This is a genomic window from Paenibacillus sp. ALE2, assembly GCF_054113385.1.
Genome location: NZ_CM134213.1, coordinates 1,690,343 through 1,746,365, shown reverse-complemented (window position 1 = coordinate 1,746,365; position 56,023 = coordinate 1,690,343). Strand labels below are relative to the sequence as shown.

The 56,023-nt window shown below is 44.4% G+C and carries 62 protein-coding genes (2 of these 62 cut by a window edge); 37 read left to right on the top strand and 25 right to left on the bottom strand.

The window, feature by feature from the left end; translation table 11 throughout:
- From rhaB to ACXHJ1_RS07545, 5 genes are all read left to right on the top strand, one after another.
- Window positions 1-29, top strand: partial view of a rhamnulokinase gene (gene rhaB, locus ACXHJ1_RS07565; protein WP_457905872.1) — the 3' portion only. The gene continues 1,453 nt to the left of window position 1, outside the view; the window shows 29 of its 1,482 coding nt (coding positions 1,454-1,482); its start codon lies off the left edge, out of view; the stop codon is at window positions 27-29.
- A gap of 12 nt (window positions 30-41) precedes the next feature.
- Window positions 42-1,298, top strand: a complete 1,257-nt coding sequence (rhaA, locus tag ACXHJ1_RS07560) for an L-rhamnose isomerase (protein WP_457905871.1) — start codon at window positions 42-44, stop codon at window positions 1,296-1,298.
- A gap of 51 nt (window positions 1,299-1,349) precedes the next feature.
- Window positions 1,350-2,195: a rhamnulose-1-phosphate aldolase gene (gene rhaD / locus ACXHJ1_RS07555; RefSeq protein ID WP_123797807.1), complete on the top strand. Its 846-nt coding sequence runs from the start codon at window positions 1,350-1,352 to the stop codon at window positions 2,193-2,195.
- Window positions 2,196-2,377: 182 nt separating this feature from the next.
- A complete protein-coding gene (locus ACXHJ1_RS07550; RefSeq protein WP_457905870.1) occupies window positions 2,378-3,274 on the top strand; it encodes a helix-turn-helix domain-containing protein in 897 nt (298 codons plus the stop codon).
- 143 nt (window positions 3,275-3,417) lie between these two features.
- Complete coding sequence (locus ACXHJ1_RS07545; protein ID WP_457906169.1) at window positions 3,418-5,706, top strand: GDYXXLXY domain-containing protein; 2,289 nt, start codon at window positions 3,418-3,420, stop codon at window positions 5,704-5,706.
- Between the two features lie 200 nt (window positions 5,707-5,906).
- Here the strand turns inward: ACXHJ1_RS07545 and mmuM are convergent, their stop codons facing one another.
- On the bottom strand, window positions 5,907-6,854 hold the full coding sequence (gene mmuM / locus ACXHJ1_RS07540) for a homocysteine S-methyltransferase (protein WP_290409693.1): 948 nt from the start codon (window positions 6,852-6,854) through the stop codon (window positions 5,907-5,909).
- A gap of 291 nt (window positions 6,855-7,145) precedes the next feature.
- Between mmuM and ACXHJ1_RS07535 the strand changes: the two genes are divergently transcribed.
- Both ACXHJ1_RS07535 and ACXHJ1_RS07530 read left to right on the top strand, forming a co-directional pair.
- Window positions 7,146-8,201, top strand: a complete 1,056-nt coding sequence (locus ACXHJ1_RS07535; protein ID WP_017426083.1) for an AEC family transporter — start codon at window positions 7,146-7,148, stop codon at window positions 8,199-8,201.
- A gap of 17 nt (window positions 8,202-8,218) precedes the next feature.
- Window positions 8,219-9,238: a 2-hydroxyacid dehydrogenase gene (locus ACXHJ1_RS07530; protein ID WP_107733697.1), complete on the top strand. Its 1,020-nt coding sequence runs from the start codon at window positions 8,219-8,221 to the stop codon at window positions 9,236-9,238.
- 51 nt (window positions 9,239-9,289) lie between these two features.
- On the opposite strand, the gene ACXHJ1_RS07525 is transcribed toward ACXHJ1_RS07530, so the two are convergent.
- Both ACXHJ1_RS07525 and ACXHJ1_RS07520 read right to left on the bottom strand, forming a co-directional pair.
- Window positions 9,290-10,027, bottom strand: a complete 738-nt coding sequence (locus tag ACXHJ1_RS07525; RefSeq protein WP_017426081.1) for a response regulator — start codon at window positions 10,025-10,027, stop codon at window positions 9,290-9,292.
- Entirely contained in the window at window positions 10,024-11,676 is a 1,653-nt protein-coding gene (locus ACXHJ1_RS07520; RefSeq protein WP_457905869.1) for an ATP-binding protein, read from the bottom strand. The genes ACXHJ1_RS07525 and ACXHJ1_RS07520 overlap by 4 nt, the downstream gene beginning before the upstream one ends.
- A gap of 222 nt (window positions 11,677-11,898) precedes the next feature.
- Here ACXHJ1_RS07520 and ACXHJ1_RS07515 point away from each other — a divergent pair, with 222 nt between their 5' ends.
- Window positions 11,899-12,081 carry a hypothetical protein gene (locus tag ACXHJ1_RS07515; RefSeq protein ID WP_063207447.1) on the top strand — a complete coding sequence of 61 codons (183 nt, stop codon included), beginning with the start codon at window positions 11,899-11,901 and terminating at the stop codon, window positions 12,079-12,081.
- Window positions 12,082-12,182: 101 nt separating this feature from the next.
- On the opposite strand, the gene ACXHJ1_RS07510 is transcribed toward ACXHJ1_RS07515, so the two are convergent.
- The 3 genes from ACXHJ1_RS07510 to rlmN all read right to left on the bottom strand — a co-directional run bounded on the left by ACXHJ1_RS07510 (window position 12,183) and on the right by rlmN (window position 15,035).
- Window positions 12,183-13,115: a dihydroorotate dehydrogenase gene (locus ACXHJ1_RS07510; protein ID WP_430184388.1), complete on the bottom strand. Its 933-nt coding sequence runs from the start codon at window positions 13,113-13,115 to the stop codon at window positions 12,183-12,185.
- The gene (locus tag ACXHJ1_RS07505; protein ID WP_430184390.1) at window positions 13,096-13,797 is read right to left on the bottom strand and encodes a dihydroorotate dehydrogenase electron transfer subunit; all 702 of its coding nucleotides are present in this window, start codon (window positions 13,795-13,797) and stop codon (window positions 13,096-13,098) included. Before ACXHJ1_RS07505 ends, ACXHJ1_RS07510 begins: the two co-directional genes overlap by 20 nt.
- A 140-nt stretch (window positions 13,798-13,937) precedes the next feature.
- A complete protein-coding gene (rlmN, locus tag ACXHJ1_RS07500) occupies window positions 13,938-15,035 on the bottom strand; it encodes a 23S rRNA (adenine(2503)-C(2))-methyltransferase RlmN (protein ID WP_430184392.1) in 1,098 nt (365 codons plus the stop codon).
- A gap of 249 nt (window positions 15,036-15,284) precedes the next feature.
- On the opposite strand from rlmN, the gene ACXHJ1_RS07495 reads away from it, so the two are divergent.
- A complete protein-coding gene (locus tag ACXHJ1_RS07495; RefSeq protein ID WP_430184676.1) occupies window positions 15,285-16,154 on the top strand; it encodes an AraC family transcriptional regulator in 870 nt (289 codons plus the stop codon).
- Between the two features lie 45 nt (window positions 16,155-16,199).
- On the opposite strand, the gene ACXHJ1_RS07490 is transcribed toward ACXHJ1_RS07495, so the two are convergent.
- Window positions 16,200-17,087, bottom strand: a complete 888-nt coding sequence (locus ACXHJ1_RS07490) for a LysR family transcriptional regulator (protein ID WP_457905868.1) — start codon at window positions 17,085-17,087, stop codon at window positions 16,200-16,202.
- Window positions 17,088-17,246: 159 nt separating this feature from the next.
- Here ACXHJ1_RS07490 and ACXHJ1_RS07485 point away from each other — a divergent pair, with 159 nt between their 5' ends.
- On the top strand, window positions 17,247-17,987 hold the full coding sequence (locus ACXHJ1_RS07485) for an SDR family NAD(P)-dependent oxidoreductase (RefSeq protein WP_457905867.1): 741 nt from the start codon (window positions 17,247-17,249) through the stop codon (window positions 17,985-17,987).
- 60 nt (window positions 17,988-18,047) lie between these two features.
- Here the strand turns inward: ACXHJ1_RS07485 and ACXHJ1_RS07480 are convergent, their stop codons facing one another.
- Together ACXHJ1_RS07480 and ACXHJ1_RS07475 are read right to left on the bottom strand one after the other, a co-directional pair.
- The gene (locus ACXHJ1_RS07480; protein ID WP_457906168.1) at window positions 18,048-18,563 is read right to left on the bottom strand and encodes a hypothetical protein; all 516 of its coding nucleotides are present in this window, start codon (window positions 18,561-18,563) and stop codon (window positions 18,048-18,050) included.
- Window positions 18,564-18,717: 154 nt separating this feature from the next.
- A complete protein-coding gene (locus tag ACXHJ1_RS07475; RefSeq protein ID WP_064962804.1) occupies window positions 18,718-19,068 on the bottom strand; it encodes a winged helix-turn-helix transcriptional regulator in 351 nt (116 codons plus the stop codon).
- 163 nt (window positions 19,069-19,231) lie between these two features.
- Between ACXHJ1_RS07475 and ACXHJ1_RS07470 the strand changes: the two genes are divergently transcribed.
- Together ACXHJ1_RS07470 and ACXHJ1_RS07465 are read left to right on the top strand one after the other, a co-directional pair.
- A complete protein-coding gene (locus tag ACXHJ1_RS07470; RefSeq protein ID WP_457905866.1) occupies window positions 19,232-19,783 on the top strand; it encodes an NAD(P)H-dependent oxidoreductase in 552 nt (183 codons plus the stop codon).
- A 31-nt stretch (window positions 19,784-19,814) separates the two neighbouring features.
- A complete protein-coding gene (locus ACXHJ1_RS07465; RefSeq protein WP_457905865.1) occupies window positions 19,815-20,525 on the top strand; it encodes an SDR family oxidoreductase in 711 nt (236 codons plus the stop codon).
- Between the two features lie 113 nt (window positions 20,526-20,638).
- Here the strand turns inward: ACXHJ1_RS07465 and ACXHJ1_RS07460 are convergent, their stop codons facing one another.
- A complete protein-coding gene (locus tag ACXHJ1_RS07460; RefSeq protein WP_025366187.1) occupies window positions 20,639-21,370 on the bottom strand; it encodes a YheC/YheD family protein in 732 nt (243 codons plus the stop codon).
- 285 nt (window positions 21,371-21,655) lie between these two features.
- On the opposite strand from ACXHJ1_RS07460, the gene ACXHJ1_RS07455 reads away from it, so the two are divergent.
- From ACXHJ1_RS07455 to ACXHJ1_RS07440, 4 genes are all read left to right on the top strand, one after another.
- Window positions 21,656-22,201 carry a glutathione peroxidase gene (locus ACXHJ1_RS07455; protein ID WP_457905864.1) on the top strand — a complete coding sequence of 182 codons (546 nt, stop codon included), beginning with the start codon at window positions 21,656-21,658 and terminating at the stop codon, window positions 22,199-22,201.
- A 133-nt stretch (window positions 22,202-22,334) separates the two neighbouring features.
- Window positions 22,335-22,913, top strand: coding sequence for a TetR/AcrR family transcriptional regulator (locus tag ACXHJ1_RS07450; protein WP_123797816.1), 579 nt, complete (start codon window positions 22,335-22,337; stop codon window positions 22,911-22,913).
- A 27-nt stretch (window positions 22,914-22,940) separates the two neighbouring features.
- A complete protein-coding gene (locus tag ACXHJ1_RS07445) occupies window positions 22,941-23,681 on the top strand; it encodes an SDR family oxidoreductase (protein WP_102997401.1) in 741 nt (246 codons plus the stop codon).
- Between the two features lie 36 nt (window positions 23,682-23,717).
- Window positions 23,718-24,254: a Crp/Fnr family transcriptional regulator gene (locus tag ACXHJ1_RS07440; RefSeq protein ID WP_457905863.1), complete on the top strand. Its 537-nt coding sequence runs from the start codon at window positions 23,718-23,720 to the stop codon at window positions 24,252-24,254.
- Here the strand turns inward: ACXHJ1_RS07440 and ACXHJ1_RS07435 are convergent.
- The 4 genes from ACXHJ1_RS07435 to ACXHJ1_RS07420 all read right to left on the bottom strand — a co-directional run bounded on the left by ACXHJ1_RS07435 (window position 24,187) and on the right by ACXHJ1_RS07420 (window position 26,919).
- Window positions 24,187-24,708: a DinB family protein gene (locus ACXHJ1_RS07435; RefSeq protein ID WP_064797576.1), complete on the bottom strand. Its 522-nt coding sequence runs from the start codon at window positions 24,706-24,708 to the stop codon at window positions 24,187-24,189. The genes ACXHJ1_RS07440 and ACXHJ1_RS07435 overlap by 68 nt on opposite strands.
- A gap of 64 nt (window positions 24,709-24,772) precedes the next feature.
- A complete protein-coding gene (locus ACXHJ1_RS07430; RefSeq protein ID WP_457905862.1) occupies window positions 24,773-25,717 on the bottom strand; it encodes a helix-turn-helix transcriptional regulator in 945 nt (314 codons plus the stop codon).
- A 109-nt stretch (window positions 25,718-25,826) separates the two neighbouring features.
- Entirely contained in the window at window positions 25,827-26,183 is a 357-nt protein-coding gene (locus ACXHJ1_RS07425; RefSeq protein ID WP_016822573.1) for a nucleotide excision repair endonuclease, read from the bottom strand.
- A gap of 70 nt (window positions 26,184-26,253) precedes the next feature.
- Entirely contained in the window at window positions 26,254-26,919 is a 666-nt protein-coding gene (locus ACXHJ1_RS07420; protein ID WP_457905861.1) for a hypothetical protein, read from the bottom strand.
- A 212-nt stretch (window positions 26,920-27,131) separates the two neighbouring features.
- Between ACXHJ1_RS07420 and ACXHJ1_RS07415 the strand changes: the two genes are divergently transcribed.
- From ACXHJ1_RS07415 to ACXHJ1_RS07385, 7 genes are all read left to right on the top strand, one after another.
- Complete coding sequence (locus ACXHJ1_RS07415) at window positions 27,132-27,755, top strand: acetate uptake transporter (protein WP_457905860.1); 624 nt, start codon at window positions 27,132-27,134, stop codon at window positions 27,753-27,755.
- 146 nt (window positions 27,756-27,901) lie between these two features.
- Complete coding sequence (locus ACXHJ1_RS07410) at window positions 27,902-29,440, top strand: FAD-dependent oxidoreductase (RefSeq protein WP_457905859.1); 1,539 nt, start codon at window positions 27,902-27,904, stop codon at window positions 29,438-29,440.
- A 73-nt stretch (window positions 29,441-29,513) separates the two neighbouring features.
- A complete protein-coding gene (locus ACXHJ1_RS07405) occupies window positions 29,514-29,765 on the top strand; it encodes a spore gernimation protein GerQ (protein ID WP_457905858.1) in 252 nt (83 codons plus the stop codon).
- Between the two features lie 40 nt (window positions 29,766-29,805).
- Window positions 29,806-30,186 (top strand): spore coat protein, encoded by a 381-nt coding sequence (locus tag ACXHJ1_RS07400; RefSeq protein ID WP_090889294.1) that lies wholly within the window; start codon window positions 29,806-29,808, stop codon window positions 30,184-30,186.
- Window positions 30,183-31,319, top strand: a complete 1,137-nt coding sequence (locus ACXHJ1_RS07395; RefSeq protein ID WP_457905857.1) for a zinc-dependent alcohol dehydrogenase — start codon at window positions 30,183-30,185, stop codon at window positions 31,317-31,319. The genes ACXHJ1_RS07400 and ACXHJ1_RS07395 overlap by 4 nt, the downstream gene beginning before the upstream one ends.
- 29 nt (window positions 31,320-31,348) lie before the next feature.
- A complete protein-coding gene (locus ACXHJ1_RS07390; protein WP_016822559.1) occupies window positions 31,349-31,561 on the top strand; it encodes a hypothetical protein in 213 nt (70 codons plus the stop codon).
- Complete coding sequence (locus tag ACXHJ1_RS07385) at window positions 31,558-31,857, top strand: spore coat protein (protein WP_457905856.1); 300 nt, start codon at window positions 31,558-31,560, stop codon at window positions 31,855-31,857. The genes ACXHJ1_RS07390 and ACXHJ1_RS07385 overlap by 4 nt, the downstream gene beginning before the upstream one ends.
- Window positions 31,858-31,972: 115 nt before the next feature.
- On the opposite strand, the gene ACXHJ1_RS07380 is transcribed toward ACXHJ1_RS07385, so the two are convergent.
- The gene (locus tag ACXHJ1_RS07380; RefSeq protein WP_123797824.1) at window positions 31,973-32,959 is read right to left on the bottom strand and encodes an aldo/keto reductase; all 987 of its coding nucleotides are present in this window, start codon (window positions 32,957-32,959) and stop codon (window positions 31,973-31,975) included.
- Between the two features lie 238 nt (window positions 32,960-33,197).
- Here ACXHJ1_RS07380 and ACXHJ1_RS07375 point away from each other — a divergent pair, with 238 nt between their 5' ends.
- Entirely contained in the window at window positions 33,198-33,905 is a 708-nt protein-coding gene (locus tag ACXHJ1_RS07375; protein WP_457905855.1) for a phosphodiester glycosidase family protein, read from the top strand.
- Window positions 33,906-33,953: 48 nt separating this feature from the next.
- Here ACXHJ1_RS07375 and ACXHJ1_RS07370 read toward each other — a convergent pair whose 3' ends face one another.
- On the bottom strand, window positions 33,954-34,445 hold the full coding sequence (locus tag ACXHJ1_RS07370) for a hypothetical protein (RefSeq protein ID WP_457905854.1): 492 nt from the start codon (window positions 34,443-34,445) through the stop codon (window positions 33,954-33,956).
- A 116-nt stretch (window positions 34,446-34,561) separates the two neighbouring features.
- On the opposite strand from ACXHJ1_RS07370, the gene ACXHJ1_RS07365 reads away from it, so the two are divergent.
- Window positions 34,562-35,746, top strand: coding sequence for an RCC1 domain-containing protein (locus ACXHJ1_RS07365; protein ID WP_457905853.1), 1,185 nt, complete (start codon window positions 34,562-34,564; stop codon window positions 35,744-35,746).
- 153 nt (window positions 35,747-35,899) lie between these two features.
- On the opposite strand, the gene ACXHJ1_RS07360 is transcribed toward ACXHJ1_RS07365, so the two are convergent.
- Window positions 35,900-36,529, bottom strand: a complete 630-nt coding sequence (locus ACXHJ1_RS07360; protein ID WP_019689016.1) for a YfbR-like 5'-deoxynucleotidase — start codon at window positions 36,527-36,529, stop codon at window positions 35,900-35,902.
- A gap of 164 nt (window positions 36,530-36,693) precedes the next feature.
- Here ACXHJ1_RS07360 and ACXHJ1_RS07355 point away from each other — a divergent pair, with 164 nt between their 5' ends.
- The 5 genes from ACXHJ1_RS07355 (at window position 36,694) to ACXHJ1_RS07335 (ending at window position 41,764) form a co-directional block, all read left to right on the top strand.
- Window positions 36,694-37,389, top strand: a complete 696-nt coding sequence (locus tag ACXHJ1_RS07355; RefSeq protein WP_016822550.1) for a response regulator transcription factor — start codon at window positions 36,694-36,696, stop codon at window positions 37,387-37,389.
- Window positions 37,382-38,386 (top strand): sensor histidine kinase, encoded by a 1,005-nt coding sequence (locus ACXHJ1_RS07350; protein WP_457905852.1) that lies wholly within the window; start codon window positions 37,382-37,384, stop codon window positions 38,384-38,386. The genes ACXHJ1_RS07355 and ACXHJ1_RS07350 overlap by 8 nt, the downstream gene beginning before the upstream one ends.
- Window positions 38,387-38,488: 102 nt before the next feature.
- On the top strand, window positions 38,489-39,250 hold the full coding sequence (locus tag ACXHJ1_RS07345) for an ABC transporter ATP-binding protein (RefSeq protein WP_107733677.1): 762 nt from the start codon (window positions 38,489-38,491) through the stop codon (window positions 39,248-39,250).
- Window positions 39,240-41,180 carry an ABC transporter permease gene (locus tag ACXHJ1_RS07340; RefSeq protein ID WP_167437931.1) on the top strand — a complete coding sequence of 647 codons (1,941 nt, stop codon included), beginning with the start codon at window positions 39,240-39,242 and terminating at the stop codon, window positions 41,178-41,180. Before ACXHJ1_RS07345 ends, ACXHJ1_RS07340 begins: the two co-directional genes overlap by 11 nt.
- Window positions 41,181-41,380: 200 nt before the next feature.
- Window positions 41,381-41,764 carry a hypothetical protein gene (locus tag ACXHJ1_RS07335; protein WP_217484793.1) on the top strand — a complete coding sequence of 128 codons (384 nt, stop codon included), beginning with the start codon at window positions 41,381-41,383 and terminating at the stop codon, window positions 41,762-41,764.
- 84 nt (window positions 41,765-41,848) lie between these two features.
- Here the strand turns inward: ACXHJ1_RS07335 and ACXHJ1_RS07330 are convergent, their stop codons facing one another.
- From ACXHJ1_RS07330 to ACXHJ1_RS07320, 3 genes are all read right to left on the bottom strand, one after another.
- Window positions 41,849-42,823 carry an aldo/keto reductase family protein gene (locus ACXHJ1_RS07330; protein ID WP_025366203.1) on the bottom strand — a complete coding sequence of 325 codons (975 nt, stop codon included), beginning with the start codon at window positions 42,821-42,823 and terminating at the stop codon, window positions 41,849-41,851.
- A gap of 163 nt (window positions 42,824-42,986) precedes the next feature.
- Window positions 42,987-43,949, bottom strand: coding sequence for a radical SAM protein (locus ACXHJ1_RS07325; RefSeq protein WP_457905851.1), 963 nt, complete (start codon window positions 43,947-43,949; stop codon window positions 42,987-42,989).
- A gap of 99 nt (window positions 43,950-44,048) precedes the next feature.
- Window positions 44,049-44,786 carry a hypothetical protein gene (locus ACXHJ1_RS07320; protein ID WP_107733674.1) on the bottom strand — a complete coding sequence of 246 codons (738 nt, stop codon included), beginning with the start codon at window positions 44,784-44,786 and terminating at the stop codon, window positions 44,049-44,051.
- Between the two features lie 199 nt (window positions 44,787-44,985).
- Here ACXHJ1_RS07320 and ACXHJ1_RS07315 point away from each other — a divergent pair, with 199 nt between their 5' ends.
- The 3 genes from ACXHJ1_RS07315 (at window position 44,986) to ACXHJ1_RS07305 (ending at window position 47,697) form a co-directional block, all read left to right on the top strand.
- The gene (locus ACXHJ1_RS07315; RefSeq protein ID WP_016822540.1) at window positions 44,986-45,462 is read left to right on the top strand and encodes a DsrE/DsrF/DrsH-like family protein; all 477 of its coding nucleotides are present in this window, start codon (window positions 44,986-44,988) and stop codon (window positions 45,460-45,462) included.
- Between the two features lie 135 nt (window positions 45,463-45,597).
- Complete coding sequence (locus tag ACXHJ1_RS07310) at window positions 45,598-47,106, top strand: aminotransferase class V-fold PLP-dependent enzyme (RefSeq protein ID WP_457905850.1); 1,509 nt, start codon at window positions 45,598-45,600, stop codon at window positions 47,104-47,106.
- A gap of 81 nt (window positions 47,107-47,187) precedes the next feature.
- Complete coding sequence (locus ACXHJ1_RS07305; RefSeq protein ID WP_016822538.1) at window positions 47,188-47,697, top strand: DUF1036 domain-containing protein; 510 nt, start codon at window positions 47,188-47,190, stop codon at window positions 47,695-47,697.
- Between the two features lie 108 nt (window positions 47,698-47,805).
- Here ACXHJ1_RS07305 and ACXHJ1_RS07300 read toward each other — a convergent pair whose 3' ends face one another.
- Window positions 47,806-48,858: an LLM class flavin-dependent oxidoreductase gene (locus ACXHJ1_RS07300; RefSeq protein ID WP_404302970.1), complete on the bottom strand. Its 1,053-nt coding sequence runs from the start codon at window positions 48,856-48,858 to the stop codon at window positions 47,806-47,808.
- 250 nt (window positions 48,859-49,108) lie between these two features.
- Between ACXHJ1_RS07300 and ACXHJ1_RS07295 the strand changes: the two genes are divergently transcribed.
- A complete protein-coding gene (locus ACXHJ1_RS07295; RefSeq protein WP_016822536.1) occupies window positions 49,109-49,864 on the top strand; it encodes an AIM24 family protein in 756 nt (251 codons plus the stop codon).
- Between the two features lie 120 nt (window positions 49,865-49,984).
- Here ACXHJ1_RS07295 and ACXHJ1_RS07290 read toward each other — a convergent pair whose 3' ends face one another.
- Complete coding sequence (locus ACXHJ1_RS07290) at window positions 49,985-50,326, bottom strand: zinc ribbon domain-containing protein YjdM (protein ID WP_016822535.1); 342 nt, start codon at window positions 50,324-50,326, stop codon at window positions 49,985-49,987.
- A 155-nt stretch (window positions 50,327-50,481) separates the two neighbouring features.
- Window positions 50,482-51,348 carry an SDR family oxidoreductase gene (locus ACXHJ1_RS07285; protein ID WP_117288901.1) on the bottom strand — a complete coding sequence of 289 codons (867 nt, stop codon included), beginning with the start codon at window positions 51,346-51,348 and terminating at the stop codon, window positions 50,482-50,484.
- A 139-nt stretch (window positions 51,349-51,487) separates the two neighbouring features.
- On the opposite strand from ACXHJ1_RS07285, the gene ACXHJ1_RS07280 reads away from it, so the two are divergent.
- Window positions 51,488-52,381, top strand: coding sequence for a diacylglycerol/lipid kinase family protein (locus ACXHJ1_RS07280; protein WP_017426050.1), 894 nt, complete (start codon window positions 51,488-51,490; stop codon window positions 52,379-52,381).
- A gap of 13 nt (window positions 52,382-52,394) precedes the next feature.
- On the opposite strand, the gene ACXHJ1_RS07275 is transcribed toward ACXHJ1_RS07280, so the two are convergent.
- Window positions 52,395-52,937 (bottom strand): hypothetical protein, encoded by a 543-nt coding sequence (locus tag ACXHJ1_RS07275; protein WP_016822532.1) that lies wholly within the window; start codon window positions 52,935-52,937, stop codon window positions 52,395-52,397.
- A 97-nt stretch (window positions 52,938-53,034) separates the two neighbouring features.
- Here ACXHJ1_RS07275 and ACXHJ1_RS07270 point away from each other — a divergent pair, with 97 nt between their 5' ends.
- On the top strand, window positions 53,035-53,949 hold the full coding sequence (locus tag ACXHJ1_RS07270) for a phosphatidate cytidylyltransferase (RefSeq protein WP_457905849.1): 915 nt from the start codon (window positions 53,035-53,037) through the stop codon (window positions 53,947-53,949).
- Window positions 53,950-54,064: 115 nt separating this feature from the next.
- Entirely contained in the window at window positions 54,065-54,406 is a 342-nt protein-coding gene (locus tag ACXHJ1_RS07265) for a DUF3243 domain-containing protein (protein WP_457905848.1), read from the top strand.
- Window positions 54,407-54,545: 139 nt separating this feature from the next.
- Here ACXHJ1_RS07265 and ACXHJ1_RS07260 read toward each other — a convergent pair whose 3' ends face one another.
- On the bottom strand, window positions 54,546-56,023 hold the 3' portion of the coding sequence (locus ACXHJ1_RS07260; protein WP_457905847.1) for a fructose-specific PTS transporter subunit EIIC. Its footprint extends 520 nt past the window's final position; 1,478 of the gene's 1,998 nt are visible here — the last part of the coding sequence; the start codon falls outside the window, past its right edge — the gene reads right to left on this strand; it ends in the stop codon at window positions 54,546-54,548.

Sequence of the window (56,023 nt, the reverse complement as noted above, 5' to 3'; positions counted from 1 at the left end):
CAACACCCCCTATTCACATATCTCAATAAAGGAGTAAAGCCATGAACGAAGCCATTGAAGCGAGTTATAACGAAGCGAAAAAGCTGTATGCCCGCCACGGTATTCAGGTGGATGACGTTTTACGGAAGCTCTCACAAATCAAAATATCACTGCACTGCTGGCAGGGAGACGATGTGCAAGGATTCCTGTTCAAAGATAAACAGCTTAGCGGGGGAATTGCCGTAACAGGTAGCTACCCGGGCAGAGCTGGTACGCCAGATGAACTACGTCAGGACTTGGAAAAAGCCCTATCGCTCATCCCCGGTAAACACAAGGTTAATCTGCATGCGATCTATGCGGATACTACAGAACAAGTAGATTTGGATCAACTGGAGCCACGCCATTTTCAGAACTGGGTAGACTGGGCCAAACAGCAAGGGCTTGGACTTGATTTTAATCCGACCCTATTCTCCCACCCTAAAGCGGAAGACGGCTTCACCCTAAGCCACAAGGACCCGGAAATTCGCAATTTCTGGATCACACACTGTAAGAAATCACGCAGAATTGCAGAATATTTTGGAAAGGAACTCGGTCAGCCTTGTGTCACAAATCACTGGATGCCGGATGGTTACAAGGATACCCCGGTGGATCGCTTGGCTCCAAGAGAACGTCTGCGGGATGCTCTGGACGAGATTTTCAGCGAGGAAATTAGTGAAGATTACAACATCGATGCAGTTGAAAGTAAACTGTTCGGCATCGGTTCGGAAAGCTATGTCGTCGGCTCTCATGAGTTCTATATGGGTTACGCCCTGACACGGGGGAAATCTATCTGTCTCGATTCTGGTCACTTCCACCCGACAGAAGTCATTTCGAACAAACTGTCCTCTGTGCTGATGTTCACCGATCAATTATTGCTACACGTCAGCAGACCTGTTCGTTGGGATAGCGATCATGTCGTGACGATGGACGACGAATTGCTGGACATTGCCCGTGAGCTCGTTCGCGGTGAACTGCTTTCCCGCACTCATATCGGCCTTGATTTCTTTGATGGCAGTATCAACCACGTGGCTGCTTGGGTCATCGGAACACGCAACACCATCAAAGCGTTGCTTCGCGCCATGCTGGAGCCGATTGAGGAACTGAAAAAAGCCGAAGAGGAAAGAGACTTCACTACGCGACTTGCCCTGGTGGAAGAGTTTAAATCCTATCCGTTTGGGGCTGTATGGGATTACTATTGCGCTCAAAACGGCGTTCCTGTTCGTGAGGAATGGCTAACCGAGGCTAAAAACTATGAACAACGAGTCCTGCTGAAACGGTAACTACTGCACTGATCATTTTATATTTATATCATCCAAAGGGAGAGATCATCCATGACTACTGTGCTGGAGAATCAAAAAGAACGAAAATCAGGACTGGATATCCCATTTGTTCGCGAGATGGCGGAAATTACGCAAAACATGTGGAAATTCGGCTGGGATGAACGCAACGGAGGAAATGTAAGCTATATTCTGGATGAAGCCGAGGTTGCCAAATATATTGATATTCACAAAGTCATTCGAACGATTAAACCTGCTTTCCCCGTGAATGAACTGGCAGGCAAATATTTTATCGTCACTGGATCAGGCAAGTACTTCAAAAATGTTATTGCCGATCCGGAAGCCAATTTAGGAGTCCTGCGTGTATCCCAAGATGGTGAGCAGCTAGAAATTTTGTGGGGCCTCGAGCATGACGCGGTTCCTACCAGCGAATTGCCGTCTCATTTTATGAGCCATATTGAGCGATTGAAGGTCGATCCTAACCATCGGGTTGTAATCCATAATCATGCCACCCATGTCATTGCCATGACCTTCATTCATAGTCTGGACGAAAACCAATTCACCAAAACGCTGTGGGAAATGTGTACCGAATGCATCGTAGTCTTTCCAGACGGTATCGGTGTAATCCCTTGGATGGTGCCAGGCTCCAGCGAAATCGGCCGTGAAACAGCGAAAAAAATGAAGGATCATCACGCTGTATTATGGCCTCATCACGGCATTTTCGGAACAGGTAGCTCCATTGATGAAGCGTTTGGCCTGATTGAAACGATTGAAAAAGCAGCGCAAATTTATATGCTGATTGCTAAGCATGATATCCAGCAACGGATTACAGATCAGGAGCTATCAGATCTGGCTAAAGCCTTTAATGTTACTCCAAAAGAAGGAATCCTGAACGTATAAACACAGGCTAATCGTATAACGCAGAACTCTATAAGGCTCCACGGCTCGTCTCAAACCAGCCATGGAGCCTTTACCGTTTTAATTTTATAACCCTTAATTCCAATGAATTAACTTGTAATTGTACTTTCCTTTATATACAATAAAATCAAAATTCCCTTATCTCCACCAAAGGAGAGGTGACAATGATGAGAAGAACAAAGAATGAAGATCACTTCGACATCGTGGAAGACCATTATTTCACAACAACCGAACTGGAAAAATCCAGTGCCATTTGGCCAGTCAGACTGGGTATGGATATTTCGAAGACAAGCTGTCATGTCGGCCCCAAGGCTGTCCCTTATTTTTATTTTATTTTTGTACTTGAAGGTCAAGCTGAGTTCATTTATAAGGAAGAGAAGTATCGTGTGCAAAAGTCTGATGTATTCTGTTTTTTTCCGCATCTTGCCCATGAATTTTACACCGACCAAGAGCACCCGTTACAAAAGGTATGGATTGCCTTTGAGGGACCGAAATCTCTGGCGCTACTGGAGCGGATCGGGATCAACCCCTCTAAGCCATTTATAGCTAACGCAGTGAGCGAGGAAATCCTCGAACTGATCTCCAACCTATTTTCCATCGTCAACGACCACAACAGACAGGGCAGCGATCTGGCCCGCTTAATTACACTACATCAGATCTTCGAGGAGTTGTCCCGCAACACATCTGGTGCTCTGTGCAACTCTGTATGCTCTGATTATTGGCTCCAGCAGGGGAAGGATTACATCGAAATGCATTATTGTGACCGTGTTACAATTGAGCAAATTGCTGAGCATGTAGGTGTGGATCGTGCGCATTTTTCACGTAAATTCCATTCTACCTTCCTTATCTCCCCCGCCAAATATTTGCAAACCCTCAAGATTAACGAAGCGAAAAGATTGCTGGAACAGACCACTTACAATCTGTCGATCATCGCCCAATCTATCGGTTATACCGACATGTCCACCTTTTCCAAGGCATTTAAGAAAACAGCAGGAATCCCACCCCGAGAATATCGCTTCCGGCATCAGTCCCGGCAAGAGATCCGCACTGCCAACGCTTAGTCGGAATCCAGCAACGATACAGGAGAACCACCATCATACGGCGGCTCTCCCTTTTTTATGACCTGATCCTAATTTGTACTTGGTTCTGAGCGCTATCAACGCTATAATAGGCATCAAACCAACAGGAAAGGTACGTGAATTCCATGCTGCGATTTAATGCTATACGTACAGGTTATCTGCTGGGCATCTCACTGATACTGGCTGCGATTATTTATTTTTTCGCCTCCAATTGGGGCGGACTGGATCGGACAGCCAAAATTGTGCTAGCTATTGCGCTTATTGTTTTGTTCTATGGCTTGTCTTTTGTATTTGCACGTGTTCGTGCTGTTCCCGGGCAACAAGCTTTTCTGTCCAATATATTTCTGCTGGCTGGCTGTGTAGCCTTCGGCGTTTCCGTGGCGTTACTCGGTCAAATTTACAACTCCCATGCAGACAGCTATGGATTGTTTCTCATTTGGTCAGTGCCGGCTTTACTGCTTAGCTGGATCACCCGCTATAATCCTTTTTATATGCTGTCTTATGTATTGATTCATTTGGGGGTATGGCTTTATTTTTATCCAACGATGCAAAGCGCGGCTTATAGCCAACTGGAATCGTTGTCCATTGCTGGAGTGTTCGCAATATTCAATCTGGTGCTATTTCTATTGACGTTCCTTCATCGTATACATTCTGCTCCACTACAATATATCAGCTTTACTGTTCTCCATATAGCTATGTTGGCGATGACCAACTCCTTTGCATTCGATGGGTATGGCCTGATCATGAATATACCGCATATCGCTGTGATTGCTTTAGGATTTTATATATTTATCAAGGTTCGGCTGAATAAAACGTTACTGACCTTAAATGCATTGGCGCTCTCGGCTTTTGCTGTCTTTAAATTTATAGAGCTGGCAGAGGCGTACTCTTCATCTTTATTCTTTGTTTTCGGTTTGATTTTTGTGGCACTGCTACTGACGGGTAACGTATGGTTTTTTCGTTATTTAAATCGTTTGGGAAAACCGTCTCCGGAGGCTGGAGAAATACCCAATGAGAACAAAGAAGATATCGCAAAATCCGATGCGCAGACAACTGTTTCCGAAGACCGCAGTAGTGAATGGATCAGCAAAACCGTATCCCGTGTAATCAAAGTGGTTGGAGTATTGATTGGCAGTATATCCCTCATTGGACTGATTATGATTAGCACGAACGTAAATCACACCGAATATGTACTGCTGAGTGTGTCTTTGCTGCTGATGATTACGATGATTGTCATACCGGAGTCCAAGCTGGATTCTGTAGTCCGTTATACACTGCTGACCATCAGCTATATTACCGGTCTGGCGGCCATTCTATGGTCAGACCAGACGTTACTTTCAGTATTATTTCTGATCGTTTCCATCGCCGGATGGTTTCGCTCCAAGGGGAAAAGGCAGCAATTTTTTGCCTATACTTTTGTAAACCTAAATATGGCGACTGTTTTATTAAAGCAGTATCAAGAATGGTATGGTTGGAACTGGACCTATGAATTCATCATCTTCGCCCTATTGGTGCTCAATGCCGTGTTATATGGGGTAAGCTACTTTGTGCTCAAGACAGAGTTAAAAGAACATCTTCGGGATAGTGCATTATTCTTCAGCTTATTGTTCCTGTTTTGGGCGACGTTTTTTGAGGATGTCATTCCACACTCCTATATGTTCATTAATATTTTTTATTTTGTTATCGTTACATGGATGGTCTTTGCCTTTATTCGTCACAAACACAAATCGCAGGCCATTACGAGCGTCGTATTCTGGTTTATTTTTATCGGCTTCAAATACTATGATTTATTGTGGACGCTGCTGTATAAATCTTTTACACTGGTGCTGCTGGGGATCATTACACTCGGAATTACCTGGTGGTTCGATCGACGAATGGCTCATAGCGGCAAAGCAGCATTCGACGCCGATCACCGCAGCTTTAGCTTTATGCGCTTAAGTCCGTTACTCATTGCCATCGTCATCGTACTACAGCTGGGGATTATCGGCTATCAGACGGCGAGAAGTGAAACCCTGCTCGCCACAGGTGCCTCCGTTAAGCTCAAGCTAGCTCCTATAGACCCGCGTTCCCTGTTGCAGGGCGACTATGTGGCACTGAATTACGATATTTCTACCCCTCCTTCCAAGGACCCTCTTCAGGAGAAGGATTGGAACCGAGGCAAAGTTAAAGTCGTTCTCACACCAGATAGCCAAGGAGTATACATCGCTGATCGTCTATATCAAGATGGTGAAGTGCTTGCCAATCATGAAATCATTCTTAACGGACAATGGAATGGTTCTCGTATTCTGTACGGTATTGAGAATTATTTCATCCCTGAAGGAACCGGGCGTACTGTTGAACAGAACGCTCGTTACGCCTATATTCGGGTCAGCCGCAATGGAGATGCGTTGCTGGAACGTTTGGTGGAAAGCTGATCTGGATTGGCAAAGGGATAGAGAGGTAGAGAGGTAGAGAAATAGCGAACGAAGCGAGGCTTTAGAAAATTCATTCTTTACAAAAAGCAGGCTGAACCAGGTTGCTCCATTACTGGAGTATAACTCGGTTCAGCCTGCTTGTTCTTTTGCGGCAATGGAGGAAAACTCCATGATAACCTTCCCTGAAAGTTTATCCTCGTTTATACCTCTCTCGACCATGCCACGATTTCTCTAATATCCTGTGGCTGAGTCCGACAACAGCCACCAATCATACGCGCTCCTGCTTCATACCACTGACGGGCACTCTGTCCGAACGTTTCTGTACAAGTATGGCCTTGCCATGTTTTGGTGACCGGGTCATATTCCTCCCCCAGATTGGGATATACCACCACCGGCTTATCCGTATGGCTGTGTATTTCGTGAATAAGGGATGGAATGAATTTGGGCAACGTGCAATTGATCCCTACCGCAGCCACCTGCTCGTGCTCATTCAGCCACTTTGCACATGCGGCGACAGACTCGCCGTTACTGATATGCTGCTCATCCTTTGCACTAAAGCTGATCCAGGCATATGTGCCGGGGAATTCCTTTAGCAATCGTGTGATAGCCTTGGCCTCAACCAGACAAGGTATCGTTTCACAAGCTAAAATGTCTGCTCCCGCCTCAATCAAAGCTTTCATGCGCGGCCTGTGAAACTCCATAAGCTGCTCCTCGCTCAGCTTGTAATCACCGCGATACTCTGATCCATCAGCGAGAAACGCCCCATAGGGTCCGACAGAGGCCGCAACCAGCGGCTTGGGACGAGTCTGCTGACTCGCAGTAGCCGTCACATCGGCCCAAAACTCATCTCGTGCCTGTACAGCAATCTGCACCGATGACTGAATAAGCTTCAATGCCTCATTTTCGCTCAGCCCGCGTTGAACATAGCCCTCCACAGTGGCCTGATAGCTCGCCGTAATCGCACAGTCTGCCCCAGCCTCAAAATAATCTCGATGTACACGCTTGATCGAATCTGGATGTTCATAGAGGATTTTGGCTGACCATAAGCTATCGTTTAGATCATGCCCGTGACGTTCTAGTTCAGTCGCCATTGCGCCGTCCAGCACGATCAGCTGAAATTTGTTCAGTATACGTTGTATCGGATTCATGCGGACCCTCCTGCTTGTCTTATCCATTTAACCCACTAACCAGGTTGGAATTAATTTTTTATATTATAGCATGTATGTTGATAAGCACCTCACATTTACATCCCGATGTAACGTATAAATTTTTTAAATTAGTTTCATAAGTTAAATTAATTAGATATTGTTCTTTTTTTCACAAAATTTTTTTACTATAAAGGTGCAAACCAAACACTTTGGCCAAAAGATCAGGGAATTGCATTGTCACATTTTGCATCGTCATTTATGTGAAAAAAGGTACAAGAGAGGGTTTTATCTATGTCTTTACTAGAAATGATTACAGCGACCTTAACAGATAACAGCATTGTTAGTTCTATCGCTTCTACCGTTTTTATTATCCTGCTCGGCTTCTTTTGCCGCAAGAAGGGGATTTTTACCGCAGCCGTAGGAAAGATGCTATCTAAGGTTGTTCTCACCGTGGCTCTACCAGCACTAGCCTTTAATTCTTTCATGCAGGATATCAATCCTACCATATTAAAACAAGGCATGAATGTCTTAATCTGGGGGATTCTCATTTATATCATTCTCATCTTTATTTCCAAGCCGTTCTTCCTGAGCTACAACAAGGATAAGCAGGATGTGCTGCGGGTACTCACTATTTTCGGTTCTACCACTTTTTTTGGAATTCCCATTGTCGGTGCCATTTACGGTCCTACCGGAGTCATGTACAGTTCCATTTTTAATATAGGCTACCGCATTTTCTTATATTCTTATGGCTATATCAAAATGAGCGGCTTAAAAATGGAGCTTAAAAATCTCAAAACTATGTTTTTGAATCCGATCGTTATCGCAACTTTTATAGGCTTGTTTGTTTGGTTGTTCCAGGGTTATTTGCCACAAATGAGTGTGGCTACAGAGGATGGAACCATTCAGCAGTTTGCTTTTCTAAGAATTGACCAAACCGCTGTCTGGCTGTTCAAGCCCATGACTTACCTTGCCGGACTAGCTTCTCCACTGGCCTGGCTATCGATTGGCTCGACTTTGGGTGAGATCAGCTTCAAATCGGCAGCTACAGACAAGACATCATGGTATTACAGCCTTGTTAAAGTTTGGCTAGTACCTATTGTGAACATCGTTTTGCTGGCTTTGTTGACTGTATCTCATATTCTGTCGGTCGATACTGTCGCTTTATCTACTATTGTCATTATGATGGCTACTCCTACAGCTACCGTAGCCGCAGCCTATGCTATCAGTTTTGATAAGGAAGCTGTACTGACTTCCAACGCTTCGCTTTTATCAACTATTACTTCCGTCGTCATGATTCCAGTGTGGATCATTACGCTCAATGTCATCGATAAAATTGGAATTTTCTAAACCAGGGGGAAAACAACATGTTAAAAATCATCTGCTATGGTGCCCGTTCATATGAGAAGCCCTATTTCCATGAGCTTAATAAATATAACTTTCAACTGACGCTGGTAGAAGAGCTACTGACCTCCAGCAATGCAGAACTGGCGCAGCATCACGATGCTGTTTTGTTAAGAGGAAACTGTGCTGCCAATCGAGAAAATCTTACAAAATTCAATAAGTACGGCATTCAATATGTTTTCACCAGAACGGTCGGAATCAACCACATTGATTTGGATGCTTGCAGCGAATTTGGAATGAAGGTCGCACGCGTCCCATCCTACTCTCCGAATGCTATTGCAGAGTTATCCCTAACGCTGGCTATGATGCTGCTCCGTCACACCGCTTATATGACTACCAAAAGCTCTTTCAAAAATTTTATTGTGGACGAGCATACGTTCAGCAAAGAGATTCACAATTGTAAAGTCGGGATTATCGGGGTCGGTCGCATTGGTCTGACGGAAGCCAAATTGTTTAAAGGATTAGGTGCTTCTGTTATCGGCTATGATGTGTACCAATCGGACGCGGCCAAGGCCGTCGTTCCATTCACAACCTTGGATGAGTTACTGGCAGAGAGTGACATCGTCAGTGTGCATGTTCCTTACCTGCCGGGACAGAACGACCAAATGATTAATGCCAGCTTTTTAGCAAAAATGAAAAAGGGAGCTATTCTCATCAACACCTCACGAGGGGAATTACAAGATAACCAAGCCATTCTGGATGCATTGCTCAGCAATCATTTGGAAGGGTTCGGAACAGATGTCTTTCCTAAAGAGGAAGAACTATTTTTCAAAGCATTTGACCCATGGCAAATGCTCCCGGACCCAACAATCCAGAAGCTTGTGGAGCTGTATCCAAGAGTTTTGGTAACCCCTCATGCGGGCTCGAATACGGTTACTGCGTTATCCAACATGATTGAAACCAGCTACGAAAACTTCCATGATATCATTACAGCTCATTCTTCGGACAATCTGGTTCCACTTCCTGTTCTCGCTATGAAATAATGCAGAAAGTCTGGTACACTCATTGGACAATAAAGAACCGCTATCTCCAGATCATACTGGAAATGGCGGTTCTTTTATATCAGGATTGATCTGATAGAGCATTAGTGGTCTTCCAACCTTGTGGTATTCTATCGATTCGATCAGGAGGCCATCGTCTACTAGGAACTGAATATATTTTTTGACTGTAATACGGGACAAGTCCACTTCTCTGGCTAAGGTTTCAACCGAAAAGGGTCCGTCCAGCTCTTGGATACTCTTCAGTATGGTAGTCATGGTCAGTTTGGACAAGTTTTTAGACAGATTTTTTGATAGATTTGGGGATAGATGTTCAGTAGTTTTTTTCGTTTCCACACCCATAGGCTCTTCTTTATTAAAATATTGATCAATGACAGCCTGATTAATTCCGTTCCCTTCCTCCATTACCGTGGCCAGACGCTGGATTTTCTCCACAGCCAGCTTAAAACGTTCGAATGTAAAAGGCTTGATTAGATAGTCCGCCACTCCATAAAAAACAGCTTCCTTCACCGTTTGGATATCCTTTGCAGCCGTAATTAAAATAACCGAAGCATGGTACTGATGCTCCTGCATATGGGATAGCAAGGTTAATCCGCTTTTTCCGGGTAAATACACGTCCAGTAATACCAAATCCGGTGTGTGTTTCTGAAGGTAATCCTGCGCTTTCTGGACGGTATCTGCTTTACCTACCACATCCAAGTTGTCCATACGCTCAATAAACTGTTGGTTGAGCTCAGCAACCATGGGATCATCCTCCACAATGAGTACCTTCATTCACTCGTCACCTCCAATGTACAGGGCAACTCTACATAGATACTTGTTCCCAGGCCAGGTTGGCTGTCAATTTCAATGATGCCCTGGTGATTATCCACCATGGTTTTAACCAGATTCAAGCCGTAACCCCTGTCCTCTCCTTTGGTTGAGAAGCCATGCTCGAATATTCTTTGTTGCATTTCGGAATCAATCCCCATACCATTATCCTTCACTTTCAAAATGAACACATTTCCCTCACACTCATAATTCAATTTCAATTCAATTTTGCCGGGTTGTTTTTTTTGTAAAATGGAGTCTATCGCGTTGTCAAAAAAATTACCCAATATGTGTATGACATCATGAACAATGTCCTGCATCTCCACATTAGAGACATTTGAGCTTTCTTCCAGTAACACCGAAATATTCTGCTCGCGTGCTTCGTTGATTTTCCCCATAATAAAACCTGCTAACGCCGGAACTTTAATTCTCTCTGTTAGAAAGCCTACTTCATTTTGATACCGGTGATTTAGCTGCTGAATATACTGACTGACCTCTTCATATTTCCTCATCTCAATCAGTCCGGAGATCACGTGCATTTTGTTCATAAACTCATGCGTCTGTCCGCGAAGAGAGTTAATATAATATTTGGTGCCACTTAACTGATTGCTAAGATGAATCATCTCGGATTGGTCACGCAGCGTAGCCACTGCCCCAAAAAACTCATTTTCTACATGTATAGGGGTTACTGTCGCAATGACTTCTATACCATTCACATAAAATGAGCGGTCCTTGATCTTCTTCTTATCATCAAACACTTTCTTGAAGAGCGCGTTATAAAAGTTGGTATCGATCTGCTCGCCAATCGGAGCTTTCTTGTCTTGATTCGCCAATTGGTACTTGGCCTTAGCTTCCTTGTTCATAAGCATAATTTTCTTATCAGCGGAAATGGCTATAATACCTTCAGAGACTTCATTTTCAATAATTACTTTTTCACGTAATCGTGTTGCTATCTCTTGTGGCTCCAGCCCAAATAAAATCGTTTTGATTTTTTGCGCCAGAATGATCGCCCCCAGAACTCCACTAAAGAGCCCCAGCATCAGTCCTCCAAAAATGGTATACTGCGCCTGCATCAAATCATGATTTAGCGTTCTCATGGTCAGTCCTACACATACAATGCCAATGACCTCATTCTGTTGATTGAATATCGGCGTAAAATAACGGTAGCCTTGACCCAAAACACCGATATTCTCAGAGAAATGTCCCTGACCGGATAGCGCCTTTCTGGCATCATTCAGATCAGAGAACGGCTTGCCAATCATGGTTTCATTCGGATGGGATAGCCGAATTAAATCATGGTTCAGTATGACTACAAAATCCACATTAACGTTATGCATGACTCCAAGCGCGTAGTCCTGGATCTGCTTTACAGGAACGCCCCGCTCAACATTACGAATCACATCGTTGTCACTGGCAACCACCTTGGCAACACCCGAGAGTTTTTCCTTCGTATTATCAAAATGCTTGTTAATCACGAAATTGCGAATGAGAAGCAAGGATATAATCAAGGAAATAATAATAACTAAAACAACCAGAATAATAATCATCAATTGTAGTGAAACTTTGAATTGTCGTCTCGGTTTCGATTTATCTTTTAACCGCAATCCTATCACCCAGCTTCTTTATCAAGCTCTCCATTGAGAAGAAGAGTCTATCTTGCCCCTATAATCCCTTTTTATTCGACATTGTTTGACAAATTACCTTCTTATTTTACAAGCTTTACGCGCCCCATTGGTGATTAACACAGCCTTTGCCTGAAATAAACAATATGCTGAATAAGGAAAGGTCAATTCTCCATAATAAGGACGTATACCTAACGAAAAGGAGGATAACGGATGATTGACAATCTCGAAAGCAATTACGACTGCGCTCATGCAGGACAAGACCTTCATCAGCTCAAGCAGGAGCTTGCCGCGCTTCAGGCACAAGGTGCCAACGACCAAGCATCTAAGGAAGCCATTCATCGGCTGGAAAATCAAATTTCGTTCATCTTGAACAAATGCGATATTAATCATTAATCGGGTCTGGCTGGTTCGGAAAAATAAAATACAAAACCGGCTTGCCTAAAAAGACAAGCCGGTTTTGTATGCTTAAGTTTATGCACAAACGAGTCCAAAATTCACAAAATTCCTCGTATCTCATCCAGCGACTGTACCTTTTCCTGCTGCATCCATTGTTCCAGACCATATACTAGCTCAGCCCCTGCATGTAAATGGACAAAATTATACGTTCCTACCTGAATGGCGGCGGCCCCTGCCATGGTGAACTCAATAATGTCCTCCACCGAGCTAATCCCGCCCATCCCGATCACGGGAATCGATACCGCCTGCGCCACCTGGTGAACCATACGCAACGCAATCGGCTTGATTGCCGGGCCGGAAAGACCTGCATACGTGTTGGCGAACACACTACGGCGCCGGTGTATATCTATTTTCATTGCAGAAAATGTATTGATCAGCGAAACTCCGTCCGCGCCTTCTTCCTCGCACATAACCGCCATCTGCGTGATGTTCTCTGCATTGGGAGACAGCTTGACAACTAGCGGAAGCGCCGTCACATTGCGCACCTGACGCACAACCTCCCGTGCTACCTCCGTCTGGATACCAAATTGCATTCCACCCTGCTTCACATTGGGACATGATATGTTCAATTCCAGCATATCAACGCCTCTACGGTTCATTGTACGGCGTTTTTGTGCATTTTCCGTAATCATAGCTACGGCCTGTACGTACTCCTCCAGATTGGAGCCGCCTACATTGGCAATAATAGCCGTATTCCAACGAGTCATGTCATCCAGTTCATCCTTCAAAAAAGCCGCCACACCCGGATTTTCCAGTCCTACACTATTCAGCATGCCTGATGCTGTCTCATGTATTCGTTGCCCCGTATTCCCTGCCTTCGGATGAAGGGTTAGTCCCTTGCCGACGATGCCGCCGAGTAGCTCAGGAGAATAAAATTCCGCATACTCACGCCCGAACCCAAACGTACCGGACGCCATGATAATCGGGTTTTTGAACGGTACACCTGCTATATTACATGCCATGGAGATCATCAAACTCCACCTCCTCCACCGGGAATACAGGCCCTTCCTTACATACCCTCCGATTGCCTCCACGGGTACGCATGGTGCAGCCCAAACATGCGCCAATACCACAGGCCATGTGTCTTTCTGTTGAAATATATAAACGGGACGATGTACCCGCCGTTTTCAGCGCGAGTGCTTGCAGCATCGGAGTGGGTCCACAAGAAAACATATTCGCATAGCGAGCCGGATCGACCTGTTCGACGATGCTTCCCCCTACCTTAACTTGCACAGATGCCGCCACGGCCTCGAACGCTTCAACCCCAAAAGCTTGCTGTGCAAACCCCAGATAAACGTCTGCATGCGGGTAATATTTTGCAGCTAATAACAATGGGGCTGTACCCATGCCTCCGCCGATTAAAGCTAAACTGCCCTCGACCTGCGGAAACCCGTTTCCGAAAGGTCCTTCCAACTGAATCTCCTGACCAGGCTGTAACTGGGAAAATAGATTGGTCCCCTCTCCAACAACCCGGTACAAAAAGGAAATGCTTTCTTCCCCGATATCATAAATGCTGATGGGTCTGGGCAGGAGTGGGTAACCATTCCCGCTGCGCAGCATGTAGAACTGACCCATTTTCCCTTTAAATTTGCCCTCTATCTTCATTACATAAATGCCCGGAACGAGCGCCACATTTGAAATTACGTTAGCCATATAACCCCTCCACTAACCACTCACTATAACGTAAAAGCAGCAACTAATACGTGACTATTTTCACATTTACAGTTGGCGTTTTGTTCCATAGCTTATGTATAAAAAAAGCGTACTCCTGTTAGAGAGTACGCTTGTGCATTTTAGCTAATCGCTTCGCGTTCCGCATTACGGCTGTTGTTGGCATCTTTGCGAATTTGCTTGCTGCGTAGCTGTCCGCAGGCCGCATCAATGTCAACTCCGTGCTCCAGCCGAACACTACAGCTAATGCCTTGTTTTTTCAGAACATCATAGAAGCCAGTGATCGACTCCGACTCACTCCGCTGATATTGACTATGCTCATCCACCGGATTGTACGGAATCAGGTTCACGTTCGCCAGATTACGGCGATGGCCCACCAGCTCAGCCAGTTCGAGCGCATGCTCCTTACCGTCATTAACATCCTTCAGGAGGATGTACTCTAGCGTAATCCGACGATTGGTTTTGTCCAAATAATAATCAATCGCCTGCATGAGCTTCTCAATCGGGATCGCCCGATTGATCTTCATAATGCGGGTACGAATCTCATTATTCGGAGCATGGAGGGAGATCGCAAGGTTGACGTGCAGATCCGAATCTGCAAATTCAATGATTTTATCAGCAAGACCACTGGTGGACACAGTAATATGCCGTGGCCCAATCGCCAGTCCTTTGTGATCCTTAATGACCCGAATGAAATCGGACAGGTTCACAAAATTATCAAACGGTTCGCCAATGCCCATTACTACGACATGACTAACCCGGTCGCCCGGACGTTCCTGGTCCAGATACAGCTGCACCTTCATGATTTGTCCTACAATTTCACCACTGGAAAGGTCACGACTCTTCTTCAACAATCCGCTCGCACAGAAGCTGCATCCAATGTTGCAGCCCACCTGTGTTGTCACACATACGGAAAGCCCAAACTTGTGCCGCATCAGTACCGTCTCTATTAGATTACCATCCTGCAAGCGGAACAAAAACTTGACCGTCCCGTCTGCTGATTGTTGCTTCACGTGCTCTTCCAGGGTTTCGATAGAGAAGTGCTCTGCCAACAGGCGAGTACAATCCTCATGAACCTCCGTCATCGCCGCAAAATCAGTAATCCGTTTGCGGTACAATGCGTCCCATACCTGCAATGCCCGAGATTTTTTATGTCCATGCTCCATGAGCCATGCTGCCAATTGGTCTAGCGTTAATCCATAAATGGATTCCTTTTTCATGTTCGATCCTCTTTTCACAAACGTTAAAATTCGTATTTCTATATATAAACCCTAGCCATCACGACTCGTCTCAACTATCATTGCATCATAGCATGTTTGAGCGCTCTGCGCTATTCAAACACTTCTTTTATTGTCCCAAATTTTAATTATGAACACAAGGGGGCAGGCTGATGAAATCCTGTCCAATAACAGCACGCAAAGACAGGATGATGGACACCGTGAATGATATGATTACAACCAAGGAAGGTGATGGGGTTGGAATGGTTGGTTCGGATCAAGAACGCACTTGATCTAATGGAAGAGAGAATGCAGCAGCCCCTCGATATCGATGAAATTGCAAAGGCGGCCTACTCGTCTCCCTTTCATTTTCAACGGATGTTTTATATGCTGACTGGCGTTACGGTGGCAGAATATGTGCGCAAACGTCGATTGACCCTGGCTGCTCAGGAGTTGAGTCTTTCTACCACCAAAGTACTGGATGTTGCGTTCAAATACGGATATGATTCCCCCGAATCTTTTTCTAAAGCGTTCCGAAAGGTACACGGTATTTCTCCCTCTGAGGCCAGAAACCCGGGAGTGAACCTGAAAGCCTTTCCGCGCATCACCTTCCACCTATCGCTGAAGGGAGACCAGGAAATGGATTATAAAATTGTAGAGAAGGCGGCGTTTACGGTCATTGGGAAGTCCATTCAAGTTACTACTAAAAACGGTGATAATCTTCGGGAAATCCCAAAATTCTGGGATCAGCTTAACGCAGATGGCACATCAGATCGCATTCATGCCTTGGGGACAGGCGACGATATACTCGGTATATGTCTAGACATGAAGCATGGTGAGGAGACGTTTAGCTACCTTATCGCCGCAGAGGGTAACGAAGACGTAGCAACCTCGAACGGATTAGAAGCCAGAACCATCCCGGCTGCAACCTGGGCCGTGTTTACATCCATCGGCCCTATGCCGCACTCGATCCAGAAGGTATGGCAAAGAATTTACCAGGAATGGTTCCCTGCCAGCAATTATGAGCATTCAGGCGGTCCCGAGCTGGAAGTGTATACTATGGGGGACGCTCATGCAGAGGACTACCGAAGTGAAGTATGGATTCCGATTACGAAAAAATAAACATTCGGACCGGCTGCCTACTGCAGTCGGTTTGATATCGTATGCTCAGGACAATTGTCCAAGCTCCTTTTTTAACACAGAATATAGCTTTGAGCTTGCCAGCTTCAGCGGTGCCTCGGTTGCTTTACACAGAAGACCAAGGGTCATATCGATCAGGCTGCCGCTTAATTCCCTGACCACTGTTCCTGCCGGGACAGGATCGACCAGAATTTGTGGCACCAGGGCAATCCCCAATTCGCATTCCACATAAGATTTCAGTGCTGTCATGCTGCCAATTTCCATCGTGTCTAGCATGGTTATTCCATGTTCCTTCATGACCATTTCAAGTTTGCGCCGATAAGGACAGATAGACGACGTAATAAGTAGTCGGTGTCCTTGTAAATCTACAGGTTCAATGTACTCCTTTTGTGCAAGAGGGTGCTGTTCAGGCATCAAAACTACAAAGTTCTCCTTAAATAAAGGTTCAAAATATAGCGCTGAGCCCAAATCCGGAGCAGAGCATAATGCGATGTCCACATCCCCTTGGAGAATACGCTCGCTTAATGTAGGGGTATTCCCAAACTCCACAGAAACCCGAATGAGAGGATAATGGGTTAAAAATTGTTTTAAAATTTCAGGTAGACGATAACTGGCAGTTGGTTCGGTCACTCCTATACGAATGTCACCTGCGGTTCCCCTTTGCAGGTTCTCCATATTTTCCTGCAATTGCTCCATATCTTTTACAATGTGCAGACTTTGTTCATAAAACATCCTGCCTGCTGCAGTTAGCTTTATTTTCTTGCCCCGTTCAATCAGTTGAACTCCTAGATCGGATTCCAGCTTCTGTATTTGCATCGTCACGGTGGATTGTGCATAATTCAGCGCTTCCGCTGCACGCATAAAACTCCCGTAATTCACAATCATCTGAAATGTTTTAAGTGCTTTAATATCCATTCTCTTACTCCCAAGTCGCTTGTTTAATTCAATTTTATTGAATTCAAAATTCATTTAATTCAATTATACAAAATATAATACATTCTCTACAATGATCTATATCAGTTTGTATTATTTGGGTCACACAAAACTAGCGAGTTGGATAAGGAGCGAATATACATGAATTTATATCAAAAAGTAGCACTGGTTACAGGTGGCGGCACAGGAATTGGGAGAGCGATATGTATGGAGCTGGCGGACCGAAAGACTACAGTCGTCGTAAACTATTCCCGCTCTAAAGACGATGCAGAGGAAACTGTACGTATGATACTTGAGCAGGGAGGACGTGCAATTGCATTACAAGCAGATGTTTCCCGAGATCAGGAAGTTCGAGCGATGATCGAGCAGATTGTTCAGCAATACGGCACAGTTGATGTGCTGGTGAATAACGCCAGCATTACACATCATATTCCGATGGACGATCTAGAGGCCGTTACAGAAGAAGTGTGGAATGATCTCTTGGATGTCAATGTGAAGGGCATGTTTTACTGTGCCAGAGCTGTAGCTCCTTATATGAAGCATAGTCAACAAGGAGCTATCGTCAATCTGGGGAGTATAGCTGGACATACAGGGCTAGGTTCCTCACTACCCTATGCAGTATCCAAAGCAGCCGTCCACGGGCTGACCAAGTCGTTAGCACGTTCACTGGCACCTGATATTCGAGTTAATTGTATCGTGCCAGGCGCGGTGGCGACCAGATGGTGGGCAGGTAGGGAAGAACAAATGAAACAACTGGCTCCTCATCTGCTGCTACAGCGCATTTCCACGCCTGAGGATATTGCCAGCATGGTCTGCTCTGCCCTCGAACAGGAAGCCATGACAGGCCAGATGATTACGGTAGACAGCGGACAAACGCTATAAAGATGCTGAGCTTCTAGGTAAAAAACAAGCCGCCTTCTTAGACAGAAGGTGGCTGTTGAGCTATCGTATACCGTCGTTAACTACGTTTTTGCCTAATGATGTTCCCACACTTGTACCCTTCACAAATTTAACAAATAAATAGCGAACAAGTGGCCCTACAATGCAGAGCTGTAGAGGAAGAGCAAACACAATATTCTTAACAACTAAAGACAAGTAATTTTTAAATAATGAGCCTCCCGAAAGACTATTAAAAAAGTAAGCCGTTCCCAAACCATAAAGTGACATACAAAGAACCATACCCATGACCATACAACATGAAAGGGATAGAATTACAAATATCTTTTTGGATTTGTCGTACGGTAACGAGAAGGCTATCTTCTTGGCTACGGGACCGACAATACATAATTCCAATACGAAAGCAGTAATAAAACATAAAATAAATTGAAGAAGCATTGCTTTTAGAGATATGGTGCCAATCAAGCCATTTGTATATAGATTATACAATGTCATGAAAACGACCATCCCCAAGCACATCATTAAACCAAAATAAAAATTTTCTTTCTTCGTTGTTGGCAATTCCATCGTCCCTTCTTTTGCTTTGCTAATTATATAAATAGTCCAACCCCTCACATAAGTGAACAATCTGTGAACGCTTCGATAAGTACCTGCTTCAGAACACAAAAAAGGCATCGTTCATTCAACGATACCTTGCATGTTTCAGTTATATTCCTCAATGATCTGCTTTTAAATCTAAGCCAAATCTCTTCAGCTCAATAAAAATACCTTCCAGGCGCTTCCCTTTTTCCGTTAACGAATATTCAACCCGCGGGGGAACCTCCGGATAAACCTTTCTTTCTAATAGACCGTTGTCTTCGAGCTCCCTTAGGCGCAGAGAAAGCGTCTTGGGACTAATTCCTTTCATGGATTTCTGAAGCTGGCTGAATCTCAGTGTTCCTTCGATCAGAAGGTCACGAATAATTAAAAAGGTCCATTTGGTTCCGATTAAATCAAGCGTTTGGGCAATAGGGCACGGCTGACCTGGTATTCCTTTCGTCAATTCAATAGGTTCTGGGACATGCATAGGAACTCCCTCCACAAAAAAATCTTCTAAACCCAATGGTATCACAATAGTTCCCTTTAGGAAACTATATGAATTAAATATCACTACTTCCATAAATGAACTTACTACATATACAATATCGTCGTAGCCAATAACGTTTTCTCTACTACGAGGAGGTGAAGAGTTGAAAAATATATTAATCATTAATGGTCACCAAAAGTATGACTCTTCTGAAGGAAATCTGAACCAAACATTGATGGACCATATGGTGCGTCTCTTAAGCGAAGAGAACAAAGTTAAGACAACGTCTGTTCAGAATGGTTATACCATCAGCGAGGAACAGGAAAAATTTATCTGGTCGGATGTGGTCATTTACCAAACACCTATCTATTGGTTCAGTGTTCCTGGATTATTAAAAACCTATATGGATGAGGTCTATGCCTACGGTGTATTCTTCACGGGTTCTCGCACATATGGGGGCGGAGGTTTATTAACCAATAAGAAATATATGTTATCGACGACCTGGAATGCTCCAGAAAAAGCCTTTAATGATCCAACTCAATTTTTTAAGGGCAATGGCCTAGAGGCAGCACTCCGTCATTTGCATTCTGCACATGCATTTCTCGGTATGGAGCCCTTAAAAAGCTTTGCATGCTACGACGTCATTAAAAACCCGAATATATATCAGTTTATTACTGATCTCGCAGTTCATTTGAAAGACGTATTCCATGAGTAACAAATCCAGCTAAACTATAGGAGGGATTCATTTGCAAAACCAAAAGATTGTGATTATAGGTGGAAGTTCAGGTATTGGTTTAGAAACAGCTAAGCAAATCATTTCGTTAGGAGGAGAAGTGATTATTGCCAGCCGCTCTGAAGATAAATTGCACAAGGCCAAAGAGATGCTGGGCCCTCGTGCAACAATATATGTGCTGGACACGACAGATGAGCAGCAGGTAAAGTCTTTCTTCGAAAAAGTGGGCTCCTATGACCATCTTGTAGTGAGCGCGGCAGAAACATCAGGTGGATCATTCCTTCAATCGGAAACGACAGATGCCCGCAAACTATTCGAAAATAAGTTCTGGGGCCAGTATTATGCAGCTAAATATGGGTCTTCCCAACTCTCAACCCAGGGTTCCATTACCTTATTTTCAGGAGTGGTGGCATACAAACCGATGGTCGGGTCCTCAGCACTTGGGGCTGTGAATGCAGCAGTTTCGAATCTTGGTCAGACTTTGGCGTTAGAGCTTGCTCCTATTCGCGTGAATGTCGTCTCCCCTGGCATTATTGATACACCTTCCCGCAGTAAAATGTCTGAAAACACGCGTAATCAATTCTATGGTACGGTGGCGAATAGGCTTCCTGTGAAACGAGTTGGACTTGCGGAGGATGTGGCACGAGGCGTATTTTATTTGATTGAAAATCAGTTTGTGACCGGGACAGTCCTCCATGTGGATGGCGGGCACATTTTAACATAAAAGCTTTGGCTAAGATCGATCAGTCATACAACAAAAGGAGGAGAACGCTCCCGCACCTCTGCTTGGGCGTTCTCCTCCTTATCTTATTCATAAATGATTTAAAACACTTTATCCTAATGATGATGAATACGACGTTTGTTTCTCAAAATGTTGCGAATCATCTTATGATTAGGGAGCTGCCTGAATAACATATGTCCTGGATGCGGATTGGCCTCAATAATCCAGATTTGACCGCTCTTTTCAATAGCAAGATCGATGCCCAGCTCGCGAACCGGATGATTTTGGTCAATCGTGTCGGCAATGATTCTAGAAAGCTCAATGACCTGGTCCAAAATCTCTTTCATTTTCGCTCTGTCATTTTTAAAAACCCTTAAAAGCACTTTGGACAACGGCGCCGCATGTCCTCCCTTCCGATAGTTGGTAACGACCTTTCGAGGTGCAGCGACACGGCCGGTTATCCCTGAAATGACCCATTCCGATTCTGGCTTCTGCATATACACTCTGGCATCAAAAATTGAACCTTTGTACTTGGCTAACTTAAGTCCTTGCTGTACCAAATAACGACGATGAGGTCTCCGATAGCTTCTAATTGCTCTTCTTACAGCGTGGGATCTAACGACTCTGCGACTGGAGCCGCAACGAACCTCATATCTCCTCCCTACCTTTTTCGCGCGTATGATGCCGGTTCCTCCACTGCCATAATTAGGCTTGATAAAGACAGTGCGGTAGGTATCCAGCATCCGTAAAGTCCTTGCATTCGTAATCCAGCGGGTTTCGGGCAAGTGCGAGCGTAAAATGGGATGTTGTTGCATTTCCTTGTATTGAATCATCTTTCCAATGGGCACGAATATCCCTCGATTCTGTTGGGTTTTTGCACACACTACATGAATATGCATCTATATTCTATCTTGGTAACGGCGAATGCCACAGTTTGCTATGTAAGAGGTAAATCTCCTACTCTCTCTAAGCCAAGTCTTCTTTGATTTCAAAGAGTGAGAGAGGGGTACTATGGGTCTTTACATGACGCCATTATTGTAAATACCTATAAAGTTAATCCCAATAATATATTGGACCAATAACAATTCTAGATATATGATGTATTAAAAAATAACGCGAGGAGGAACGATAGCATGTCTGTTTATGATTTTCAAGCAACCTCAATTAACGGGAAACCGATTGAATTGTCAGACTATAGAGGTAAAGTTCTCCTTATTGTAAACACTGCCAGCATGTGTAGCTTCTCCAGCCAATTCGCTGATCTGCAAAAGCTCTATGAAAGACAGAGAGAACAAGGTTTTGAAATCCTTGCTTTTCCTTGTAACCAATTCAATGAAAAAGAGCCGGGTAGCAATTCGGAGGTTCAGGGAACTTGTCAAATTAAGCATGGAGTAACCTTCCCATTATTTGAGAAGACGGAGGTAAGAGGCTCTTCCCTTCATCCTTTATTTCAATATCTGACCCAACAGGCACCGTTTCAAGGCTTCGATACCCAGGCCAAAGACGGTCAATGGATGAACGATTTCTTGCAGAATAAATATCCAGAAATATACGTTGGCGACGGTATCAAGTGGAATTTTTCCAAATTCCTGATTGATCGCGGCGGCTATGTAAAAGCCAGATTTGAAGTAACAACGGCAACCTGTGCTATTGACCCTGTCATCGAATCGCTCTTGTAGTTTTCCTGGTCATTTCTTTAGATTCTTAAAAAAAAGAGTATCAAATGACAAAAACGTATATTTGTCATTTGATACTCTTTGTGTTATCCTGACTTCAAGGAGGTGACTCACACGGTAAGTCAACCGTGTCTCTATGGAAAAATCCTCAGATATACTGACCAAGGAACAGATTCTTATCGCTACAGAAGACACCCTTAGACGTTTTGGTGTAACCAAAAGCTCCGTGACGGATGTTGCCAAAGTGTTAGGAGTAAGTCACGGCACTATTTACCGACACTTTAAAAGTAAAGCCGAGCTTCTTGAAGGCGTGACCGAAAAATGGCTAAATGAAAAGATTATCGATCCGTTAACGGAGATATGCCAGGATTCATCTGTGCTAGGAATATCGCACTTAAAACGGTATATACAGACCTTGGTCGAACTTAAGCAGTATTATGCCCGCGATGACGAGGAAATGTTCGAGATGTATACCCGGGTCACCGAGCAAGCCGCGGATTTAATCGACCAACATATCGCCCACATTGTGGATCAGCTCGCTGATATTATTGTGCGCGGGGGTATCACAGCGGATCAGCCGCCCCAACTGGCGCGTACGCTTTTCTATGCCACAGCCCGTTTTCATCATCCCGCACATGCTTATGAATGGAAGAATCCGACGATTGATCAGGAGTTTGCAGAAGTGTGGATACTTTTAGAAAAAGGGATATCTTAAAATATATAGAAAGAAGGCCAAACACATATGAAGCATTTGGAAGGGAAAATAGCGATTATCACTGGCTCCTCCAGGGGAATTGGACGTGCCATTGCCGAGCAGCTGGCTAATCTAGGTGCTGGTGTAGTCGTCAATTATGCCAGTAGTCCGGACAGAGCTAAAGAAGTGGTAGCAGGCATTCTTCAAAAAGGCGGAAAGGCCATAGCTCTCCACGCTGATCTGAGCAAGATGGGCGATATTGAAGCCTTATTTACAAATACGATTGCTGAATTCGGCAAAGTGGATATTCTGGTTAACAACGCCGGGCTGATGATTACCAAACCTCTGGCTGAGGTGACCGAAGCTGATTTTGACCAACAATTCGCACTGAATGTAAAAGGTACTTTCTTTGCCTGTCAGCAAGCGATGAAATACATGGAGAACTACGGAAGAATCGTGAATCTGTCCACGTCCGTGATCGGACAAATGTTTCCGGCTTATAGCGTATACGCGGGTACGAAAGGCGCAGTGGAGCAATTTACCCGTCAGCTGGCCAAGGAGTTCGGAAGCAGGCAAATTACGATCAATGCCGTGGCTCCCGGCCCTGTCAACACAGAGCTTTTTCAGGCAGGAAAAACAGAGCAACAGATCGAAGGCATGAAGAAAATGAATGCTATGGGTCGTCTCGGTGAACCGGAAGATATCGCTGATGTGATTGAGTTTCTGGTCAGCGCTAAATCGCAGTGGGTTACCGGACAGACCATCCGCGTGAATGGCGGATTCATCTAAAAGCTGGAATACATGAAATGGAGGCTATACACGTTCATGATATTACACAAAGGCGAGACCTTATTTCGACAAGGGGAATCAGGCCCCTTATATCACTTAAAGAGCGGCTTGTTAAAAATTGTCCGAGTCCATGAAGACGGCTCGCAAATTTTAGTTAATGTAATTGTGCCCGATGAAACCATCCCGCACCACTCCCTCATCAGTCCCAATCCCTATTATGGTACCGCGATGGCGCTGGTCACCTCTGAGGTTGAGGTTCTGTCGCAAAAAGAATGGTACCTGAAGCTAGAGCAAGACCCGGCTCAATGTCGAGCCATTGCTTTGCAGCTACAGGATAAGCTGCGCATGATGCAGCAACGAATTGACCAGCTCACGGAGGTATCGCCTGCCGAGAAGCTTCGGAAGCTTCAACACTGGTTCCACTCCTACATCGCACCCGCTACGTTAACAGACGTACTGACGCAAGAGGAAATCGGACAGTTCATCGGGCTACGCCGGGAAACGATTAACCGGCTATTGCGTGCTTCAGGCGCTCCATCTGCGAAAGATGGTGACGATAATGCATCTCGATGAGTCTAAACCACTCTCCCGCATTCAACGCGCCAAATCCGGGATGAGGAGAAGTAGACGACCCTGTTGATTTCTCAACGGTTGGCTCAATCTCTCTCATTTTACGGATCACCACGTTTAATCCTTCTGCAATCTCTTCTTTGCTCGTCGGTTGGGGGGGAGTATACTGCGGAGATGGTGGGACTTGAATACGTATGGGTGGATAGCTTCCCAAGTTAAATGCGGTTGTGCCCGCCTCCGTTTTAGTCCCTTTTTCCCCATTAGACTGTAGACAAAGCTCTATGTTCCTAAGATGCATATAAAGAGCAGAGTTCACCAAATGAAGATACATTTGTCCAAGCGACCATTGTCCCTCCTGCGGTGTGTACTGCAATTGCTCCAGGGTAAAGCTGTCCAATTCAAGAAGATAGTGCTGTGCCGTTTCTTCAAAACGCTGTAATGTTTCGCTTGTATTCATATAGTAAATGCCCCTCTCTATCAAAGTAGCTTTACTATACAAGAATGCTACTGACAGCATTATGTCAGTAGCATTTCAACATTTTTTCCACTTCTGTCCGGACACGCTCGCGAAGCGATTCAGGCTCCAGCACCACCACGTCTGCACCCCATCCAAGTATCCATGATAGTAACTCCTCTGGCTGTCTGACACGAAAGAGTACATGCAGTCCATCTGCATGCTCCTCCATGGACTCCATGTAAAAATGGTTCGCTTCCTTCACTTTATCTACAATATTCGAATTGGCTTGTATGCGGACATTTACATGGCGGTCATCGGGTTGTTTATAATCCTGCAAATTAAAATCACTAGGCAACTGATAGCTATCCTCCAGCATGATCAGATCGTCCATACGCGACAAACGGAAATGGCGCAGCTGCTGCCGCAATTCGCATTGTCCAATCAAAACCCACGAACCATGAAGCAGCACAAGACCATAGGGGGCGACCACACGCACACTTTGGCGATTCCCGTCAGCCTCTGGCAATTTTTTGGAGTAGCTAAACCGAATCTTCCGTTTGTTCAATACAGCGATGCGCAGCGTTTCCAAATACGTTTTCTCTCTCTGGTCTGCCCCTTTACCCACCGCCAGCAGTCTGATGGTCGTCCGCACCTGAGAAACTTCCCTACGTACGCTCTCTGGTAAAATGGCTTCAATTTTTCTGCGTGAAGCTTGTGCCTTCATGCCATAGTCTGTATCAAATTTTTGTTCGACAAAATCTGCTCCGATTAGCAGTGCCACAGCCTCTTCTACAGTAAAGCTTACAGGGGGCAGGAAGTATCCCTCCATCAAGGAGTATCCAATGCCCGGTGCCCCTACAATCGGCACGCCCGATTCGCTTAAAGCCTGAATATCCCGATAAATCGTTCTCACACTTGTTTCGAAAATCGCCGCTAAATCCTCGGCCCGTAAAATATCGTTACGTTGTAACTCTAGCAAAATGGCCAGCAACCGGTCGGTTTTGTTCATACTACATCGCCCCGTCCTTGAAAGGATCTAAATGCACGAATTTAAAAGAGCAATAAGAGCAGTGCACGACTGCGGCTTATTGCTCTTTTGTCATAAAGCAGTTGCTTCTTTATTTAAAAAACACTTTTTCAACGTTATATTTAGCCTTTTGCGAATTGATGATGTAGGTTTCATAAATTTCACGATCTACCGCATCTTCCACAATACAGACCTCAATAATCGCCACTTCGTTCCGATTGGCCTTGATCGGCGATACGTTATCTTCAAAATGCTTTTTGATTCTTGGTCTTAGCTTTCTTGCCTTACCAACGAACAGCAATTCCTCCTGTGCGTTGTAAAACATAAAGATACCAGCCTTATCTCTAGGAATCAGGTGGAAATCTGTAAATCCGTAAATATGGCTGAGCTCAGGGTTAACCTGTTTGGTAATCGTGATATCCGGAGTTGGAATCGTTATATTAATCACTATGTCACTTCCTCATTCTATATAGGTGTAAATACTATCACAAATATGAAGGTAACACCATTCCATAAAATTATGGAGCGTCTCCCGGGATAGGCTTCGTCAATCTCCCCGCCGTTCTTTCGAGTGTCCAGACAAGTCCCCCTATGGCAAGGGTGGCGATGACCGCCATAATTGCTGATCCGCCGGCATGCAGCAGCAGCACGGGAACCCACAGCAGTCCAAGTATACGATGGATGGTTCGCATCCACTTGTTACGTACCTTATTAATATAGAAGCCGTACCCGGAGATCGCCAGTATAATAGCAAAGGCTGCCAGTCCGGAAAAGGTTTTGTGATCTTGAAATTTGGTAATCAGGAAATAGACACCGTGAATGGCAATAAGAATCAAGGTCGCCCAACCCAGCAGTTTATGCAAGGAGTGAAACAACTTTCCGGCCTTTCGAACCAACATGGACGGTGATCTCAATTTCTTCTTAAACCAGAACCAACAGAAAGTGGCCGCTCCAAGAAAAACGGAGATCGTACCCAAGGTATTAAATATTTCCCCGTTACCCCCACCACCTTTTCCGCTGGGACGTCCGCCCATGTGCTCTGGTACATTGCCTCCCGGAGGTCGCATGCCAGGCTTGCCGCCGGAAACGGAGGACATGTAGTAATAGTAGATTAGGAGTAGAGCTGCTACCGTAACTGCAATGATTGCCGGAATCCAAACCGTCTTTTTCGTCTTTGTTTTCATTAATTATGCATCCTCCCCGGGAAAATTGCCTTGATTGTACCCGGTCAAGCTGAAAACAAAATTAACGCTAGCTGAAAGTATTCCTTTTCATGAATATAAAAACACATTATCTACTATGCGAGTAGGTTGGTTTCCGTTACAATATGTCAGTGTGATTCTGGCATCGGCAGATTGACGCGTACTTGAATATTATTGGAGGCTTCTATTTTTTCATGCAAAATGAATCTCATTCTAACGTAAAAATCATAACGGCCGATCCGAGCGCGATCGGCCTGTTTGGCTTGGCCATTGTAACGCTTGTAGCTTCATCCCAAAAGCTTGGTCTCACTGATGGCTTGAGCTTTATTATTCCTTGGGCTATTTTCCTTGGTGCCTTTGCACAGCTGTTTGCCTGCATTCAGGATGCAAAGCATAACAACACCTTTGGCATGACGGCATTTGGTGCTTACGCCTTCTTCTGGTTAGCCGTAGCTAGTAGCTGGATGATTAAAATGGGCGTATTCGGCTCAGAGCTGGCATCAGCGGTGGATGGCAGACAGCTCGGCTTTGCCTTTGCCGGCTATCTGATCTTTACGCTCTTCATGACCATTGGAGCCATGGAGACGCACAAGGTTCTATTTTTTATTTTTGTGTTGATTGATTTTCTATTCCTCGGCCTTAGCTTCGATGCATTCGGCATCGCCCCAGAGGTGTTCCATACCATCGCTGCTTATGCTGAGATGGGCATTGGTTTACTCTCGCTGTACGGCACAGGAGCTGCCGTTCTGAATGCTCATTTTGGCCGTACATTCCTGCCCGTAGGACAGCCTTTCGGCATATTCAAACCACGTCCTTAGTTGCATATGTATATCTCCAAAGCCGCCTTACGCGCCGATCCGCGTTAAGGACGGCTTTGTTTGTTTATCATGCTGGGATTAGTGAATATAAAAGCTCATAATGATAACAATATACATAAATTGTAATCAAAGGGGTATTTGTAAAAATGACACGAGCCGAGCATCGTACGACCTTACCGCAATTTCCAGAATCGTATTGGTTAGCTTCAACCGACGTCCCCAACTTTCCTAAGCTTAATGAGGATATTCAGGTGGATGTTGCTATTGTAGGTGCGGGGATCACGGGTATTACCACTGCTTATTTACTTTCCAAAAAAGGACTAAACGTCGCAGTCGTCGACGCAGGGCGGATACTTCATGGAACGACAGGCCATACGACCGCCAAAATTACCGCACAGCATGATTTGATCTACAGCGAGTTTCTTTCACATTTTGGCAAGGAGAAAACCCGGCTCTATTACGAAGCCAACCGTGATGCTCTTGAATTCATCAGACAAACGGTAGAAGAGTATCATATTGATTGTCAATTTACAGAAGAAGATGCCTATGTTTATACAAGTGCAGATACGCATGTGGAAAAAATCGCCGACGAGTATAAAGCTTATAAGGAACTTGGCATCCCGGGAAGTTATGTAGAACAGACACCTCTGCCTTTCTCAACTAAAGCAGCTATTATGATGGAAAACCAGGCTCAGTTTAATCCGGTTCCTTTCTTAAGGTATTTGGCAAATCAAGTCATTCGGCAAGGCGGGAAAATCTATGAACAGACCACCGTTGTGGGTGTGGATAAAGGAAACCCTGCCATCATTAAAACAAGCGACGGGCATAAAATTACCTGCAACCATGTCGTATCCTCCTCTCATTTTCCGTTCAATGATCCCAACAGTCTTTATTTTGCACGATTGCATGCCGAACGTTCTTATGTACTAGCGGTCAAGACGGACAAAACCTATCCGGGTGGTATGTACCTAAGTGCAGAAACCCCCAAACGTTCGCTTCGCTCTGTACTGATAAACGGTGAACCGATGGTCATCGTCGGTGGCGAAGGCCACAAAACGGGTCAAGGAATCTGCACATTTCAATACTATGAAGCCTTAGAAAAGTTCGCAGAGCAAACATTTGGATTAAAGGAAATCGTCTATCGCTGGTCGGCCCAGGACCTGTATTCGTTAGACAAGCTCCCTTATATCGGGCAGGAATTAGCCGATGTTCCTAACATCCTCTTGGCTACGGGTTATAGAAAATGGGGGATGACCACAAGTGTCGCAGCGGCTTTATTAAATACGAATCTGATTACCAGAAAGGAAAGCCCGTATCAGGATCTTTTCTCCCCTTCAAGATTTCATGCGGACCCCGACATTAAAACATTTGTGACACAAAATGCGAATGTAGCTAAACACTTGATTGCCGGGAAGCTGGGAATCAGCCACAAAAAAGCCGAAGAACTCCAGCAAGACGAAGGGGCAGTCATTCGGCTGAATGGCAAAAGGGCAGGCGCTTACCGAGATTTACAGGGGACACTGCACCTAGTGGACACAACGTGCACCCATATGGGCTGCGAAGTTGACTGGAACGAGGCGGAAAGAACATGGGATTGCCCATGTCATGGCTCTCGCTTTTCATATCAAGGCGAAGTAATTGAAGGACCCGCTAAAAAAGCACTTGGCAAGGTTGAAGCCGAATAGAACGATCCTTTCGGAATAAACCTAGTTATGCTGGACAACATACCTTCGAGAATCATAAAAGAAAGGTGATCCTATGATAAGCCAACAACCTTCATTAGCGGCGCATGAGTCCCTAGAGATCCATGAAGTGCTTAACTTCAAAACGTTATGTTTAGCCAAGTCCAAATTAATGCAGGGCTTAGTATTCGATCAAGAGCTAAAGGATTTAATGGAAAAAGATGTTCAGCAATCTATTCAGGCTGTTGCTGATTTGCAAGCAATCTACGCTAAAGCACCGTTTCAAGCACCTGTTCCTGACTCCCGTCCAACACCAATTTTAAATTGAGGTGAATGATGTGACACCTAGCCAGACCCAGTCCGCCAAAATGGATTATGTGGACCCAAAAAACTCATTAAATATGCCCGAAATGGCAGACACGACACTTGCAATGGATTTTCTGGTTCGCGTCAAGGAAGGGGTTCGGAACACAGCAGTAGCTTTAACAGAAACCGTCTCTACCGATGCCAGGACCCTATTGCGCCATCAACTGCATCAAGGTATCGCGCTTCATCAGGAAATTACTGAACTGATGGTACGAAAAAAATGGTTCCATCCCTATGATTTGCAAAAGCAATATCAATTGGATCAACTGTCAGCCAATAAGACGGTGGACATTAGCAAGATGAAACTGTTCCCAGACGATACCACACGCAAAGGTATGTTTGACCGCACGCCGGACGAACATATTGGAGGGAAGCAGGCATGAAGGCAGTGACCTACCAAGGTATCAAAAATGTTGTCGTTAAAGACGTTCCGGACCCACGTATTCAAAAAGCCGATGATGCGATTGTCAGACTGACAACAACCGCTATTTGCGGTTCAGATCTGCATCTCATTCATGGAATGATTCCGAATCTACAAGAGAATTATGTAATTGGGCATGAGCCGATGGGGGTTGTAGAAGAAGTCGGCAGCGGCGTGACTAACTTGAAAAAGGGAGATCGCGTGATCATTCCGTTCAACATCGCGTGTGGTGAATGCTTTTACTGTAAAAACCAATTGGAAAGCCAATGTGATCATTCGAATGAAAATGGAGAGATGGGCGCCTTTTTCGGCTATTCAGGAACAACTGGTGGATATCCGGGTGGACAAGCTGAATATTTACGTGTGCCTTTTGCCAACTTCACTCACTTCAAAATTCCGGAGAGTTGCGAACATCCTGACGAGAAGCTTTGCCTGATTGCTGATGCTATGACTACTGCATTTTGGAGCGTCGATAATGCCGGAGTGAAAGCTGGGGATACTGTCATTGTTATAGGCTGTGGGCCAGTAGGTCTATTAGCGCAAAAGTTCGCCTGGTTCAAAGGGGCAAAACGAGTCATTGCGGCAGACTATCTGGATTATCGTCTGCAACACGCAAAGCGCACCAATCATGTGGAGATCGTGAATGTGGAATCGCAAGAAAACGTCGGCAACTACCTGAAGGAGATGACCAAAGGAGGCGCGGACGTAGTTATTGACTGCTCCGGCATGAGCGGCAAAATGTCTCCGCTGGAATCCTTGGCTTCAGGTCTTAAACTTCACGGTGGAGCTTTGGGAGGCTTAGTCATAGCTACACAGGCTGTCCGCAAAGGGGGTACCATTCAAGTTACCGGGGTATACGGCGGTCGATATAACGGTTTTCCGATGGGAGATATTTTTCAGCGAAATGTTAATTTGCGTACGGGACAGGCTCCTGTTATTCACTATATGCCTTACATGTATGAGTTGATAGATACGGGGAAGGTTGACCCTGGTGACGTTGTCACACACGTCATTCCACTAAGCGATGCTAAACGCGGATATGAAATTTTCGATACCAGACAAGACAATTGCATCAAAGTTGTACTTAAACCTTAACTATATATTGGACTGGAGGCAAATGTTATATGGTGTATGGCCTGCACGAAACACTTGAAGTCCATGAATTGTCAGCATTCAAAACAGTGTGTCTCACCAAGTCTAAAACAATGCAAGCATTGATCTCTGATCCGGTTCTCAAAGCTATTTTGCAAAAGGACGTTGACCTAACAACACGACAATTGCAAGAGCTGAGTAATGTTTTAAATCAAGCCTCGTCATCACAGGAGGTGGAGCAATGAATATACTCTTGGAGTATTTGACCGGACTCAATACGTTAACCGACCAAGTGATTGCTGCTGATTTTTTAAACACCGCCAAAAGCGGTGTGAGAAATTACGCTATGGCCATAACGGAAGCGGGAACTCCAGAAATTAAAGCTATGCTTACAAAACAACTGGATGAAGCTATCGATATGCATGAGCAAATTTCAACGTACATGATCGAACGTGGCTGGTATCACCCCTGGAACGTAAAAGAGCAGCTGTCGGTGGATCTGCAAAATATCAATACTGCATTGCAAGCTCCTGTTTTGTAAAAGGATGCCTTCGGCATTATACGAAGCACGTTCCTGCTTATATATAAAGTCCTTAAGCCGTCTTTCACGCCGATTCGTGTTAAAGACGGCTTAAGGGGTTATCTCGTGATTCTTATTATTCCGCTTGCCAATTTGGCATCCGCTCTGCCGGGTAACGAAGGCCGGCTGCCATTCCTTTAGGGATGATGGCGTTAATCGTCTCCATTTCTTCTGCGGACAAGCCCACATCAACTGCTCCTGCATTTTCCTCTAAATACGTGACCCGTTTGGTGCCGGGAATCGGTACAATTCCCTCTTGCGCAAGCAGCCAGGCCAAAGCAAGCTGAGAAGGCTTGACTCCTTTTTGAGCCGCAAGATCCTTAACATGCTGCACGAGATCCAGATTCTTTTGGAAATTCTCAGGCTGAAAACGCGGCACCGTGCGACGGAAATCATCTTCTGCGAAATCATCAAACTTCTGAATTTGCCCGCTCAAAAATCCGCGGCCCAGTGGACTGTAGGCCACAAATTCGATGCCCAGTTCCTTACATGTCGGTATCACTTCATCTTCTGCTTCCCGGCTCCATAAGGAGTATTCTGTCTGCAACGCTGTAATCGGGTGTACCTTGTGAGCACGTCTGATCAGTGCAGGAGACGCCTCGGATAGCCCAAGATAGCGAACTTTTCCCGCTTGAACCAGATCACTCATCGCCCCTACTGTTTCTTCAATAGGCACATTCGGATCGACCCGGTGCTGGTAGTACAAATCAATCACATCTACACCCAATCTTTGCAGGCTGCGATCACATGCCTGTTTTACATATTCAGGACGGCCACTAACACCCAGGAATCCCCCATCCTCTCCGCGCATAATGGAGAATTTGGTAGCCAACACCACCTCATCCCGGTGGCTCCGCAAGATTTGACTGATCAGTTTTTCATTTTTCCCCACACCGTAGACATCTGCTGTATCCCAGAAGTTGATCCCCAGCTCCAACGCACGATGAAGCGTTTTGATCGATTCCTGATCATCCAACTCACCATAATACTCGGACATTCCCATGCAGCCCAGACCCAGAGCAGATACTTGAAGGTCGCTGTTACCCAGTTGTTTCTTTTTCAATTTTATCACTCCCAATTTGTCAGAATAGTTACGTATTTCCTAATCACCACGTTACACCCCGTATGTTACTACTTAAAGTTAACTTTAAGTCAAGTGGTATCTCGTATATGACGTTTCAAATTTTTTTAGAAAAATTTGATTTCAAGGTTGTAAAAGGCCGCTGTAAATTTCCTATATATATGAGAAACGAATTATCGCGCGAGATTCTGTTTCAAAATCATCTAATTGGAGGTTTCCCATGCCAGCAAACTACTCTTACACCAAAACGTCTGATGGTTTCCATGTGATTATTACGCCAGCCTCGAATATTCAAAATAAAAATATTCGAAGCCGGATCACACAGCAAACCGACTACGGGATTAATGGGGGCTTCTTTTACCCTATCAGCACTACAACGCCACCGACTCAAGGTTTATCCATTGCGGTGACACCTAATAATACTCACGATATTAAGGCAAATGCCAAAGAGAATAGTCGGGGTACTGCATTTATTTTTACGGAAAGCAACAAAACAAAAATAGGAATTACCCGTACTTCAAGTGTGACGGATCTCAAAAAACAAATGGGAACGGCAATTAAGTACAAATCCATTATTAGCGGCGGTAGTCTATCACTGAAGAATGAGGAAGATGTTTGGCTCAAGGAGCTGAAAGAGATTGAAAATTTCGACTTGAACGGAACCTTGCGATACACCGAATCCATCGGACGGACAGGCTTGGGCTTCAAAGTCGTCAATAACATTTGGCAGGTCTACCTGGTTGTTCATGAAAATGCGACGCTGAAACAACTTCGCAACTATTTTATCAAGCAGGATTGCTTCGAAGCCATTCTTCTGGATGGTGGAGGCTCATCCGGCATTCAGGTCAAAAACTCGGCAGGCACCATGGTCAAATATGAGCAAACACGTTATATCTACAACATGGTAAAACTTATTAACATCCCCTAAGGCTTATGACGTGCTTCCATAGGAGTGAGGAGGCCTTATCGGCCTCCTCTACAAATCATCCAGCACAATAATTTCCAATGCTAGGAAAACAGGTGTTGCAGGGTACACATAGGAGACTTCAATCGGTTGCCCCACCTGTAATTCTGCTGGACGGATTAATTGCCTTTGCTGACCATCCATCTGCTTATAAATATGTGTATCTGGAACGGATATATAGACCGATTGAATAGGTTTTTCCGCTGGATCATCACTTTGGGGTAGTTCTCTAGTAAATTGAACAGGCCGTTCAAATCGGATCAAATAGTCCATGGTAGGGGCTGCTAAGGGTTGTTCTACTTCTTTTTTAATCCTTTCAATACTTTCGATCTTGGCACGCCCTGTATATACTGTTGTACTTTCCAGATGATCCAAGTCAAAAATAGATCGAACCACCGCTCCATTAGATTTGTTAACCGGCGTAGCCGATTCTTTTGTAGAACATGCAGGCAGTAAAGCTGCCGCAAGCAAGGCAAAAACAAGAGCAGAAGCTCTATTTTTCATAAGTGATCCTCCCGAATCTGGTTTAAAGAATATGTTCATTATTACGACGCAAACAGGAACAATTTGGTTGCTTTAATCTGTATTTATCTATTACATTCTGAAAGGTGTGCAATTATATGTTAAAAAAACTCGGTTTAGCAGTCCTCACTGCATCAACACTTCTAGTAGGAAGCTCTATTACGGCAAGCGCTGATTCTACTGTAAATTACGATCATTTGCTCTCGGCAGGGACCACTAACGCTTTTCTGGCCATGGAAGATGGATCTCCATTTTACGCAACGGGAAGTAACGGCAATGGCAAGCTCGGTGTAGGCAATGGCGGAGGGAATAATAAAACAAGTCCGATGCAAGCAGATGTATCTGACATCGCTATGATTGATGCTGGTGATTTGCACTCAACCTTGCTCAAAAAAGACGGAACGATATGGTCTTGGGGTTTTGCAAGTTACGGCGAACTAGGAACAGGGAACAAGCGGGATACGGCAAGAGTCCCTGTGAAAAACAAATATATTGATCATGTTAAGGAAGTGAGAGCGGGAGGTCAATTTACGCTTGCCCTCAAAAATGACGGAACCGTGTGGGCCTACGGAGAAAATAATTTTGGACAACTGGGCATTGGCACAAAAGGGGCTTCTGCCTTTTCCGTGAAACCTGTTCAGGTACAAGGCTTAGAAGATATTGTAGCCATTGACGCTGGTGATAGCTTTGGCGCGGCTCTAGACAAAAACAATCAGTTATGGGTATGGGGACGTGGCTTTGATGGCGCTCTGGGACAGGATGATAAAGAAAACCAGCTTACCCCTGTTCAATACCGAATTGATGATATCAAAAACTTTACCGCTGGAGCTGACCGCATTTATGTGTTAACGAATAGCGGAGAAGTATACGCTTCCGGTAGCAATACTTCGGGTAAGCTGGGGGATGGAACCTCTACCTTTAGAAGATCCCCCGTATTGATTAATATTTCCGATGTAAATAGACTGAAAGCAGGCAAAACCCAAACTTTCGCACTGAAAAATGACGGAACCCTTTGGGGGTGGGGAACCAATAATGAAGGACAAGTAGGTGATGGGACTGATGTGTTTTCGATTAAAGTCCCGACTCAGGTTGTAGATGAGATGAATACGCCTCTAACCGATGTAGTCGCTTTCAGTGCAGCAGGCAACCATTCGCATGCTTTGACAGCCGATGGAACAGTCTGGTCCTGGGGATTTAACAGAAATGGTGAACTGGGCATTGGCAATACCAAGGAACAATATGCTGCTACGAAAACGAATTTCCCGAATCCATTTTCCAAATAAGCTCCGTTCTCTCCAATTCAATCAGGGCAGGTTCAATCAACTGTCCTGATTGCTTTTTTATTTTCATATAGAACCTGCTTTATTATAAAAAAACTATTGTTATGTATGAACAGAAGCGCTTCGCGGCTTCTGAAAGACGGCGAGGAAATTCATTTACAGAGCTAAAGCCTCTTCCGTGATCTTTTTAATATCAATGGATGAAGGCGTTTCTTCCTTAACCATATCCGGCAGGATATTTTCCAAAAAATACTCAACGCATTTCAAATTAATATTTTTGATTTTTACAAGCGCATTGCGATACATCACGATAAATTCCTTTTCGGTATTCCCCCGCTGAAGCTCGGCAAACGCTTCATACACCTGATCCATTTTATCCGCTACTTCTAAAATTAAGCCTTCAACAGAATCATCTTTACCTTCTCTTAGCTGCTTGCGGAAAATTGCTTTAAAATCCTCGGGAATATTCTCTTCTATAAAATACTCAATCATACCCTCTTCAACTTGCTGGATTAATAACCGTAGTTCCTTGGAGGAATGCTTAACAGGCGTTTTAATGTCTCCAATAAAAATCTCGCCGTAATCGTGACTGCTGGTAATCTCGTATAGCTTTTTCCAATCAATATTGAGGCCGTTTCTCTCTTCGATATCAGCCAGGGTTTTGGCATATTGTACTACTTTCCAGGAATGAGCCGATACACTATGTTCCTCGAATTTAAACTTGCCTGGACAACGAATAATTCTTTCCAACTCATTTAGCGATCGAAAATAGGTGTGAATTCCCATCAATACATCCATCCTTTAACGGTATGAAATAGTAGATATAAACCAACTATAAACCTCAACTATTAACAGCAGATTATCGCAATATCAAGTTGATTCTTTCACATATAGCACATAAACAAATTTTGCTATACACTTTATATAAAAAAGTAAAAGTGGTGAATTCGTTGTTTAAAATCTTGCTGATTGAAGATGATGAAACTTTGTTCCATGAAATAAAGGACAGGTTAACTCAATGGGCCTATGATGTGTACGGCATCCGGGATTTTAGTAAAGTCATTCAAGAATTCACAACGATAAAGCCCGATCTGGTCGTGATTGATATTCAATTGCCGAAATTTGATGGTTTTCATTGGTGTCGAATGATTCGATCCCACTCTAACGTCCCGATTATCTTCTTATCATCGCGGGATCACCCTACAGATATAGTAATGTCAATGCAGCTTGGAGCGGATGATTTTATCCAAAAACCCTTCCATTTTGATGTACTGATTGCAAAATTACAAGCGACACTTCGCCGTGTATATAATTACAATACCGAACCTGTTTCCCTGAAAACATGGCGTGGAGCGACGGTCGATTATGAAAAAAATGTAGTAGCCAATGAGGCTGGCTCCATCGAATTAACCAAGAACGAGATTTTTATTTTGAAGCTGCTGATTGAACAAAAAAATAAAATTGTCACACGAGAGGAATTAATTAAAAGCCTCTGGGATGATGAACGTTTTGTCAGCGACAATACCCTGACCGTCAACTTGAACCGCCTGCGTAAAAAATTGGACGAGTTGGATTTGGGCTGTTTCATTGAAACAAAAGTGGGGCAAGGCTACATGGCTACAGAAGAGGCACCTGCCTATGATTAAAAAATACCTTACAGAGAGGCGGAGCTGGATTCTACTTTTTGTATGCCAACAAATGCTGATCCTTCTCATTGCTTATGTGGATACGGCCATCCCGTTAATGCCGATCCTGTATGTCGTTTTCTTATCTATGTTGGTTTTCCTGGCTTTTTTAATCGTTCGCTATCCCAAGGAAACCAAGTTCTATAGGGCCTTGGAAGAATGGGAGGGGCCTCTCCAATTAACCGGAATGGGCGAACCTGAAAGTCCATTTGAGCGAATCATTGAACACAAAATTGTCCATCAGACCGAACGACTACAACAGATGATCTCGCAAAATCAATTGACTCTGGAACACGAAAAGGATGAACTGTTATCATGGATTCATGAGGTGAAAACACCTTTAACCGCCATGCATTTGATGATTGAGCGACTGGATGACAAATCTCTTAAGGCTCAGCTAACTTATGAATGGCTGCGAATTCATTTACTGCTGGACCAACAGTTGCATCAGAAGCGCATATCCTTTATTGAAAACGATTTATACGTCGAACAAGTAGATTTAAAATCTCTGGTTTTTAAAGAGATCAAAGCATTACAGTCATGGTGCATCCAAAAAGGGATCGGTTTTGACATCCGACTTGAGCACATGGAAGTGCTAAGTGATGCCAAATGGCTAGCTTTTATCATCAGACAGCTCTTAACCAATGCCATCAAATATAGCGATGCCAGTGATATTATCATTCACAGTTATGAACATAAGGATCGAATACAGCTTGAGGTTCAAGACTTTGGGCGTGGGATTGATCCGAGGGATATACCTCGTATTTTCGAGAAAGGTTTTACATCCACGACCCAACATTCCGATCATACTTCAACAGGCATGGGGTTATATTTAACGAAAAAGGCAGCGCAGTCCTTGCTCATACATATAGATGTGCACTCCCAACCGAACGCAGGTACGACCTTCACTTTAATTTTCCCCAAACGAAATGATTTCGTAAGTATGATGAGCATGTGACAGAGATGTCACATGCTTTTATGTATTGTTCGCCCAATCAAGGGAAAAGCATCGGCACGATTTTTATAATAAGGCTACAAGAACAATAAGGAGTGCATCGAAGTGAATATTTTAGAAGCCCATAAGATTCACAAAAGCTATGGTAATAAGCTAAATATGCAGGAGGTTTTGAAAGGAATAGATATCGTTATTGAGGAAGGTGAATTTGTCAGTATTATGGGAGCCTCCGGTTCAGGTAAAACCACTCTGCTAAATGTCCTTTCCTCCATTGATAAAGTAAGCCACGGTTCCATTAAGATCAATGATATCGAAATGACGAAAATGAAAGAAAAGCAACTGGCTGAATTCCGCAAACAGCATTTAGGCTTTATTTTTCAAGAGTATAATCTGCTGGATACGCTCACCGTGAAGGAGAACATCCTTTTGCCCCTATCTATCACCAAAACGCCTAAAAAAGAGGCCAACCAAAGATTTCAGGAGGTGGCTACAGAACTGGGGATTTATGAGCTCAAGGACAAGTATCCCAATGAAATTTCGGGTGGACAGAAACAGCGTACATCTGCGGCTAGAGCGTTTATTCATGAGCCTACGATTATTTTTGCCGATGAACCTACGGGTGCGCTTGATTCGAAGTCGGCTTCTGATCTATTAAACAAGCTGGGTCAGCTGAACCAAAAGCGCAAAGCAACTATTATTATGGTCACGCATGATCCTGTTGCAGCCAGCCATTGCAGCCGAGTCATTTTTATGAAGGATGGGCAAATGTATACGCAGCTTCATAAAGGCGTGCAGGAAAGGCAAAGCTTCTTCCAGGATATCATGAAAACCCAAGCAGTCTTAGGCGGGGTCCAATATGAACATTAATCTGCTCATTCTAAAGAATTTGAAAAAAAACCTGAAAAATTATTACCTTTATGTTTTTGCTCTCATTTTCAGTGTTGCGCTCTATTTCGCCTTTGTCACATTACAATACGATCCCTCCATGGACGAAGTGAAGGGCTCTGTTAAAGGCGCAGCTTCTATACGGGCAGCATCCGTCTTACTGGTCGCTATTGTATGCATTTTCCTTTTGTATGCTAATAATATTTTTATAAAAAGACGCAGTAAAGAAATTGGCCTATTTCAACTGATCGGAATGACAAAAAGTAAAATTTTTCGCATTCTAAGTGCTGAAAACTTAATTTTATACTTCGGTTCTCTTTTCGTTGGAATTGGGGTTGGATTTTCTTTTTCCAAATTAGTGATCATGATCTTATTTAAGACGACGGGCGTCGAGGCTATTGCCACTCTATATTTCTCGAACCAAGCACTGACTCAAACACTCATCGTTTTTGTTGTCATCTACTTGCTGATTATGGTCATGAATTACTCTTTTATCAAAAGACAAAGTATTTTGTCTTTGTTCCGAGTGACCTCAACCACCGAAGGGAAAATCAAGAAAATAACGATCTTTGAGATGATTATCGGGATCATTGGCGTCTCACTCATCGCGTTAGGTTACTATGTTTCCTCCAGATTATTTGGTGGAGACTTTACATCCCTAAATGAACTATTTATGGCAATGGTGTTTATTTTGGGCTCTGTCATCATCGGAACATTTCTCTTTTATAAAGGGTCCATCCGCTTTATTTCCAATATCATCAGAAAAAGTAAAGGCGGCTACTTAAACATTCATGAGGTGCTGTCCCTCTCATCCATTATGTTCCGCATGAAATCCAATGCTTTGTTGTTAACCATTATTACGACAGTATCGGCACTTGCTATCGGTTTACTATCCTTAAGCTATATCGCCTATTATTCTGCGGATCAAGCAGCTGAGGATAATGTACCTTCCCATTTTGCCATGACGAATGTGCCGGATGCGGAGAAATTCAAAGCGTTACTTCATGAGCATGATATACAGTATCGAGAAAAGAAAATTGAAGTGATTCAAGTCAGTGTGAAGACAGCGCAAATTATGGAGACTCCTATGGAACAATTAAATGAGGGTACGGATTCCATGACACTGCCTGTCGTAAGCGACCAATCTGTGGAAGATACGGATGTATCTCCAGGCCAAACGGTTTTAACGGGCTATAATGATATGTTACAGAAATTCATGTCCTTGAAAGACTTTGGACCCTTGGATTTGAAGGGGAAAACAGAAGTCATACCTCAACAATATGTGGGTCTAAAAAAGGATTATGTGATTCCCTACTATTTTGCAGCTGGGGGAGTACCCACTGTCATTGTAGACGAAACCATTTTTGAGCGGTTAAAGAAAGATGTAAATCCAGAGATCCAAAAGAAGTCATCCTTATATATTGGAATTGATATGCTAAACTCAGCGCAGATTGAAGAAGCCGATCGCCTCTTTGCAGCTGCGAATTTTAATGATCAACAAACATCACAGCTTGAAATGAGCAGTAATCAGAAGAGAAATATGGGAGTGATCATGTTTGTCGTTGGCTTTTTGGGACTCACCTTTCTCATTACATCAGGCTGCATCCTTTATTTTAAGCAAATGGATGAGAGCGAAGACGAAAAGGCCAATTATACTGTATTGAGAAAGTTAGGCTTCACCCAAAGTGACCTGCTGCGAGGCATTAAAATAAAACAACTCTTTAACTTCGGCATTCCGTTAGTGATCGGCCTATCACACAGCTATTTCGCCGTCCAATCCGGCTGGTTCTTGTTTGGGACCGAAGTTTGGATGCCTATGATCATCGTGATGGTACTGTACACAGCCTTATATTCCATCTTTGGAGTGCTGTCCATTCTGTATTATAAAAAGGTCATTAAATCAGCATTATAACTGGCAAAAAATCAAAAAATGCCCTCAGCACAAGTGCCGGGGGCTTTTCCAAATATTTGAGCATTTTTGTTCCTGCGTGTACAATAAAATAACTATCATCGTAACCCCAAGGGGGGGAGCTTATTTTATTATTAATCATCAATGGCATCGGCATCATAGCGAATATTATACTGGGTTCCTTTATAGGCGTGGCTATTTTTATGGGAATCGTTTTTTTCCTGATTGGCTTGCCTGAGTTTAAAAAATCGCCAAAACTTACGAAAAAGGCCAAAAAAGATATCGCCTATATTATGTCAACACTATTAACTCTTCTTATATTCGTAGTTATTGTTTCTTGGAATATTCATACTTCAGGTGACCTGTTTCTTGAAGGTCCGCTAACACCGCAAATGAAGCTTCACTGGGGGCAAAAGGTATTGATACTAGGGTTACTGGAGGGCCTGTGGGCTGTTATCACCCTAAAATGGCTGTTGCCCATCTTTTTTGATCCCCTGGATCTCAGCAAGAAGCAAATCCTTGTTTTAGTGAGCGGAATTGCATTTAGTGTGGTTTCAGGCATCTATGCCATGCTTGATGCCAGTTAAAAAGTCTCGCCCTTCTCTGTTACGGACAGGAAGAGCGAGACTTTGTTATTGATGGCTTCCCTCAATAGAGGCTCGTGTGAATGCTTAGCGCAAAGGCTCAAAACCCTCTGCTTGCTTCAGAATCTGCTCAATTTCCGCGCAGGTCTCCGGTTGCAAGGTCACCTCGACTGCCTTCACATTTTCCTCGATCTGTGCCGGTTTAGTAGCCCCAATCAGTGCAGCGCTGATCCCCGGTTCTCTCAGAATCCAGGCAAGCGCGAGTTGTGACAAGGTGATACCCAAGTCCTTCGCCAGCTGATCCAGCTCCTGAACGCAGTTGAGAACAGTATCGTTCATATAACTGCTGATGACATTATTGACAGAGGCATCAGCCCCGCGGCTACCCGTCGGTATAGGCTGTCCCGGCTTGTATTTACCTGTGAGGACGCCTTGGGCCAGAGGTGAAAATACAATTTGGCCGATGCCTACCTGACCGGATACGGGAAGTACCTCATGCTCGATATAACGCTCGAACATATTATAGATCGGCTGATTGGCAATCAGCGGGCGCAGATTCAGCCGTTTTCCAATACCATAGGCATCCGTGAGCTGGGCAGCACTCCATTCACTAACCGCAGCATACAGGATCTTGCCTTGAGCCTGAAGATCATCTAGCGCCCGCAGTGTCTCTTCCAATGGAGTGTCTGGATCATAACGATGGCAGAAGTACATGTCGATATAATCTGTGCCGAGGCGCTTCAAACTCGCCTCACATTGCTCCATAATGTGCTTGCGTGACAGTCCTCTGTCATTGGGACCAGAATCCATAGGAAAGAAAACCTTGGTAGAAAGCACATAGCTCTCTCTTCGATAAGGCTTCAAAGCGGCTCCCATAGCCTTCTCGCCTTCTCCACGATTATACGCGTTCGCGGTATCAAAGAAATTGATTCCAAGTTCAAAGGCTTTGGCAATACAGGTATGAGCTGCTTCCTGTTCGGCGGCTGTTCCGTACGTTAACCAGCTTCCCAGTCCAATTTCGCTAATTTTAAGACCGCTATTACCTACATTTCTATATCTCATATCTACTCCTTCTTTCCTAAGAAGCTCGCATTTTTATATATTTTAGCATGTAAGCCCTTTCATTAAAACAAATAATAAAGGACTCATGGAGTTACATGAAGGACATCTACCACCCTGACTGCTAGGGTGATAGATGCTGTAGTCTCATAATCTCAAATCATGTCTACTTGCTTCCTACAGGAAAAAGCGCATCATATGCAGGACAAGGCAGTTTGTCGAGAAACTCCTGAAGTTGCTTCGGCTTATTTTTGTAAATATCCTTTAAGGACGTTCCGTTATAAATATTACCGATGACCACAGGATGACAAAGTTCACAGATCAGAATATCCCCGTTCCCGTGAAGATGAAGCTGTTTCTTACCGTCAACACAGTTGGAAAAATATACACCTGGCTCTCCCTTGAAGCCCAGCGCCTCAGCAAAACGGTCCATACAGGTGAAATACAGCACGGTATCGTCTTTCTTGTGTGCAATCAGGTCATGAACGGAACGGACAAGTGCTTCCTTGGTGGAGATCGCGTTCCAATTCGTATGATCCATCACAATGCTGTTTTGGATTTCGTGGATGCGCACACCGAGTTCGTATACTTTTTCACTGATTGCTGGCATATTGTTCTGTGTCTCTGCAAATAGCAAAGTTTCCAGCACCGTTTCCAACTTGGCTTCGGTACACAACCGAATATTTTGAACGATTTTCTCATACATGCGAGGGTGAACATGATAATACTGTGCATATTTATCGGCATCCGTAAAGTTGAAGGAGATATGAATGTTGGAAAGCCCCGCGTCACGCAGCTTCTCAATTCGTTCAGGGCTGAGCAAGCTGGCATTGGTATTGAGCTGGGTAGCGATTCCTTTGCTCGAACAGTGAGCCACAATATCCAGACAGTCCTCATACTTCAAGGTCACTTCCCCCCCGGACAGCCGCACACGTTTTAACGTTGGAATATCATCAATGATACTTTTGACCTCTTTACTGCTGATGCATTGCCCGTCGTTCCGCTGATAAGCACAGCAGTAATCACACTTGAAGTTGCAATTAGAGGTGACCCCGACTTCCAGTCCCTCTAGCTCATAAATGCCCGGCTTCTCCAGCTCAAGTGCTTTATACTTGTTCTCTATACTCACTTTCTTATTGTCCTCCCGATCTCAGGCTTGTGTCTTGAATTCCCTTGAGATTATACAGAATGGGAGCGGTTTGTAGATATGACATTGGTAACGGCGAGCTTACTTTACCGGAGTAAGAAATTCTTTATCTATATACTTATAAGTCTCAAATAAACCTTGAGAGCCATAAGGCACATCTAATTCATGTCCATTTAAAGTAATATAGGATTGCCCTGTTACAGCTAACTCCTGATGAAAGGGATCTATCTTTTTAATGTTTTCTACATTTGTAAATGAAAAAACCCATATCTCAGCATTCGTAGCTAAGTCACCCGCTGCAATGACTAATTCGTTGGTTCCATCATGATCAAAATCGTAAACGCTCGCTTGAAGCCTATAGCCTGCTTTCAATTCACCAAACTCGTCAAAGGCTTCCGATTCTCCAGTTGAAGACAAGTCGAGTGGCCTACCTGTAGACTCGGAAGGGAATACCACCAATGTTTTCACTCCGTTAGGATGATCCATCCCTAATACGAGTTCAGCCTTAGTTGCCCCCATTTGAAGGGGTAACTCCACATCAGGTTGGCCTGACGTCCAATCTGCATGAACTAACGAATTTCCCTCTTCTGAACGTATTATAGCTTTTTCTTTAGATACGACCACTTTCATAGATTGGCCTGCATCAGTTGCATCTTCCTTCTTCTCTTCAGAATTTATCGGTTGCTCGGAGGACATATTTTTGGAGATTGAGGCTTTTGAAAATGAATCCGTATTCTTCTCTTGATGGGTTCCACATGCTGTCACAATCAGCAATAAAAACAAAAACATTATAGACGATGTTTTTCTCATAAATTTCAAAACCCGTTCCTTCCTCATTTGTTCTTATATTCCATAAACAATGGTGCTATATAATTTCCATAGATAATAATAACATATATTGAATAGTGCTCTTGAATCCGACACATCTCCTACAATTGTGATCAATATGTGAACTGGGCATAGTTCTCCTTTCCAAATCCATACTGAATATATCTGTTGGTAATGGAGGCGGAAGATCGTGGACAAAAGGATGAATCTGCTGATGTTCAGCGGCGATTATGATAAAGCAATGGCCGGACTGATTTTGGCTAATACAGCTCGGGAGCTGGATGTCGAGGTTACGATGTTCTTTGCATTCTGGGGATTATCATTGGTTCGTGATCCCGATAAAATGACGCTTGAGGACAAGACCATTTACGAGAAACTTATGGATCTGGTGACTCCCAAGGGGCCTGAAGCTTTACCGCTATCCCATATGAATTTTAGCGGTCTGGGCAAGCTGATGCTGACGGAAATGCTGGAAGACAATGAGGCACCGAAGCTGATCCATTTCCTGAAAGGAGCCCGGAAGAAAAACGTCAAATTTTATGCCTGCAAGCTATCGGTGGATATTATGGGTTTTAAACCGGAAGAATTCATCCCTGAACTGGAAATTATCGAGGCAAAAACGTATCTAAAAGATGCGCTTGAGTCGGATATGCAGCTTTTTATCTAATATATCCTCATGCCTTATCCTGCTATTGGATGAGGCTTTTTATTTTGACTAAATGATGACATTCGCCTATTTTTTTTAACCTATTCCAGCCTCCCTACGTACCCTAAGAAGATAGAACGACTTGGGAGGCGCCGTATGCTCATGGCTCGAATCGGAAGTAGTAACTGTAGGTATCAGCCTTCTAACGAGGCTTATTTCCAAAAGTATCGCGAAAATACAATCGGTTATCACCAGACCTTTGAATCTCCATATGGGCTTAAAAAGCTGATTTATGCGGATTGGGCAGCCAGCGGTCGTTTGTATGGCCCCATCGAGTCGAAAATAGTTCATGAATTAGGTCCATTTGTGGCGAACACGCATACGGAGTCTAATTTGACAGGTACTCTAATGACCCAAGCCTATGAAAAAGCAAAACAAATCATTAAGAACCACGTTCATGCCAATGAACATGATATCATTCTATTCGCCGGGTCCGGGATGACAGGTGCGGTGAATAAACTTCAGCGACTATTAGGATTGAAAATACATGAAAAATTAAAGCACCTCTACCCCATCGCTGAAAAAGACCGTCCCGTTATTTTTGTTACACACATGGAGCATCATTCCAATCATATTTCCTGGGCAGAAACCATTGGAGACGTTGTGTGTCTTCCTCCAGGTCCTGGAGGAATGGTCGATCCAGCTCATCTCGAACGACTGCTGCTTCAATTTCAGCATCGCCCGATCAAGATTGGCGCTTTTACCGCCTGCTCCAATGTTACAGGGTTTGAAGTGCCGATTCACCAGTTATCCCGCAAAATGCATGAACATGGCGGCGTATGTTTCGTTGATTTTTCGGCAAGCGCACCTTATGCGGAGATCGACATGCACCCTACAGATCCCCTTGAGAAACTGGACGGAATTGTATTTTCCCCTCACAAATTCCTTGGTGGCCCCGGTACAAGCGGCGTTCTCATTATGGATTCGCGGCTGTGCCTCCATTGTGCTCCCGATCAACCCGGGGGCGGTACGGTGAGTTGGACCAATCCTTGGGGTGGATACGAGTATAAGGATAGTATTGAAGCACGCGAGGATGGAGGGACCCCTCCTTTTCTACAGGCTGTTCGAACCGCGCTCTGTATTCAGCTGAAGGAACAAATGGGATACAGCCGCATGTTGGAGCGTAAAAAGGAGCTGACCTCATTATTGCTAAAAGGCTTGGGCACCATACCAGGTCTGCATATTTTGGGAGGAAACAGCCAAGATCGGCTGGGAATCGTTTCTTTCGTTGTCGGTCATATTCACTATAACCTGATTGTAAAACTACTAAATGATCGATTTGGCATTCAGGTCCGAGGCGGCTGTTCATGTGCAGGCCCCTATGGACATTATTTGCTGGGCATCGACCAGCAAGCATCTAAGCAAATGACAGACCTGATTCATGAGGGAGACTTATCTCGAAAGCCGGGCTGGGTGCGTCTGTCGCTTCATCCCATGATGACCAATCAGGAAGTCTCCTATATTGTCTCTTCCATACGGGCTATCGTGGAAAACATCATAACCTGGCAAAAAGATTATACCTATCAACCGGAATCAAACGAATGGCGATCTATGAATGAACATCACAAAATAGACATCAGCAAATGGTTCAACTTTAGCAATTAAAAGACTCTTGTCCGTTTCCTTCTTTCAAAATACTCATAAGCTACACTGTAAGATTACTATATGAGGAAAGAAGGGGCGACAATGGGTGTCAATTTTCGCAACAGCACCAATGCGGCTATCTTTCTAGTTTTTGCCTATCCGGACTTCAGCTGTACTCCTGTTAACTACTCTAAAGCAGGCTGGTTTCGTGTGAACCCCGGTCAAACGATTCAAGTATGGAGCGGCTTCGCCGGAGGTAATACGTTTTTCTATTATGCCGAGGATGACTTTGGACGTACATGGCGAGGTTCATACTTCACTCAAGTTCCTGAAAATGCCTTCGATTGGTGCTGGGATACAGGCTGTACCACTTGTAGAAACGTGGGACTGCGGAGAATTGCGGTTAGCCCGTTCGTCTTGAACTATACTATCGACTTTATAACAAGCAGCAGTCAAAGAAAACCTGCATCAACCACACTCCGCATGACGCTACCTTCCAAAGCAACTCAAGAGAAACCTATCTTGCGCAGAGTTCCTGCAAAACCTAAGAGACTAAAACAAGGAAAGCCTCTCCTGCAAAGACGCATCACGCATAAAAAACGGACTAAATAAACAATGATCTGATTGGCCCCACCTGTACATATTATTTAGAACCAAAAAAGGAGCGACCTCCTCACATGGTCTGCTCCTTTATCTTTCTCGATACTGAGGTCAATCCGCCTATTTGTTCTCGGATTCCCACTTGGATATCTCTTCACGCACCCGTGGCGCTACCTCTGTTCCCAATAATTCAATAGCTCTCATGACATCATCATGCGGCATCGTGCCGACGGGCACATGCAATAGAAACCGTGTAATGCCTACCTGTTTACGGAGGTGAATGATTTTCTTGGCTACCGTATCAGGATCGCCCACATATAATGCTCCTTCAAAGCTGCGCGCGGCATCAAAGCTGGAACGAGTATAAGGACCCCAACCACGTTCACGCCCAAGCACATTCATGCTCTGCTGAGTGGAAGGGAAAAACTTATCCGCTGCAAGCTCGGTAGTCTCCGCGATAAAACCATGCGAGTGGGATGCAACTGGAAGCAGCGATGCATCATGACCTGCATGTTTAGCTGCCTTTTTGTACAACTCCACCAATGGTGCAAACTGCATAGGGCTGCCTCCAATAATGGCAAGCACCAACGGCAATCCAAGCAAGCCCGCACGAACCACTGATTCCTGATTGCCTCCACTCCCAATCCATACAGGCAAAGGATTTTGCACCGGACGCGGGTACACGCCCAAATTGTTGATTGCGGGCCGATGTCCACCTTTCCAGGTCACTTTCTCGGATTCACGTATTTTCAATAACAGCTCCAGCTTTTCATCAAACAACTCATCGTAGTTATCCAGGTCATATCCAAACAATGGGAACGATTCGATAAAGGAACCTCGGCCTGCCATAATCTCAGCTCGTCCATTCGAAATACCGTCCAGCGTAGCAAAGTCCTGAAACACACGCACCGGATCATCCGATGAAAGCACCGTAACCGCACTAGTTAGGCGAATTCGTTGGGTTTGTGCCGCAGCAGCAGCCAGTATAACAGCCGGAGCAGATGCCGCATAATCTTTACGATGATGCTCTCCCACGCCGTACACATCCAGTCCTACCTGATCAGCAAGTACAATTTCCTCGACCACTTCACGTATCCGTTGTGCGTGACTGATGACCTCACCGGTTTGGGGATCCGGTGTTGTTTCTACAAACGTGCTTATACCTATCTCCACTTATGCTACCCCCTATTGTATGTTTCATTTTTATTCGGCTGCTTCCAAAGTAAATCATTTTAAAAACCGATATCTTTATATTGAACTTTTTTCGCATCTTTTTCAAGCTCTCCTTTTCTGAGTCTGAAAATCAGGCGAGAGAAGTGCCGAGATCCACGCAGGAAAAGCAGTCTCTTTGTCGAATTTATGGTATGGAATAAATAAGATTTCCATCCCCACACCATGAAAACAACAAGGAGGCACATACATTATGGCTTTTGTCATTAATAATTTAAAGGATAACAGCAATGTTGCCATCACTGACCAATTAGGTGGATTTACGGTACTGGAATACATAACAGATTTGAGTTGCACCTCGGTTGCAGCTGCAAAAGACAATTACTATATGAGCAAAAGTAACATGCGCCGCAAGCAGCTCATGATCGAAATCAATAATAGTGAGATTATGATGAGGGCAGGTGCCATGCAATATACTGTAGGCAGCATGGAAATGACTACCGGTGTAAAAGGCGTCGGAGGCTTAATGCGAAACTTGGTATCCGGTGCTGTAACGGGGACAGGTGCTATTAAACCGCATTATAAAGGCACGGGGACCATTATGCTGGAGCCTACCTACCAATATATTTGGCTCATTGATGTGGATAATGATGACATTGCCATCGAAGACGGATTGTTTTTAGCTTGCGACACCACGCTGGACATATCCGTCGTTGCACGCAGTAATCTTTCTTCTGCTGCACTGGGTGGAGAAGGGTTATTTAATTTAAGCGCCCGTGGAAAAGGAGTGCTGGCACTTCAAGCGCCGATCCCTTCTGATGAAGCGGTCGTTATAGAATTGCAAAATGATGTGCTCAAGGTGGATGGCAACTTTGCCCTTATGTGGTCCAACACCCTACAGTTCACCGTCGAAAAATCGGGAAAAACCAAAATGGGCTCGGCCGCTTCCGGCGAAGGGCTGGTTAATGTATACAGGGGAACCGGAACTGTATGGCTAGCACCACTATGACATCTATGTGGGCATGAGCATTGGAAGCCCAATGATGCCAAATGCTAGTAAAAAAGGAGAGGCCTCGGCTTCTCCTTTTTTTAATCCTCATGGAACTGAATAGTTCCTCTGCTGTACACTTTAATTCTTTTTGACAAACTCCGATTTTAGCTTCATTGCTCCAAAACCATCGATTTTGCAATCAATATCGTGATCGCCGTCCACCAAACGGATGTTTTTTACTTTGGTGCCGATTTTCAAGACGGAAGAGCTTCCCTTCACTTTAAGGTCTTTAATGACCGTTACAGAGTCACCATCCTTCAGAATATTACCATTCGCATCTTTGACGACTTTTACATCTTCACTGCTTACGGATTCTGACTCGGCAGACCACTCATGAGCGCATTCCGGGCAAATGAACAGACTGCGGTCCTCATAGGTGTACTCTGAATTACACTCAGGACAGTTTGGCAAATTAGACATGGTATTATGTACTCCATTCATAAATTATTTCTATTCCAAGCCTACCTTGGAGTTCCCTACAAGTATATTGGATAATCAGTCGCGGTTCCACTTATGAATGTAACTAAACAGATGCTAACCTTCCTAGGTAGCATCCGTTTTTGACAGTACGGTTATTATGCTTGAATTTGCTTGACTAGTTCACTAATCCCTTGGTTAAGCGGTGTAAGGGGACGCTTCAACAGCTTCTCTAAATCGTTGCTTGCGACATCCAAGGCTCCTTCGCGAATCGCCTGTTGAATGCCTACCACAATAGGGATGGCACCTTCCGGTACTCCCGCACCGAGCATAATCTCGGCATACGCAGCATCGTCCACTTGCTGTACAGGAACGTCTTTACCTAGGACCTCGGCAAGTATGGCTGCCAACTCTTCTTGGGTAATCGGCTTACCGGAGAGCTCGTATATGGTATTCTCATGCCCTTCGCCAGACAACACGGCTGCAGCCGCTTGCGCGTAATCAGCACGGGTTGCCCAACCTACTTTACCGGACCCTGCCGAGGTTAGCCATGGAGCTCCCGCGAGTACGGATTGGATCGTGCCTGCTTCATTCTCAAGATACCAATTATTACGCAAGAAGGAGTAAGGTATACCCGACTCGCGAATGAACTCCTCCGTAATACGATGTACGGGTGCAAGGAATAGAGTGCTGTCAGCGGCATTGGCAGCACTGGTATACGCAATGAAGCCCACTCCCGCACGCACAGCAGCATCAACAGCCGCTTTATGCTGACGAATTCTAGTATCATTATCTCCGTCTGCGGATATAATCAACAGTCGATCTACACCAGCAAATGCCTGATCCAGTGTTTCCGGCTTATCAAAATCGCCATGACGAACGTCAACGCCACGATTACGTAACCCCTCGGCTTTTTCCGGATTTCTTACGCTAACAATAAGATCTTGTGCCGGAACGGATGCAAGCAATGTATCTACCACAATGGAACCCAGCTGCCCCGTTGCTCCTGTTAATGCGATTTTCATACGAAATCCTCCATTCATATTTTTATTTACTTTTATATAGTAACTAAAAATATGATACATGTCTAATTTAGAGTCTAAAGGCATGCTTTACGGGTAAGGGTTGGTAACCCAGACCTTCCACAAAGAGAGGAATATGTATATGAAGAAAGCTATGGTCATTGTAAATCCCTCTTCCGGCAAAGAGGAGTCCCTCCAACATGTCAGAAACGTAGAAGAAATTCTACGTGAGCAAGGATACGCTGTTACAGTCGAAGAGACGGCACAAGAACTTGATGCCACCCGTTTTTGCGTCACTGCTTGTCAGGAAACTTATGATCTAGTCGTTTCCCTCGGTGGAGATGGCACGCTCCACGAAACCATTAATGGTTTCATGGATCAAGACCATCGTCCAAAACTGGGGGTCATCCCTCTTGGGACGGTCAATGATTTTGCCCGTGCCTTACAAATTCCGTTAAGTCCCGAACTGGCGATCCGTACACTCACTTCTGCTCGCGTGAAAGCCGTAGATATGGGCCTTCTAAACGGTCGAATGTTTGCTAATGTTGTTGCCACTGGCTCGCTTGCCGAATCGCTATCCGCTGTGTCGTCAGACGATAAATCTATGTTTGGCACATTTGCTTACATTAAAGAAGGTATGAAAGAACTGATCAACCATCCTGCCCATCCGCTTATCGTTCGCTATGATGACAAGACTTGGGAAGGCGAATCCCCACTCTTTCTTGCTGCTTTAACCAACTCAGTTGGCGGATTTGAGAAACTGGTGCCCGGGGCAGCTGTTGATGATGGCCTGCTTCACTGCTTTATTTTCAAAAACCTCAATATATTGAATACGGTGACAGCCAGTATATCCTTATTTTTAGGCAACTTGAAGGATCATAAAGACGTCGTTTACTTTACCGCAAAGCATGTAAGTGTCAGCTCCGCAGAATCGGTCAGTACGAATGTAGATGGTGAGGAAGGACCGTCTTTGCCTATTGAGGTTCGTATTCTACCGCGTCATATCGAGGTGATTGTGCCTGAGGAGTCTGAGTAATACGGTGCTATCCTCAGGCTTGAGGCTCATACTCGCTCAATTTTCCTTCGTAGATCAAATGGAATCGGTCACTTTGCCGAAAATCGTCTGGTGTGATAAGGGCAGGCAACTTGTTCCATATTTTTATGCCGGATCGCTGTAAAATTTCCGCGACGAATTGCGAACAAAAATAAGAATTACTGAACTCGACTGGTTCTTTGAGTGCAACGCCAATCAAGCCCAGTAAGTTATACATATATTTTTGTCGGCTTCGGATAAAAACGTGTAGAACTCTCTTCATTTTTTCGACTTCGCGATTGGTTACTTGAAGCTCGTAGATGACACATGTTGTATTCGGAAATCTGCTGTATGTACCTGTCTTAATATCCTCTTTCACGAAACCACCATCCAGAGGGTTACTGGGGGTCTTTCTCCCGAAGCTGTATAACTCCGAAAGTTCTCGGTCGAAGGAAATGGAGGCGTGATTGTATGGCGCTCTTGTATAGCTTTTAATGACTCTCGTAAGAAACGTTCCCGTATTCGTAAGCAAGATAAAAACGGACTGATCAGCTACCATTTACGAAATTTCCCCTTATCAAGTTTGAATTATTCCTTCATAATAACATAGGACCCCCTTCATGGAATCCTATTTTGCTATAAGTTGGTGAGTCGCAATGGACAGTTCGTTATTCACGTTAACCCTCATTTGTATAGCCTTATTAATCATCCATCTGATTTATATAGTGGTAGCCAAAACACAGCCAAACAAAGACTATGCAGCTATTGGGCTTCGCATTAAGACCTGGTGGGGCATGTTCTTTATCTTTTGCCTGGCAACACTTTTCAATCCGATCGTTTCACTGCTTTCCTTGATGGTGCTTACTTTCTTTGCGTTAAAAGAATACTTCTCCATGATTAGATCTAGAAAAGCTGACCGCAGGTTATTTTTATGGGCATACTTGGCGATTCCTGTACAGTTTTATTGGATTTATATCGGGTGGTATGGAATGTTTATTGTCTTTATCCCTATCTATGTATTCTTGCTGCTGCCGCTCCCTCGATTGATCAATAAAGGAACCGTTGGTTTCTTGCGCAGTGTCAGCTCGACTCAATGGGGACTCATGCTGATGGTTTTTGGACTGAGTCACCTGGCATATTTTCAGTTTGCTACGCCGCAATACGGAGCGAAACTTGTACTTTTTCTAGTGGTACTGACACAACTCAATGATGTCGCACATTATCTGGCATCGCTCTATTTCGGCAAGCGGAAAATCGTCCCGACATCCAATCCCAATATAACTTGGGAAGGCTTTGCATTCGCTTTTCCCATAACCATAGCGGCTTCCTATCTAATCTATCCGTACCTGACGCCGTTTGATCTGAAATTTGGGATTATTTTCGGCATGTTGATTAGCTTGAGCGGTTTCTTCGGGAGCTTAACGGTTTCCGTGCTGAAGCGAGATTTATTAATCGGTGATGATGATAAGTTCGATGCTTTGAAAAAAAGCTACTTAAGCCGGGTGGATAGCTTGACCTACACCTCGCCCGTCTTTTTTCACGTAATTCGTTATTTTTTCGACTTTATGTAGCAATTGTCTCCCGGCACTCCGCTTCTCACCGTTTTCATTTTAGTGAGCCGGGGTAAGTACTACTGTACCGCAAGCAGTCCTTATCCTAGAAAACAATCTTGAGGAGGCGTTAGAAATGGCAGAGCACAATCATGTTGTAAATAAGGAAGGCGAAGTGGCACTGAACAAAGTAGATGACGTGTTAAATCGGATAGACGACAGCAAAAAGGATGACATTTTGGGCAGCTTTGATTCATTCAAAAGTTATTTGAGCAACAAAATTGAAATGGCTCAAAAAATCGGCTTGAATGAAGAAGTGATGGCAAAAGCAGCTGAGAAGATCGCAGGCTATCTGGCAGCCAAGGAAGAGCCGCGCAATAGCGAGGAGAAGCTTCTTCAGGAATTGTGGAAGGTAGGGGACAAAGAGCAGCAGCATGCGCTTGCTCATATGCTCGTACGCGTGGCTCAATCCTCGTAGAAATATTTAATTGATGAAAAACAATATTTTACTATAAAAGAGCAGTCTATCCTTGAATGAGGATAGACTGCTTTTGCGTTTACTATCGTTGCAGCGCGTTCCGTTAGGGATTACAATATGTTCTGCTTAGCGTATGGAATTAATGTACCTGGGACAACAATTCATATGCATCTTCCTTGGTAGTAACCGCCAGAAGTGCTTCTCTGAAATGATCGTCCATCAGCTTACGAGACAGCATTTGCAGCACCTTCAGATGTGCATTGTCCTTGCTATTACGCGGAACAGCAATCATGAAGATTAGTTTCGCTTCGCTTCCGTCCAAGCTTTTCCAGTCCACTCCACTCCGCTTCAATCCAAAAACCACGCTTGGCTTCAGTACAGCTTCCGATTTACCGTGAGGGATGGCAATATTCATTCCAATGCCTGTGGAGCTTTCCTTCTCTCGGTCCAATATGGCCTGTTTAAAACCACTGGCAGAACTTACGGCTCCATTTCTCTCAAGTGTTCCGATCATTTCATCAATCACGGCATCCTGTGTCGTTCCTTCCAGATCCAGATCAATCAGATCCATCGTTACAATATCTGTCAACTTCTCAATGTGAATGGCTTGCGAAGATACGGCTGGATCGTTATTTGCAGTTGCTACAGCTGATGACTCGGCGGCAGTCGTAGTCATCATAGATTGTTCCGTTACTGCGGCAGAATCTCCAGATGTCTCTTCTCCAGCAACAGCTGGATTTGCAGTTGCAATATCTCTTTTCAGCAGACTCACCAGCATGACCGACACAGCTGCACCGACAATAACGGCAATGAAGAACATCAATACATTGTCCACTGCACCAAGGACGGCTACGATCGGTCCACCATGAGCTACCTTATCTCCTACATTTCCCAACATCGCAATGACTGAACCGACCATAGACCCTGCCATGATACTAGGAATAACACGCAATGGATCTTGTGCAGCGAAGGGAATCGCCCCTTCAGTAATACCAAATAGTCCCATCGTGAATGTCGCCTTTCCAGCCTCGCGTTCTGCTGGTGCAAATTTACGCTTGTTGATCATTGCTGCAAGTCCCATTCCAATCGGTGGAATACAAATCGCAACGGCGATCGGCCCCATAATTTCGTAATTCCCTTCACCAATCATGGCCGAGCCAAATAAAAATGCGACTTTATTGACTGGACCACCCATATCAAAGGAAATCATCGCACCTAAAATCAGTGCCAATAAAATTGAACTTGTACCTTGCATACCTGCAAGCCAACCCGTTAAAGCTTCAAACAATTGTGCGACTGGAGAACCGATGATAAAGACAAAGATTAATCCTACAATTAAAGATGACAACACAGGGATAATAATAATAGGCATGATCGGCTGTAACGCTCGCCCAACCTTCATTTTCCGAATACCCAGTGCAACATAACCTGCCAGGAAACCAGCGATAATTCCGCCGATAAATCCGGCTCCCGCCTCACTTCCATAAAAACTGCCGTTCGCAGCAATGAATCCGCCAACCATACCCGGTGCAAGCCCCGGTCTATCTGCAATACTCATTGCGATGAATCCAGCGAGGATGGGTATCATAAAGGTAAACGAAGCCGAACCGATATCCT

What these genes read in the sequence shown, in the direction of transcription:
- rhaA (WP_457905871.1), top strand. Translation starts at nt 42, where the DNA reads ATGAACGAAGCCATTGAAGCGAGTTATAACGAAGCGAAAAAGCTGTAT.
- rhaD (WP_123797807.1), top strand. Translation starts at nt 1,350, where the DNA reads ATGACTACTGTGCTGGAGAATCAAAAAGAACGAAAATCAGGACTGGAT.
- ACXHJ1_RS07550 (WP_457905870.1), top strand. Translation starts at nt 2,378, where the DNA reads ATGATGAGAAGAACAAAGAATGAAGATCACTTCGACATCGTGGAAGAC.
- ACXHJ1_RS07545 (WP_457906169.1), top strand. Translation starts at nt 3,418, where the DNA reads ATGCTGCGATTTAATGCTATACGTACAGGTTATCTGCTGGGCATCTCA.
- mmuM (WP_290409693.1), bottom strand. Translation starts at nt 6,854, where the DNA reads ATGAATCCGATACAACGTATACTGAACAAATTTCAGCTGATCGTGCTG.
- ACXHJ1_RS07535 (WP_017426083.1), top strand. Translation starts at nt 7,146, where the DNA reads ATGTCTTTACTAGAAATGATTACAGCGACCTTAACAGATAACAGCATT.
- ACXHJ1_RS07530 (WP_107733697.1), top strand. Translation starts at nt 8,219, where the DNA reads ATGTTAAAAATCATCTGCTATGGTGCCCGTTCATATGAGAAGCCCTAT.
- ACXHJ1_RS07525 (WP_017426081.1), bottom strand. Translation starts at nt 10,027, where the DNA reads ATGAAGGTACTCATTGTGGAGGATGATCCCATGGTTGCTGAGCTCAAC.
- ACXHJ1_RS07515 (WP_063207447.1), top strand. Translation starts at nt 11,899, where the DNA reads ATGATTGACAATCTCGAAAGCAATTACGACTGCGCTCATGCAGGACAA.
- ACXHJ1_RS07510 (WP_430184388.1), bottom strand. Translation starts at nt 13,115, where the DNA reads ATGATCTCCATGGCATGTAATATAGCAGGTGTACCGTTCAAAAACCCG.
- ACXHJ1_RS07505 (WP_430184390.1), bottom strand. Translation starts at nt 13,797, where the DNA reads ATGGCTAACGTAATTTCAAATGTGGCGCTCGTTCCGGGCATTTATGTA.
- rlmN (WP_430184392.1), bottom strand. Translation starts at nt 15,035, where the DNA reads ATGAAAAAGGAATCCATTTATGGATTAACGCTAGACCAATTGGCAGCA.
- ACXHJ1_RS07495 (WP_430184676.1), top strand. Translation starts at nt 15,285, where the DNA reads ATGGGGTTGGAATGGTTGGTTCGGATCAAGAACGCACTTGATCTAATG.
- ACXHJ1_RS07490 (WP_457905868.1), bottom strand. Translation starts at nt 17,087, where the DNA reads ATGGATATTAAAGCACTTAAAACATTTCAGATGATTGTGAATTACGGG.
- ACXHJ1_RS07485 (WP_457905867.1), top strand. Translation starts at nt 17,247, where the DNA reads ATGAATTTATATCAAAAAGTAGCACTGGTTACAGGTGGCGGCACAGGA.
- ACXHJ1_RS07475 (WP_064962804.1), bottom strand. Translation starts at nt 19,068, where the DNA reads ATGCATGTCCCAGAACCTATTGAATTGACGAAAGGAATACCAGGTCAG.
- ACXHJ1_RS07455 (WP_457905864.1), top strand. Translation starts at nt 21,656, where the DNA reads ATGTCTGTTTATGATTTTCAAGCAACCTCAATTAACGGGAAACCGATT.
- ACXHJ1_RS07450 (WP_123797816.1), top strand. Translation starts at nt 22,335, where the DNA reads ATGGAAAAATCCTCAGATATACTGACCAAGGAACAGATTCTTATCGCT.
- ACXHJ1_RS07445 (WP_102997401.1), top strand. Translation starts at nt 22,941, where the DNA reads ATGAAGCATTTGGAAGGGAAAATAGCGATTATCACTGGCTCCTCCAGG.
- ACXHJ1_RS07440 (WP_457905863.1), top strand. Translation starts at nt 23,718, where the DNA reads ATGATATTACACAAAGGCGAGACCTTATTTCGACAAGGGGAATCAGGC.
- ACXHJ1_RS07435 (WP_064797576.1), bottom strand. Translation starts at nt 24,708, where the DNA reads ATGAATACAAGCGAAACATTACAGCGTTTTGAAGAAACGGCACAGCAC.
- ACXHJ1_RS07430 (WP_457905862.1), bottom strand. Translation starts at nt 25,717, where the DNA reads ATGAACAAAACCGACCGGTTGCTGGCCATTTTGCTAGAGTTACAACGT.
- ACXHJ1_RS07420 (WP_457905861.1), bottom strand. Translation starts at nt 26,919, where the DNA reads ATGAAAACAAAGACGAAAAAGACGGTTTGGATTCCGGCAATCATTGCA.
- ACXHJ1_RS07415 (WP_457905860.1), top strand. Translation starts at nt 27,132, where the DNA reads ATGCAAAATGAATCTCATTCTAACGTAAAAATCATAACGGCCGATCCG.
- ACXHJ1_RS07410 (WP_457905859.1), top strand. Translation starts at nt 27,902, where the DNA reads ATGACACGAGCCGAGCATCGTACGACCTTACCGCAATTTCCAGAATCG.
- ACXHJ1_RS07405 (WP_457905858.1), top strand. Translation starts at nt 29,514, where the DNA reads ATGATAAGCCAACAACCTTCATTAGCGGCGCATGAGTCCCTAGAGATC.
- ACXHJ1_RS07400 (WP_090889294.1), top strand. Translation starts at nt 29,806, where the DNA reads ATGGATTATGTGGACCCAAAAAACTCATTAAATATGCCCGAAATGGCA.
- ACXHJ1_RS07395 (WP_457905857.1), top strand. Translation starts at nt 30,183, where the DNA reads ATGAAGGCAGTGACCTACCAAGGTATCAAAAATGTTGTCGTTAAAGAC.
- ACXHJ1_RS07390 (WP_016822559.1), top strand. Translation starts at nt 31,349, where the DNA reads ATGGTGTATGGCCTGCACGAAACACTTGAAGTCCATGAATTGTCAGCA.
- ACXHJ1_RS07385 (WP_457905856.1), top strand. Translation starts at nt 31,558, where the DNA reads ATGAATATACTCTTGGAGTATTTGACCGGACTCAATACGTTAACCGAC.
- ACXHJ1_RS07375 (WP_457905855.1), top strand. Translation starts at nt 33,198, where the DNA reads ATGCCAGCAAACTACTCTTACACCAAAACGTCTGATGGTTTCCATGTG.
- ACXHJ1_RS07370 (WP_457905854.1), bottom strand. Translation starts at nt 34,445, where the DNA reads ATGAAAAATAGAGCTTCTGCTCTTGTTTTTGCCTTGCTTGCGGCAGCT.
- ACXHJ1_RS07365 (WP_457905853.1), top strand. Translation starts at nt 34,562, where the DNA reads ATGTTAAAAAAACTCGGTTTAGCAGTCCTCACTGCATCAACACTTCTA.
- ACXHJ1_RS07360 (WP_019689016.1), bottom strand. Translation starts at nt 36,529, where the DNA reads ATGGGAATTCACACCTATTTTCGATCGCTAAATGAGTTGGAAAGAATT.
- ACXHJ1_RS07350 (WP_457905852.1), top strand. Translation starts at nt 37,382, where the DNA reads ATGATTAAAAAATACCTTACAGAGAGGCGGAGCTGGATTCTACTTTTT.
- ACXHJ1_RS07340 (WP_167437931.1), top strand. Translation starts at nt 39,240, where the DNA reads ATGAACATTAATCTGCTCATTCTAAAGAATTTGAAAAAAAACCTGAAA.
- ACXHJ1_RS07335 (WP_217484793.1), top strand. Translation starts at nt 41,381, where the DNA reads ATGGGAATCGTTTTTTTCCTGATTGGCTTGCCTGAGTTTAAAAAATCG.
- ACXHJ1_RS07330 (WP_025366203.1), bottom strand. Translation starts at nt 42,823, where the DNA reads ATGAGATATAGAAATGTAGGTAATAGCGGTCTTAAAATTAGCGAAATT.
- ACXHJ1_RS07310 (WP_457905850.1), top strand. Translation starts at nt 45,598, where the DNA reads ATGCTCATGGCTCGAATCGGAAGTAGTAACTGTAGGTATCAGCCTTCT.
- ACXHJ1_RS07305 (WP_016822538.1), top strand. Translation starts at nt 47,188, where the DNA reads ATGGGTGTCAATTTTCGCAACAGCACCAATGCGGCTATCTTTCTAGTT.
- ACXHJ1_RS07295 (WP_016822536.1), top strand. Translation starts at nt 49,109, where the DNA reads ATGGCTTTTGTCATTAATAATTTAAAGGATAACAGCAATGTTGCCATC.
- ACXHJ1_RS07290 (WP_016822535.1), bottom strand. Translation starts at nt 50,326, where the DNA reads ATGTCTAATTTGCCAAACTGTCCTGAGTGTAATTCAGAGTACACCTAT.
- ACXHJ1_RS07285 (WP_117288901.1), bottom strand. Translation starts at nt 51,348, where the DNA reads ATGAAAATCGCATTAACAGGAGCAACGGGGCAGCTGGGTTCCATTGTG.
- ACXHJ1_RS07280 (WP_017426050.1), top strand. Translation starts at nt 51,488, where the DNA reads ATGAAGAAAGCTATGGTCATTGTAAATCCCTCTTCCGGCAAAGAGGAG.
- ACXHJ1_RS07275 (WP_016822532.1), bottom strand. Translation starts at nt 52,937, where the DNA reads ATGGTAGCTGATCAGTCCGTTTTTATCTTGCTTACGAATACGGGAACG.
- ACXHJ1_RS07270 (WP_457905849.1), top strand. Translation starts at nt 53,035, where the DNA reads ATGGACAGTTCGTTATTCACGTTAACCCTCATTTGTATAGCCTTATTA.
- ACXHJ1_RS07265 (WP_457905848.1), top strand. Translation starts at nt 54,065, where the DNA reads ATGGCAGAGCACAATCATGTTGTAAATAAGGAAGGCGAAGTGGCACTG.